Below are 55,934 nucleotides of genomic sequence, written 5' to 3'. Positions count from 1 at the left end.
GGCCGAGCGGACCTTCGACGCCGAGCAGGCCGAGCGGATGGCCGGCAAGCTCGCCTCGCGCGAGGGCTTCACGCTCGAGGACTTCCTCGAGCAGATGACGGCGATCCGCAAGATGGGCCCGATCGCCAACCTGCTGGGCATGCTGCCCGGCGCCGGGCAGATGAAGGAGCAGCTCAAGCAGATCGACGACCGCGACCTGGACCGGACCGCGGCGATCATCCGCTCGATGACCCCCCAGGAGCGGGTCAACTCCAAGATCATCAACGCCTCGCGGCGGGTGCGCATCGCCAACGGCTCGGGCGTGAGCGTCACCGAGGTGAACAACCTGCTGGAGCGCTTCGCCCAGGCCCAGAAGATGATGGGCCAGATGGCCGGCAGCATGGGCCTGCCCGGCATGGGGCCCATGTCGAAGAAGGCCCGCGGCCGGCAGATGCAGGCGCAGTCCAAGAAGGGCAAGAAGGGCAAGGGGAAGGGCAAGGGTGGACCGGCCCGCCGCCCGATGGGCGCCCCCGCGCTGCCCCCGGGCGCCGGCAACCCGTTCGGCGGTCTCCCGGGTGGCATGCCGAGCCTGCCGCCGGGTCAGGGGCTGCCCGACCTCAGCAAGCTGAACTTCGACCAGTTCAAGGACCAGCAGGGCCGGTGACCGAGCCGCTGCCGTCGCTGCACCTGTCCGGCGTCGTGCTCCCCGAGGGGGAGCACCGCGACGTCTGGGTGCGCGACGGCCGGTTCACCTTCGAGCCGGTGCCCGGTGCGGAGACGGTCAGCCGGGGTGGCTGGCTGCTGCCCGGGCTGGTGGACGCGCACTGCCACGTCGGCCTGCTGCGCGGCGGCGGGCACGCCGAGGACCTCGCCGACGCCCGCGCCCAGGCGCTGACCGAGCGCGCGGCGGGCGTCCTCGCGCTGCGCGACTGCGGCTCGCCGGTGGACACCCGGGCCCTCGACGACGACCCCGACCTGCCGACGATCATCCGCGCCGGGCGGCACATCGCCCGCACCCGCCGGTACATCCCCGGGCTGGGCGTCGAGATCGAGCCCGAGGAGCTGGTCGAGCAGACGCGGGTGCAGGCCCGCCGCGGCGACGGCTGGGTCAAGCTCGTGGGGGACTGGATCGACCGCGGGGTCGGCGACCTCGCGCCCGAGTGGCCCGCCGACGTCGTCGCCGCGGCCATCGCCGCCGCGCACGAGGAGGGCGCCCGCGTCACCGCGCACACCTTCGGCACCGACGCGCTGCCGGCGCTGATCGAGGCGGGCATCGACTGCATCGAGCACGGCACCGGGCTGACCGAGGACCTCATCGCCGAGATGGCCCGCCGGGGCACGGCCGTCGTCCCGACGCTGGTCAACGTCGAGAACTTCCCGGGGTTCGCCGCGCAGGGCGAGGCGAAGTTCCCCTCGTACGCCAGCACGATGCGCCGGCTGCACGCGAACTCCGGAGCGGTCGTGCGGGCGGCCTTCGAGGCCGGCGTGCCGGTCTTCGCCGGGACCGACGCCGGCGGTGGCATCGAGCACGGCGTCATCGCCGACGAGATCCGGGCGCTGTGCGAGGCCGGCATCCCCGCCGAGGCGGCGCTGGCCGCGGGCTCGTGGGCGGCGCGCGAGTGGCTGGGGCTGCGCGGCATCGAGGAAGGTGCGCCCGCCGACGTCGTCGTCTACGAGCGCGACCCGCGCGCCGATCTCGTGACGTTGCAGTCGCCGCAGCGGACGGTCCTGCGCGGCCGCGTCGTCGGCTGATCACTGGTTGACTCGGGTCATGGTCGCGCCGATCCCAGAACCGGACCCGCTCATCGACCCCGACCAGCCGGTCCCCGACGATCCCGGTGAGCTGCTGCCCGACACCCCGGACACGCTGCCGCCCCCGCCGATCGAGCCGACGCCCGACGACCCGGGCGGCGATCCGGGCGGCGTGCCCGAACCGGCCTGACACCGGGGCGCGGGAGGAACCGCTCGTCCAGCCTGGGAGACTCCTCCCGTGCTCCTTCGCATGTCGACGCTGTTCCTGCGCACCCTCCGCGACGACCCGGCCGACGCCGAGGTCCCCAGCCACCGCCTGCTCGCGCGCGGTGGGTACATCCGCCGGGCCGCACCCGGCGGGTTCACCTGGCTGCCGCTGGGCTTCCGCGTGTTCCGCAACGTGGAGCGCATCGTCCGCGAGGAGATGGACGCGATGGGCGCGCAGGAGGTGCACTTCCCGGCGCTGCTGCCGCGCGAGCCCTACGAGGCGACCAACCGGTGGACCGAGTACGGGCCCAACCTGTTCCGGCTGCAGGACCGCCGCGGCAACGACTTCCTCCTCGGTCCCACGCACGAGGAGATGTTCACGCTCCTGGTGAAGGACCTCTACGGCTCCTACAAGGACCTGCCGGTCTCGCTGTACCAGATCCAGACCAAGTACCGGGACGAGGCGCGACCCCGGGCCGGGCTGTTCCGCGGCCGCGAGTTCACGATGAAGGACAGCTACTCCTTCGACGTCGACGACGCCGGCCTGGACCGGAGCTACGCCGCGCACCGCGCCGCCTACATCAGGATCTTCGACCGGCTGGGCCTGGACTACGTGATCGTCTCGGCGATGTCCGGCGCCATGGGCGGCTCGAAGAGCGAGGAGTTCCTGCACCCGACGCCGATCGGCGAGGACACCTTCGTCCGGTCGCCCGGGGGCTACGCGGCCAACGTCGAGGCGGTCACCACCGTCGTCCCCGACGAGATCCCGGTCGAGGGCCAGCCGGCCGCGCACGTCGAGGACACCCCCGACACCCCGACCATCGAGTCGCTGGTCGCCGTCGCGCAGCAGCTGTTCCCCGACGCCGGCTACACCGCCGCCTCGACGCTCAAGAACGTCGTCGTCACCCTGGTCCACCCCGACGGCACCCGCGAACCGCTGGTCATCGGCCTCCCCGGCGACCGCGAGGTCGACGCCAAGCGGCTGGAGGCCCAGCTCTCCCCGGCCGAGGTCGAGCCGTTCACCGAGTTCGACGAGCACCCCGCTCTGGTGAAGGGCTACATCGGCCCGCAGGTGCTGGGCGCCGACAGCGGGTCGGGCATCCGCTACCTGGTCGACCCGCGGGTGGTCGCGGGCACCCGCTGGATCACCGGCGCCAACGAGCCCGGCAAGCACGTCTTCGGCCTGGTCGCCGGCCGCGACTTCACCTGGGACGGCGTCATCGAGGCCGCCGAGGTGCTCGAGGGCGACCCCGCGCCGGACGGTTCGGGTCCGCTGGAGCTGGCCCGCGGCGTGGAGATGGGCCACATCTTCCAGCTCGGCCGCAAGTACGCCGAGGCGCTGGACCTGAAGGTGCTCGACGAGAACGGCAAGCTCGTCACGGTCACGATGGGCTCCTACGGCATCGGCGTCTCGCGCGCCGTCGCCGCGATCGCCGAGTCCACCCACGACGAGCTCGGCCTGGTGTGGCCGCGGTCGGTCGCGCCGGCGGACGTGCACCTCGTCGCCACCGGCAAGGACGCCGCCGTCTTCGAGGCCGCCGAGGCGCTGGCCGGCGAGCTGGTGGCCGCCGGGCTCACCGTGCTCTTCGACGACCGGCCCAAGGTCAGCCCCGGCGTGAAGTTCAAGGACGCCGAGCTGCTGGGGATGCCGACCATCGTCACGGTCGGCCGCGGCCTGGCCGAGGGCGTCATCGAGGTCCGCGACCGGAAGACCGGCGAGCGCGAGGAGGTGCCGGTCGCCGAGGCCGGCGCTCGCGTGCTCGCCGCCGTGCGGGGGTAGGAAGCGGCCCGCCGCCATCTGGCACAATGGCGGGTCGAACACGTCGGGTGCGGCCCTCTCACCGGGCCCGCGCGTGTCCATCGCTCCGCCCCGGCGTACCCCCACGCGTCCGGCCGGCGAGCAACCACACAGCGTTCGAGGAGAACACCACACACCGTGGCCACCAAGATCAAGCTCATGCGCCTGGGCAAGATGCGCGCGCCGTACTACCGCATCGTCGTCGCCGACGCCCGCACCAAGCGGGACGGCCGTTCGATCGAGACGATCGGCAAGTACCACCCGAAGGAGGAGCCCTCCTTCATCGAGGTCGACAGCGAGCGCGCCCAGTACTGGCTGTCCGTCGGCGCCCAGCCGACCGAGGCCGTCGCCGCCATCCTCCGGGTCACCGGTGACTGGCAGAAGTTCAAGGGCGAGCCGGCTCCGGCCCCGATGAAGGTCGCCGAGCCGAAGCCGGACAAGAAGGCCCTCTACGAGGCCGCCGTCCGCGCCGGCATGGACGAGCCGACCACCGAGGCGACCACCGCCAAGAAGAAGGCCGCTCCGAAGAAGGCCGCCGCCGACGAGGCACCGGCTGCCGACGCTGCGCCCGAGGCCCCCGCCGCGGACGCCGCCGCCGAGACGCCCGCCGAGTAAGACGTGCTCGAAGAAGCGCTCGAGCACCTGGTCAAGGGCATCGTCGACCACCCGGAGGACGTGACCGTCGACCTGCTCACCAACCGCCGCGGCAAGACCCTCGAGATCCGGGTGCACCCGGACGACCTCGGGAAGGTCATCGGCCGCGGGGGGCGCACCGCCAAGGCGCTGCGCCAGGTGATGACCGGTGTCGGGGGGCGTGGCCTGCGGGTCGACGTCGTCGACACCGACGGGCGCTGAGCACGCCTCCCTTGCCGGAGCCCTCGAACGACACCGACACCGTGGTGGTCGGCCGCATCGGCCGACCCCACGGTGTCCGTGGTCTGACCACCGTCGAGGTGCGCACCGACGACCCCGAGCTGCGGTTCGCCCCCGGCCAGGTCCTGCGCACCGATCCGCCCGAGCGCGGGCCGCTCACCGTCGTCGACCGGCGCTGGCACAGCGGCACGCTGCTGCTGCAGCTGGCCGCGCCCTCCGGGGACGTCTACGCCACCCGCGAGGACGTCGACACCCTGCGCAACACCCTGCTCCTCGTGCCGGTCGCCGACCTCCCCGAGCTCGACGAGCCGGACTCCTTCTACGACCACCAGCTGGTCGGCCTCTCCGCGCGGCTGACCGACGGCTCGGTGGTCGGCGAGGTGACCGCCGTGCGCCACGAGGCGCAGGACCTGCTGGTCGTCCGCCGTCCGGGGGCCGCCGACGCCCTCGTGCCGTTCGTCGCGGCGATCGTCCCGACCGTCGACGTCGCCGGCGGCTTCCTGGTCCTCGACCCGCCCGAGGGGCTGCTGGAGCTGTGACCGCGGCCTACGACATCCAGGTCGTCACGATCTTCCCCGAGTACCTGGCGCCGCTCGGCCAGTCGCTGCTGGGCAAGGCCGCCGAGCGCGGGCTGGTCAGCATCGCGGTGCACGACCTGCGGCAGTGGACCGACGACGTGCACCGCACCGTCGACGACGCCCCGTACGGCGGCGGTCCCGGCATGGTCATGAAGCCCGAGCCGTGGGGCCGCGCCCTGGAGGCGGTCCGGCCGCCCGGCACCCGGCTGGTCGTGCCCACGCCGGCCGGTCGCCCGTTCACCCAGCGGATGGCCGCCGAGTGGGCCGCCGAGCCGGGGCTCGTCTTCGCCTGCGGCCGCTACGAAGGCATCGACCAGCGGGTCGCCGACTGGGCCGCCGACGCCGGTCCGGTGTCCGAGGTCTCCATCGGCGACTACGTGCTGGCCGGCGGGGAGTCCGCCGTGCTGGTCATGGTCGAGGCGGTCACCCGCCTGATCCCCGGCGTCGTCGGCAACCGCGAGTCGGTGGAGTTCGACTCGCACGCCGACGGCCTGCTCGAGGGTCCCTCCTACACCCGGCCGGCCGACTGGCGCGGGCACGAGGTGCCACCCGTGCTGCTGTCCGGCGACCACGCCGCGATCGCCCGGTGGCGGCGCGAGCAGTCGCTGCGGCGCACCGCGCAGCGCCGTCCCGACCTGCTGTCCGCGCTGCCCGAGGACGCGCTCGGGCCGGCCGACCGGGCGGTCCTGGAGAGCTCGTGACCCGGGGCGGGCGGGCGAGGGCGCTGGTCCGGCCGTCGGCGCGCGTCGTCGTCCTGGACCCGGCCGGGCGCGTGCTGCTGCTCGGTGCCCGGCTCACCGATCCGGCGGTGCCCCCGGGCGACGTGCTGTTCTGGTACACGCCCGGCGGGGGAGTGGAGGACGGCGAGCCGCTGCGCGCGGCCGCCGTCCGCGAGCTGGCCGAGGAGATCGGCCTGGACGCCGACCCGGCCGCGCTCGAGGGCCCGGTGTGGCTGCGCCGCTTCGTCGGTCCCTTCGCCGGCGTCGAGTACGACAACCGGGAGACGTACTTCGTGCTGCGCGACGTCGTCCACGCCGTCGTCCCCGGCGCGCGCACCGAGCTGGAGCTGCTGGCCGACGAACCGCACCGGTGGTGGAGCGCGGCGGAGATCGCGGCGAGCCCGGAGACGTTCGCGCCCGCGGGGCTCGCCGAGCTGCTGACGGAGCTGCGCGAAGGCCCGTGGACGGGGCCGCCGCGCATCGTCGGCTGAAGATGTGGCACAGTAGAGAGCTGCTGCGCCCGTCGGCCACGTCGACGCACAGCTCCGATCCCGGAGCCGCAGCTCCCCGGAACGGACAGCCGGGGCGTTCCGCTGTCCGCGCCCGTAGACGAGCTACTGCCAGAACTGAGGACTGCCGAGATGAACACCCTGGACGCACTCGACGCCGACTCGTTGCGCGACGACATCCCGACGTTCCGCCCGGGTGACACCGTCAAGGTGCACGTCCGCGTGGTCGAGGGCAACCGCTCCCGCATCCAGGTCTTCCAGGGCGTCGTCATCCGCCGCCAGGGCGGTGGCATCCGCGAGACCTTCACGGTCCGCAAGGTCAGCTTCGGCGTCGGCGTGGAGCGCACCTTCCCGGTGCACACCCCGGTCGTCGAGAAGATCGAGGTGCTGACCCGCGGTGACGTCCGCCGGGCCAAGCTGTACTACCTCCGCGAGCTGCGCGGCAAGGCCGCCAAGATCAAGGAGAAGCGCGAGACCGTCTCGCGCTGACCTCGCGCTGACACGGGGCGACGCCGTCGCCCTGCACGCTTCCGGCGGGCCCCCCGCGCCGTACGCTGGCTCTCGATGAGCAGCGACCGGCCCGGGGGGCCCGCCGACGTCGTTCCCGGGGACGAGCCAGAGGGCTCGGGCACGCAAGCCGCAGAGAAGCCCTCCGGTCGACGGTCCGGCCGCGGTCGCGGCGAGGGCGAGCAGAAGAAGAGCTCCCTGCTGCGCGAGCTCCCCGTCCTGCTGGTGATCGCGTTCCTGCTGGCGCTGGTCGTCAAGACCTTCTTCGTCCAGGCCTTCTTCATCCCGTCCGGGTCGATGGAGCAGACGCTGCACGGCTGCCCGGGGTGCACCGGCGACCGCGTGCTCGTGAACAAGGTGCCCTACTGGTTCGGCGAGCCCGAGCCCGGCGACGTCGTCGTCTTCAAGGGCCCGGACACCTGGACGCCGGAGGTGTCGGTCGCCGAGCCGACGAACTGGTTCACCGGCTCGCTGCTCTGGCTGGGGCGCACGGTCGGCGTCGCACCGCCCAGCGAGGACGACTTCGTCAAGCGGGTCATCGCCACCGAGGGCCAGACGGTGCAGTGCTGCGACGTCGAGGGCCGGGTCACCGTCGACGGCGAGCCGCTGGACGAGCCCTACATCTTCGAGGACACCCCGATCGAGCAGCGCGCCTTCGGGCCGGTCACGGTTCCGGAGGGCCGGCTCTGGGTGATGGGGGACCACCGGTCGGCCTCGGCCGATTCCAAGGCGCACGTCGCCGACCGGTACGCGGGCACGGTGGGTGTCGACGACGTCATCGGCAAGGCGTCGGTCATCGTCTGGCCGGTGAGCCGGATGGGCTTCATCGACGACCCCGACATCCAGGAGGCGCAGGCCGCCGCGGGCGTCCCCGCAGGTGCGACGGGGGTGCGGCCGGACGTCGTCGCCTCCTCCGCGGTCGGGCTGATCGGCGCGGTCCCGATCGTCGCGTGGCGCCGCCGGCGCCGGAGGCGTCAGCGCTGACACCATTCGAGTGGTTCAGGTGTGACTGACCGCGCATTTGCGGAGTGGTGCCGGTACCAATCGAAAAAATGTCGGGAAAGTGTTCAAGCAACCGTTTCACCCTTCCGATGGATGCTGTGCAAGCAATCGGAGTCGAAACGGAGTCAGTTGTGTCTGCACCTATGGCGAGCACCGCCCGCGGGGTCACCCGCGTGCTCCTCCTCGCCGACGCGCCCGTCCTGCGTCGTGGCCTGGTGAGCATGATCAACGAGACCGCCGGCATGCAGTCGGTGGGCACGCCCGGCGAGCTGCGTCGCGCGCTCACGCTGGTCGAGTCCGCCCGTCCCGACGCCGTCGTCGTCGAGCTGGGCTCGGGTCGCGCCGCGACCCTGAACGCCTGCCGCGACCTGCGCCGCCGGTTCCCCCGCGTGGCCATCGTCGCCCTGGCGACCTCCGAGGACCCGGCCGTGGTCAACGAGGCGCTCGCCGCCGGCATCCGCGGCTACCTGATGATCAACACCTCGCCGACCCTGCTCGGCTGGGCGATCCTGGCCGCCCGCGCCGGGCGCACCGTGGTCGACCCGCAGATCCGCCGGGTGGAGCCCTCCGCCGTGCCGGCCGCCAAGCCGTTCACCCCCGAGGTGCCCCTGACCCGCCGCGAGCAGGACGTCCTGGACGAGCTGCTGCAGGGCCAGTCCAACCGGCAGATCGGCCGCAACCTGTTCATCAGCGAGGACACCGTCAAGAGCCACGTCAAGGCCATCCTGCGCAAGCTCGGTGCCCGCGACCGGGCGCACGCGGTCTCCCTCGTGCTCTCCTCGCGCAGCCCGGTGTGCACCTGCGGTGCCCACCCGGCTGCCCAGGCGGAACTGCCCGCCGAGATCTGAGCCTGCGGGGCACCCCGCCCCCGCACTCCCTCCCGCGCTCCGGGCCGGCCCCCTCGAGGGACCGGCCCGGAGCGCTGTCGCGGGTGTCACCGCCGCGCCGTCGGAGGGCCGACGTAGATTCGGACGGCGATGCCCGCCCGACCCGTCCACACCGCCGCCGCGCCGGCCACCCGGCTGCCGCGCGCGTCCGACGACGAGCGCCCCGACGCCCTCTGGGACATGGAGCGCTCGCTGCGCCGCCGCGGTTTCTCCGCCGTGGCCGGGGCCGACGAGGCCGGCCGGGGGGCCTGCGCCGGTCCGCTCGTGGCCGCCGCGTGCGTGCTGCCACCGGGCAAGCGCGGGCGGGTGCCCGGGCTGGCCGACTCCAAGCTGCTCACCGCCGCGGCCCGCGAGCGCGTCCACGCCGAGATCCTCGACCGCGCCGTCGCCTGGTCGGTGGTGGAGATCCCGGTGGAGGACCTCGACGCCCGCGGGATGCACGTCACGAACCTCGAGGCGCTGCGCCGCGCGGTGCACACCCTCGACCCGGCCCCGGACTACGTGCTCACCGACGGCTTCCCGGTGCCCGGCCTGGGCCGGCCGGGCCTGGCCGTGTGGAAGGGCGACCGGGTCGCGGCCTGCGTCGCGGCGGCCTCGGTGCTGGCCAAGGTGTCCCGCGACCGGATCATGGCGCGGCTGCACGAGCAGTGGCCCGAGTACGACTTCGCCGGGCACAAGGGCTACATCACCGACGTCCACACCGCGGCGCTGGAGCGGCACGGGCCCTGCCCGGCGCACCGGATGCGGTTCGTGAACGTGGCCCGGGCCCGCGACCTGCACGCCGGGCGGGTCCTCCAGCTGACCGGCGGACCGGCCATGGTCGATGATGGGGCCATGCGCCCTGAGTCCCGCGAGCCCGAGACGAGCACCGAGGACCGATGAGCACCGAGGATCTCGAGAAGTACGAGACCGAGATGGAGCTGCAGCTCTATCGCGAGTACAAGGACATCGTCCGCCAGTTCACCTACGTGGTGGAGACCGAGCGGCGGTTCTACCTGGCCAACTCCGTCGACCTGCAGGTCCGCGAGGCCGGCGGCGAGGTGTTCTTCGAGCTGAAGCTCTCCGACGCCTGGGTGTGGGACATGTACCGCCCGGCCCGCTTCGTGCGGAACGTGCGGGTGCTGACGTTCAAGGACGTCAACGTCGAGGAGCTGGACAAGCCCGACCTCGAGCTGCCCGACGGCCCGCGGATCACCTGACCGGCAGCGCGGCCTTCTCCCGCAGCACCTGCTCGACGGTCCGCAGCGGCCCGAGGCCGAGCCGCCGGGCGGCGTCCGCGGTGTCCCAGGCGGTCTCCGACGAGGCGATCAGCCGGTTCAGCGCCAGCACACCGGCCAGGGACGGCGCGACGGGCGCGGCCAGCCGCGAGACCGCGGCGTAGACGGCGGCCGGCTGGCTGACGACCCGCACCCGGCGGTCCAGCACCCGCGCGTAGATCTCGGCGACCTCGGTCCAGGACAGGGCCTCCGGGCCGCCGAGGTCGAGCGGGCCGGCGCCGGCCTCCGGCCGCACGGCCGCGGCCAGCCCGGCGGCGGCGTCGTGCACGGACAGGAACGCCTGGCGGGCCGACGCCGGCCCGGGCACCACCATGACGCCGAACCGGTCGATCGTGCGGCCGGTGAGCCGGCGGAACCGGCGCAGGGCGGCGTAGGGCCGGTGCAGCGTGGCCCGCTGCTCGCCCCGCAGCGGCAGCTCGCTGCCCACCAGCGCCAGCCAGACCTCGGTGAACGGCGGCATCCGCAGCGACAGCCAGGACATCCCCGATCCGGCCAGGCGCTCCTCGGTGCGCCGCTTGGAGCGGGCGACCGGCACCCGCGCGTCCAGCGGCGTCTCCGGGACGGCGGCGAGCACGAACCTGCTCACGCCGGCCCGCTCCGCGCGGGCGACCAGCTCGGCGTAGCCGGCGTCGACCGCGTCGGCGGTGTCACCGCGGGTGGTGGGCGCGATGGCGTTGGCGGTCGCGACGACGGCGGTGGCGCCGGTCAGGGCGGCGTCCAGGCTGCCCGGTTCCCGCAGGTCGGCGACGACCAGCTCGGCGCCGGTGGCCGCGAGGTCCGACGCGGCGGCGCGGTCGCGGACCAGCGCGCGCACCGGGGTGCCCTCCGCGCGCAATCGGCGCACGACCTGGCTGCCGAGCTGCCCGGTGGCGCCGACGACGAGGATCACCGGCGCTCGTCGTCGTAGGCCTGGACCCGCTCGATGTTCGACACGTCGAGCACCTCGGACGCGGAGACGACGGTGACCCGCCCGCCGGCCAGCGGCTTGATGGTGAGCCAGCCGGCGGGGGAGAAGCGCACCAGCGCGTCGATGCCCGGGCGCCCGGCCGCGGTGGTGGTCCGCGTGCGCACGGTGGCCTGGTAGGTGTCGCGCTCGTTGATCTGCACCACGGTCTCGACGTACATGCCGGGACGGTAACCACGCACCGGGACGGCGGTCGTCCACAGACACGCCCCCGTCCACAGATCCGGCCCGGCCACCCCGCCGGCGTCCTCGCGGCCCGAGGGTCGGGACGTGCCTACTCCACGACTCGGCGACCACGGCGAGCGCATCGCCGTCGCCTACCTGACCGACGCCGGCCTGCGCGTGCTCGACCGGAACTGGCGCTGCCGGGAGGGCGAGCTCGACGTCGTCGCCCGCGAGCACGACGCGCTGGTCTTCTGCGAGGTGAAGACCCGGCGCGGGCTCGGCTACGGCGCACCCGTCGAGGCCGTCACCCCGGCCAAGCAGCGCCGGATCCGGGTGCTGGCGCAGCGCTGGCTGGCCGCGCACGACGAGCACGCCCCGGAGATCAGGTTCGACGTCGTGGGCGTGCTCGTGCGCCGCGAGGGCCCGGCGCAGGTCACGCACCTGCGGGCGGCGTTCTCGTGACGCTCGCCCGGACCTGGTCGGTCGGCCTGGTCGGCGTGCGCGGTGCGCTCGTCGAGGTGGAGCTGGACATCGCTCAGGGGCTGCCCGGGGTCGCCCTGGTCGGGCTGCCCGATGCGGTGGTCCGCCAGTCGGTGGACCGGGTGCGCGCCGCCGTGGCCAACGCGGGCGGTGAGTTCCCCAACCGCCGCATCACCATCGGGCTGTCCCCGGCGTCGATGCCCAAGCAGGGGAGCGGCTTCGACCTGGCGCTGGCCGCGGCGGTGCTGGCCGCGGCCGGCACGGTGCCCGGCGCGGCGATCCAGCGGCTGGTGCTGCTCGGGGAGCTGGGGCTCGACGGATCGGTGCGCCCGATCCGCGGGGTGCTGCCGGCCGTGCTCGCCGCGGCGGAGGCCGGCCACCGGCAGGTCGTCGTGCCGGCCGCCAACGCCGACGAGGCCGCGCTGGTCGCGGGCGTCGAGGTGCTGGCGGTCGCCTCGCTGGGGCAGCTGGTCGCGCACCTGTCCGGGCGGACCGTGCTCCCGGCGCACGTGCGCGGAGCGCTGCCGGAGCCGGCGCCGGCCGCTGACCTGTCGGACGTCGTCGGGCAGGCCGTGGGCCGCCGGGCGGTCGAGGTCGCCGCCGCCGGAGGGCACCACCTGTTCCTGGCCGGGCCGCCCGGTGCCGGCAAGACGATGCTCGCCGAGCGGCTGCCGGGGCTGCTCCCGCCGCTGGACGAGCAGGCCGCGCTGGAGGTCACCGCGATCCACTCGATCGCCGGCACGCTCGCCTCCGAGGCCCCGCTGCTCAGCCGGCCGCCGTTCGAGGCCCCGCACCACTCGGCCACCATGGCCGCGCTGGTGGGCGGTGGGTCCGGGCAGATCCGGCCGGGAGCGCTGTGCCGGGCCCACCGCGGGGTGCTGTTCCTGGACGAGGCGCCGGAGTTCCCCCGCGCGGTGCTGGACACGCTGCGCCAGCCGCTGGAGCGCGGCGAGGTGACCATCTCCCGCGCCTCGGGGGCGGCCACCTTCCCGTGCCGGGCGCAGCTCGTGCTGGCGGCCAACCCGTGCCCGTGCGCCGGGGCCGCGGGCGACCCCGCGTGCACCTGCAGCGCCCTGGAACGGCGGCGCTACCAGTCCCGGCTGTCGGGGCCGCTGCTCGACCGGATCGACCTGCGCGTCGACCTGCCGCCGGTCACCCGGGCGGCGTGGCTCGACGGGCTGGGGGAGCCGGAGCCGACGGCGGCCGTGGCGGCGCGCGTGCGCGCGGCCCGGGCCGCTGCGGCTGAACGGCTGGCCGGCACCGGGCTGGCGCTCAACAGCCAGGTGCCCGGCCGGCTGCTGCGCGGGCGGTTCGCCGTGCCGCGCTCCGCGCTCCGGCTGGCCGAACGCGCGCTGGAGCGCGGCGCGCTGTCGGTGCGCGGCTTCGACCGGGTGCAGCGGGTCGCGTGGACCATGGCCGACCTGGCCGGGCGCGCGGTGCCCGTCGCCGACGACGTCGCCGAGGCGCTCGGCCTGCGGCTGCAGCGGGTTGCGGCGTGACGTCGCTCGAGGAGGACCTGGAGGACGCCGTCGCGACGCCGTGGGGCGCCGGGGAGGTGCACCCGGGAGTCCGCCGGGCCCGTGCCTGGCTGAGCCGGGCCGCCGAACCCAGCACCGTCGACGTCTGGCGCTACGTCGACGACCTGGGTCCGGTCGAGGCGGTCCGCCGGCTGCGCGCAGGCTCGGCCCCGGACCGCATCCGGTCCCTGGTCGGCGCCCGGGCGGAGCAGGACGCAACCCTCGCGGACCTGCAGCGGGCGCAACGGTGCGACGGGCGGCTCGTGGTCCCCGAGGACGACGAGTGGCCCGGCCTCGCGCTGCACGCGCTCACGCTGGGCGTCGCCGGGGAGCCGGTCGTGCCGCGGGACCAGACCGACCGCACCCGCGCGCTGGTGCCGCCGCTCGCGCTGTGGGTCCGCGGCGGCGGGCGGCTCGACGAGCTCGTGGACCGGTCCGTGGCGATCGTCGGCTCGCGGGCTTCCACCGCCTACGGCGAGCACGTCGCCGCGGAGCTGGGGCACCAGCTGGGCGAGCGCGGGTGGACGGTCGTGTCCGGGGGAGCGTTCGGCATCGACGGCGCGGCGCACCGCGGGGCGCTGGCGGCGGACGCGCCCACGGTGGCGGTGCTGTCCTGCGGGGTCGACCGCCCCTACCCCGCGGCGCACGGAGCGCTGTTCCACCGCATCGCCGAGTCCGGGTTGCTGGTCAGCGAGTGGCCCCCCGGGTGCGCCCCGCTGCGGCACCGCTTCCTCGTGCGCAACCGGCTGATCGCCGCGCTGACCCGCGGCACCGTGGTGGTCGAGGCGGCGGCGCGCTCCGGAGCCCAGGCGACGGCGAACCGGGCGCGCGAGCTCGGCCGGGCGGTGATGGTCGTGCCGGGACCGGTCACCAGCGCCATGTCCGTCGGCTGCCACGAGCTGCTCCGGGAGAAGGAGGGCGGTGCCCGGCTGGTCACCTCCGCCGCGCACGTGATCGAGGAGGTGGGCGGCATCGGTGACCTCGCGGAGCCGGAGGCGCGGCCGGTCACCCCGCGGGACGGGCTGTCCGACGTGGCGGTGCGGGTGCTCGACGCCTGCCCGGTGCGCACCGGGGTGCCGCCGGAGCGGCTGGCCGCCGTGGCCGGCTGCGACGTCCTCGACGTGCTGCGCGTGCTGCCGGCGCTCGAGGTGGCCGGGCTGGTGGAGTGGACGGGCACCGGCTGGCGGCTGACTCCGCAGCGACGGGGATCCGGCGCGGCGTCTTGACGGTTGCGGATCGCCGTCGGACGGTTCCCCCGTGGCGACGGGGACGGCGGAGGTGCGGGCCGGGCTCCCCCCGGCGCTGGCCGAGGCGCTCGCCGGCTACGAGGAGCACCTGCGCGCCCAGCGCGACCTCTCCGAGCACACCGTGCGCGGTTACGTCACCGACGCGGTGCGGCTGCTCGACCACCTGGCCCGGCGCGGGGGCAGGCAGGTGCACGAGCTCGATCTGCCGGCGTTGCGCAGCTGGCTGGCCCAGGGTCGGACCACGGGGCACAGCCGCGCCACCACCGCGCGGCACGCGGCCTCCGCCCGGTCGTTCACCGGCTGGCTGCGCCGCGCCGGCCTGACCCCGGAGGACGTCGGCCAGCGGCTGGTCAGCCCCAAGGCGCACAAGACGCTGCCCGACGTCCTGGCGCCCGAGCAGGCCCGCGCGGTGGTCGAGTCGGCGGCCGGGGCGGAGGAGCCGGCGGGGCTGCGCGACGCCGTCGTCCTGGAGCTGCTGTACGCCAGCGGCATCCGGGTCAGCGAGCTCGTCGGGCTCGACGTCGACGACGTCGACCGGGGCCGCCGGCTGCTCCGGGTGCTGGGCAAGGGGCGCAAGGAGCGCAGCGTCCCCTACGGGGTGCCGGCCGAGTCTGCGATCGACGCCTGGCTCACCCGGGGGCGCCCGGCGCTGGCCACCGGCGACTCGGGCCCGGCGCTCCTCCTGGGAGTGCGCGGTCGACGGCTGGATGCCCGCGAGGCCCGCAGGATCGTGCACGCAGCCGTGCGCGCGGCACCCGGGGCACCCGACATCGGCCCGCACGGGCTGCGGCACTCGGCGGCGACGCACGTGCTGGAGGGCGGCGCGGACCTCCGCTCCGTTCAGGAGCTGCTGGGCCACGCTAGCCTCGCGACGACGCAGATCTACACGCACGTGACGGTCGAGAGGCTCCGGGCCGTGCACGCGCAAGCGCACCCACGAGCCTGAGGAGACGGCCGAGTGCTGGTACGACACAGGGCAGCCGCCGACGGGCAGGACCACGGGGCGCGAGCCCGGAGCAGCAGCGAGGAGGGCCACGGTGCCTGAGGCCACGATCCACCGCATCGACGAGTCCGGCGAGGACACCGACGCCTACGTCGCCGAGCTCTGGGCCGAGTACGTGGCCGACCGCGCCCCCGCCCTGCGGGACCGGCTGATCCTGCACTACGCGCCGCTCGTGAAGTACGTCGCCGGCCGGGTGGGCAGCGGCCTGCCCGCGCACGTGGAGCAGGCCGACCTGGTCTCCTACGGCACCTTCGGGCTGATCGACGCGATCACCCGCTTCGAGCCCACCCGCGAGGTCAAGTTCGAGAGCTACGCGATGGCCCGCATCCGCGGCGCGATCATCGACGAGCTGCGCAACACCGACTGGATCCCGCGGTCGGTGCGCATGAAGGCCCGCCAGTTCGAGCGCACCGTCGCCGAGCTGGAGAGCAGGCTGCAGCGCACGCCCAGCGACGAAGAGGTCGCCGAGGCGATGGACATGGACGTCGAGGAGATCCGCAAGTTCCTCGGCCAACTGTCCCTGGTCAACGTCGTCGCGCTCGACGAGCTGCTCACCGACGACGACGGTGGCGCGCCGCGGCTGGTCGACACGCTCAAGGACTCCACCGCGCTGGACCCGCAGGCCATGGCCGAGCACGGCGAGGCCCGCCAGCTGCTGGCCCGCGCCGTCGAGCAGCTGCCCGAGCGCGAGAAGGTCGTCGTCTCCCTCTACTACTTCGAGGGGCTCACGTTGGCCGACATCGGCCGGGTCCTCGGCGTCACCGAGAGCCGGATCTGCCAGCTGCACACCAAGGCCGTCCTCCACCTGCGCACGAAGCTCGCCGACATCGCCTGAGCGGTCGTCCGGGCGTGGCCATCGACTTCGGTGACCCGGCCAACCGCGCCACCTACTCCGGTCGCGCGGCTGACGCCTCCTGGCGGAACGCGGTCACGGCGCTGGTCGACCCGGTCGGCGCCGTCGTCGTGGACATCGGGTGCGGTGGCGGCACCTACACCCGGGCCTGGCAGGAGCTCGGCGCGGCCCGTGTCGTCGGCGTGGACTCCAGCGAGCCGATCCTGGGGTCCGCGCGCCAGGCGCACGGCGCGCTCCCGGGGGTCGAGTTCGTGCACGGGGACGCGACGGCGACGGGTCTGCCCGACGGCTGCGCCGACGTCGTGTTCGAGCGGGCGCTGGTGCACCACACGCCCGACCTGCCGGCGGTCGCGGCCGAGGCGTTCCGCCTGCTGAAACCCGGGGGCACCGTCCTGATCCAGGACCGCACGGCCGACGACGTGGCCCGGCCGGGGACGTCCACGCACCCACGTGGCTGGTTCTTCGAGGTGTTCCCCCGGCTGCTCGACGTCGAGAACCGTCGTCGTCCCGAGCCCGCGGCGCTGGAATCGGCCCTGGCGGCCGCCGGCTTCGCCGAGCTGCGGACGACGCCGCTGTGGGAGGTCCGTCGGCGCTACGCCGACCGCGAGGACTACCTCGCCGAGATCGCGGCGCGCACCGGGCGGTCGATCCTGCACGACCTCGACGACGCCGAGCTGCGGCACCTGGTCGACGCACTGCGCGACCGGCTGCCCGAGGGGTCGCTCGAGGAGTCCGACCGGTGGACCCTCTGGACCGCGCACCGGCCGGCGTGACCTCCTCCCACGGCAGCAGGCGCACCCGGGGCGGGCGGAGCAGGGCCATCGGGTCCAGGTAGACCTCCCCGCGGCGCGCACCCCAGTGCAGGCAGGCCGGCGCCGGGCAGCCGGGGTGGCCGGCCAGCAGCGCGCCGAGCGGCGAGCCCCGGGTGACCGGCGTGCCGGCACCGACCGACGGCCGGACCGGCTCGTACGTCGTCCGCAGGCCGTCGTGGTCGACGCTGACCACGGGCCGCCCGGCGACCATCCCGGCGAACGCCACCACGCCGTCACCGGCGGCGAGGACCGGGGTCCCCGGCGCGGCCACCAGGTCCACGCCGCGGTGCCCGGCCCCGTACGGGTGCGGCGGCGGCTCGAAGGGCCGGCCGACCCGGAGGTCACCGCCCACCGGGGCGGTCCAGGCCGCGGCCGGGACCGGCGCGGGAGCAGGCGACGGGACCGCCTCCGCCGCCACCGGGGCGAGGGCGACCGCCACGGCGAGGACGAGGGTGACGACGGCCGTGCGCATGCGGCGAGACTGGCCGGGGCAGCGGGCCGCCGGGGTCGCCGGAGCCCATCTGTGGACGGCCCGGACGGCTGGGGAGAGGCCCCGTCGGCGTCGCGTATGCTGTCCGGTGCGGCCCGAGCATTCGGGTCGACTTCGCGTGTCCTCTTCCCGCCGATCGGCGGGGCAGTCGCCACCTCGGTCCCGGTCCCGTACCGGGGGAGTGGCGCGGTCAGGACACCAGGGCGGCGCACCACCCGGTGCCCGCGTCAACCGAGGAGCGCGGCCGGATCCGGTCGCGCGCAGAAGAAAGGCTGTGCGGCCATGGCAGTCGTCAGCATGAAGCAGCTGCTCGACAGCGGCGTCCACTTCGGGCACCAGACCCGTCGCTGGAACCCGAAGATGAAGCGCTTCATCTTCACCGAGCGCAACGGCATCTACATCATCGACCTGCAGCAGACGCTCGGGTACATCGACAACGCCTACGAGTTCGTCAAGCAGACGGTCGCGCACGGTGGCTCGATCCTGTTCGTCGGCACCAAGCGCCAGGCACAGGAGGTCGTCGCCGAGCAGGCGCAGCGCGTCGGCATGCCCTACGTGAACCAGCGCTGGCTGGGCGGCATGCTCACCAACTTCCAGACCGTGCACAAGCGTCTCCAGCGCCTCAAGGAGATCGAGGACATGGAGCAGACCGGCGTGCTGGTCTCCCTGTCCAAGAAGGAGCAGCTGGTCCTCAGCCGGGAGAAGGCCAAGCTGGACCGCTCCCTCGGCGGTATCCGCGACATGCAGAAGGTGCCCAGCGCCATCTGGATCGTGGACACCAAGAAGGAGCACATCGCCGTCGGCGAGGCCCGCAAGCTGAACATCCCGGTCGTCGCGATCCTCGACACCAACTGCGACCCGGACGAGGTCGACTACAAGATCCCGGGCAACGACGACGCGATCCGCAGCATCACCGTGCTGACCCGCGTGATCGCCGACGCCGTCGCCGAGGGCCTCATGGCCCGCTCGGCCGCGCAGGCCAACGCCGGTCGCGAGGACGGCGCCGAGCCGGCCGTCGCCGCCGGTGAGCCGCTGGCCGACTGGGAGCGCGAGCTCCTGACCGGTGGCGACGCCGCTGCCGCCCCGGCCGCCGACACCGCCACCCCGCTGCCGGAGACCCCGGCCGAGGCCCCGACCGTCACCGCGAACGAGGTCGCCCCGGTCGAGGGCGTGCCCGCCACCGGTAGCACCGAGACCGGCACTCAGGGCGCCCAGAACGCGTAAGGACCCCGTCCTCCTCATCCCTCGCGAGCTCGGGACGAGCCTCTGGACGGGGCCGTCCCGAGCCGCAGGGACCAGACACTTCAGGGAAGAGAGACATGGCTGACTTCACCGCAGCCGACGTCAAGCGTCTCCGCGACGCCACCGGCGCCGGCATGATGGACTGCAAGAAGGCGCTCACCGAGGCCGACGGCGACTACGACAAGGCCGTCGAGATCCTGCGCGTCAAGGGCGCCAAGGACGTCGGCAAGCGCCTCGAGCGCTCGACGACCAACGGCATCGTCGTCAGCAAGGACGGCGCCCTGCTCGAGCTCGACTGCGAGACCGACTTCGTCGCCAAGAACGCCGACTTCATCAAGCTGGCCGAGCGCCTGCTCGAGATCGGCCTGCAGGGCAAGCCGGCCGACGCCGAGGCGCTCCTGGCCACCGAGGTCGACGGCCAGACCGTCGCCGCGCTGGTCGAGGGCGAGTCGGCCCGCATCGGCGAGAAGCTCGTGCTGTCGCGCTTCGTCGCCTTCGAGGGCACCACCGCCACCTACCTGCACAAGCGGGCCACCGACCTGCCCCCGGCCATCGGTGTCGCGGTGCAGTACAGCGGTGGTTCCGAGGACGCCGCCCGCAGCCTGGCGATGCACATCGCCGCCGCGCGGCCGCGCTACCTCACCCGCGACGAGGTCCCGGCCGAGGCCGTCGAGACCGAGCGCCGGGTCGCCGAGCAGACCGCCAAGGAGGAGGGCAAGCCCGAGCAGGCGATCACCAAGATCGTCGAGGGTCGGGTCAACGCCTACTTCAAGGACTTCGTCCTGCTCGAGCAGCCGTCGATCACCGAGCCCAAGCGCACGGTCAAGCAGATCGTCGACGAGGCCGGCCTGACCGTGGAGCGGTTCGCCCGCTTCGAGGTCGGCCAGGCCTGACGAAGGACCCCCTTGCCCCCCATCGCTCGCACGCTCGCGGTGGGGCCCTGCAAGGGGGGCCGTTCCAGCACGTTGCGGCGGCCCCGCTCCCTTCCGGGAGCGGGGCCGTTCGTCCGTGCGGCAGGATCCCAGCGAACAGACGACGACACGAGGATGAGCCGTTGACCGAGACCACCGCACCGCTGTCCGCGCCGACCGCATTCGAGCCGGCGGACGGGCACGGCTACAAGCGCGTGCTGCTCAAGCTCTCCGGCGAGGCGTTCGGCGGCGGCAAGGTCGGCGTCGACTCCGACGTCGTCCGGAGCATCGCCGAGCAGCTCAAGCAGGTCGTCCACGGCGGCACGCAGGTCGCCGTCGTCGTCGGCGGGGGCAACTTCTTCCGCGGCGCCGAGCTGGCCGTGGCGGGCATGGACCGCCGGCAGGCCGACTACATGGGCATGCTGGGCACCGTCATGAACGCGCTGGCCCTCCAGGCCTTCTGCGAGCAGGTCGGCCTGGAGACCCGGGTGCAGACCGCGATCACCATGGGGCAGGTCGCCGAGCCCTACATCCCGCGCAAGGCCGTCCGGCACATGGAGAAGGACCGGCTGGTCATCTTCGGCGCCGGTGCGGGCATGCCGTACTTCTCCACCGACACGGTCGCCGCCCAGCGCGCGCTGGAGATCGGCTGCCAGGTGCTGCTCATGGCCAAGAACGGCGTCGACGGCGTGTACGACGACGACCCGCGCACGAACCCCGACGCGGTCATGTACGACGACCTGGACTACGGCACGGTGCTGGCCAAGCAGCTGAAGGTCGCCGACGCGACGGCGATCAGCCTGGCCATGGACAACCGCATGCCGATCGTGGTGTTCAACCTGCTGCGCGACGGCAACATCGCGCGGGCGGCCGCAGGTGAGAGGATCGGCACGCTGATCAGCCAGCCGGCCTGACCCGGCCGGCGCTGCCGGCACGAGAGACGAGGACGACGGCGGGCGAGGGCCCGCCGCCGATGGAGGGAAGACCCGTGATCGACGACACCCTGCTCGACGCCGAGGAGCGCATGGACAAGGCGCTGTCCGTCGCCCGGGAGGACCTCGGCGCGGTGCGCACCGGCCGGGCCGCTCCGTCGATGTTCAACAAGATCATGGTCGACTACTACGGCGCCTACACCCCGGTGCCGCAGATGGCGTCGATCACCGTGCCCGAGGCCCGCATGGCGGTCATCAAGCCCTACGACACCGGGCAGCTGCAGGCCATCGAGAAGGCCATCCGCGACAGCGACCTCGGCGTCAACCCGACCAACGACGGCACGATCCTGCGCGTGGTCTTCCCCCAGCTGACCGAGGAGCGCCGCCGCGACCTGGTCAAGCAGGCGCGGAGCAAGGGCGAGGACGCCAAGGTCGCGATCCGCAACATCCGCCGCCGCGCCAAGGAAGAGCTCGACCGCATCGCGAGGGACGGCGAGGCCGGTGAGGACGACGTGCGCCGCGCGGAGAAGGAGCTCGACCACCTCACCGAGCAGCACGTGACCCAGGTCGACGAGGCGATGAAGAACAAGGAAGCCGAGCTGCTCGAGGTCTGACCCACCCCGACGGCCCGTCCGCCATGACCCCCACCCCCGCCGACCGCCCCGGCGCCCTGCGGCCGGGTGCCCAGCCCTTCTCCCGGGCCGGCACCCGCGCCGAGGCCGGCCCGGGCGATGACACCGGCCCGGTGCACCGTTCGCGGCCCGTGCCGCCCCTGCCACCGCTCGCCGCCCGCGCACCGGAGCCGGCCGCCGACGCGACGGCGGAGGTCCCTGCCGTCGTCCCCGACGAGACGACCGAGGTCCCGGCCGTCGTGCCCGACGACGCGGTGCCCGTCGACGAGCTGCCGGAGACGGAGAAGCCGGTGAAGCAGCCCGGTCGGGCCGGGCGTGACCTCGGCGCGGCCATCGGTGTCGGTGCGGGCCTCGGCGCGCTGATCCTCGCGACGCTGTTCATCTGGCGCCCCTCGTTCCTCGGCGTGATCATCGCGGCGATGCTCGTCGCGGTGGTCGAGCTGACCCGGGCGCTCAAGGCCGGCGGCTTCCGCGCCCCGCTGGTCCCGCTGCTGGTCGGTGTGCTGGCGATGCTCTCGCTGGCGTGGTCGCGCGGGCCGACCGGCCTGATCACCGGTTTCCTGCTGACCGTCCTCGCCGTCCTGCTGTGGCGGCTGGCGGACGGGCCGGCCGGGTACCTGCGCGACGCCTCCGCCGGCGTGCTGGTCGCCCTCTACGTGCCGTTGCTGGCGGGCTTCGCCGTCCTGCTGCTCGAGGCCGACGACGGCGTCGCCCGGGTGCTGGTGTTCATCGGCACGGTGGTGTGCAGCGACGTCGGCGGCTACGCGGCCGGTGTCCTGTTCGGCAAGCACCCGATGGCGCCCTCGATCAGCCCGAAGAAGTCCTGGGAGGGGTTCGCCGGGTCGGTGGCCGCCTGCGTGCTGGTCGGCGTCCTCGTCTTCACCCTCACCTTCCACGTGGCGTGGTGGGGCGGGGTCCTGTTCGGGGTGGCGCTGGCCGCGTCGGCCACCCTCGGCGACCTCGCCGAGTCGCTCATCAAGCGCGACCTGGGCATCAAGGACATGGGCAACCTGCTGCCCGGCCACGGCGGGATCATGGACCGGCTGGACTCGTTGCTGCCCTCGGCCGCGGTGGCCTACCTGCTGCTGTCGGTGCTCGCCCCGGTCTAGGGCTGCCGGCTGACCGACCAGGTGCGGCCGAGCTCGGCGAACCCGCGGCGGGCGTACCAGCGGCGCGGCCAGTCGTCGGCCGCCGCCTCGAGCACCACCAGGTCGCAGCCGGCGCCCGCGGCCAGCTCGAGCGCGCGGGCCAGCAGCGCGTCGGCGTGCCCCCGCCCTCGGGCCCCGGGGTCGGTCAGCACCGACTCCACCGCGGCCGTCGCGCCGTCGACCCGCAGCTGCGCGGCGGCCACGACGCGGCCCTGCTCGCGCGCCACGAGGTCGGTCACCGCGACGACCCGGTCGTTGAGCTCCTCGCGGGCGATCAGCTGGGCCACGACGGCGTCCAGCCGCTCGCCCAGGCCGGCGAGGTCGCGGCGCCAGGAGCGCTCCCACAGGTCGTGCACGGCGGTCTGCTCCACGACCTCGACGCGGTCCGTCGCGACGGCGGGCGGGTCGGCGGGGGAGCGGGCCATGAGCACCAGCTCCTGGACGTCCCAGCCGAGCCGCCCGAGCTCCGCGGCGACGTCCCCGGCGCCCGGCCAGGCCAGCAGCGCCGCGCGGTGCGGCCAGCCGGCGTTGCCGCCGACCTCCTCTGCCGCGGCCGCCACGGCCGCGGCGTCGACCGGTGCGGTGAGCAGCAGCCGGTTGTTGTCCTGCGAGGCGGCGACGTCGGGGTCGAGCACCGCGACGCCACCGGGGACGTCGCCCACGCCGACCGCCCGGCGCACCGGCACCGACGTGCACAGGGCCACTGCCCGGGCGAGGTGGTCGCCGGGCGCGGGCAGCGGCCCGAGCGGCGGCCGGTAGGGGAGGACGGCGACGACCGCGTTCGTCGGCAGCGCGCCGTAGAGGTGCGGGAAGAGCATGCCGTCCGGGTCGTCGGGTCGGCCCGGTTCGAAACGCACCGGATCGGCCAGCCGCGCCGGGTCGACGACCAGCAGCGCGAGGTCGCGGCGGCCCGGGAACAGGGCCTGTGCCGGGAGGTGCACCTGCTCCGGCGTGGAGAGGTGCACGAAGCCGACCTCGGCCAGCGAGGGCGGTCGCAGCGCGCCGGTGGCCAGCGCCGCGCGCCAGCCGGCCGGCTCGAGGAGGTGGAGGAGCACGTCCTCCCCACCCTTCGCACGCTCAGGGCGGGACCCGGGACGCGGCCGGGAAGTGCTTGTCGACACCCTGCGATCCTGCCGGGGTGACCGACGACGTGCTGCCCGGCCCCACCGACTGGGGGACGACGGTCGGCGTCGGCCCCTGGGAGGGCCCGTGGCCCGACGACCCCCGCTACGACCGGGAGCTCCTCGAGCACGGCGACCGGCGCAACGTCGTCGACCGCTACCGCTACTGGACGGTCGAGGCGATCGTGGCCGACCTCGACGGCCGCCGGCACCCCTTCCACGTGGCCATCGAGAACTTCGGCCACGACCTGAACATCGGCACGGTCGTGCGCACCGCCAACGCCTTCCTCGCCGCGGAGGTGCACGTCGTGGGGCGGCGGCGGTGGAACCGGCGCGGCGCGATGGTCACCGACCGCTACCAGCACCTGCGCCACCACGCCGACGTCGACGGGCTGCTCGGCTGGGCCCGCGGGGAGGGCATCCCGGTCGTCGCCGTCGACAACCACCCCGGCGCCGTCCCGCTGGAGACCGCCGACCTGCCCGAGCGGTGCGTGCTGCTGTTCGGGCAGGAAGGTCCCGGGCTCACCGAGCCGGCCCGGGACGGCGCGGACCTCACCGTCTCCATCGCCCAGTTCGGCTCCACCCGGTCGATCAACGTGGGGGTCGCCGCCGGCATCGCGATGCACGCCTGGATCCGGCAGCACGCCGGCCCCTCCGCCTAGCCGGCGAGCACCTCGCGCAGGCGCGCCGCGAACGCCTCCGGCTGGCCGGGGAGGCCGAACTCGCCGCCCATGAAGCCGCCGTGGTGGCTGGGGAAGACGGCCAGCTCCGAGCCCAGCAGCCGCGCGGTCGCCTCGGCGGTGCGCCAGGTCAGCGTGCCCCTCGACTCGATCCCGGCGGCGATCACGACGCGGGTGGGTGCCGCCCGGAGCGCATCGGCGTCCGGGCGGTAGGCGGTGACCGCGTTCGAGACGCCGGAGAGCAGCGGATCCCGTCGGGAGCCGTCGTCCTCGGTGGGCAGCCCGAACGCTGCCGGGTCCGGGAGGGGCAGCTCGTCGGGGAGCTCGCCCTGCCACGAGGTGAGCGCGATGAACGCGGCCATGCCCGCGCCCCAGCCGCTCTTCTCGTAGGTCAGCTGCACCTGCCGCTCGGCGGCGAAGGCCCGCTCGGCGTCCGGCAGGACCGACAGGACCGGCGGCTCGTGCGCCACCAGGGTGCGCACGTCGCCGGGGTGCGCGGCCACCCACGCCAGCCCGGTCACCGCGCCGCCGCTGCTGGCCAGCACGTCGACCGGCCCGGCGCCGAGCGCCTCGACCAGCAGGTGCAGGTCCTCGGCCTGCCGGACGGGGTCGTGGTCGGTCCGCCCGTCGGTGCGCGTGCTGCGGCCCAGCCCCCGCGGGTCGTAGGTGACCACCGTGCGGTCGGGGAAGAGCCCGGCGAGCGTGCCGAAGCCGGTGGCGTCCATCGGCTGGGCGATCATCAGCAGCGGCGGCCGCCCGTCCGCGGCCGGCACCGGACCGCGGACGTCGTAGGCGAGGGTGGCGCCCGGGACGGGGAGCGACAGCGTCGTGGTCATGCCGTCCTGACCGGCGCCGTCCCGGGAAGTCATCGGTGCAGCGGTGCGTCGGGGTCGATGCCGCGGGCGCGCAGCGCCTGCTCGACCGCCGCGCAGACGGTGCGGACGACGTCCACCCGCGCCCACCGCTTGTCCTCCGCGGCGACCAGGTGCCACGGCGCGGCCGGGGAGTCGGTGCGGGCGAGCATCTCCTCGACCGCCGCGGTGTACTCGGGGCGCTTCCCGCGGTTGCGCCAGTCCTCGTCCGTCAGCTTCCAGGCCTTGTAGGGGTCGTCCCGCCGGGCCTCGAACCGGCGCAGCTGCTCCTCGGGCGACAGGTGCAGCCACAGCTTGACCAGGACCATGCCCTCGGCGGCGAGCGTCGTCTCGAGGTCGACGATCTCGTCGTAGGCCCGCCGCCACGCCTCCTCCGGCGCGAACCCCTCCACCCGCTCCACGAGCACCCGGCCGTACCAGGTGCGGTCGAGGACGGCCATCCCGCCCCAGCCCGGCAGCACCGGCCAGAACCGCCACATGAAGTGGTGCCGCTTCTCGTCGGGCGTGGGCGCGGAGAACTGGGCCACCCGCACGTGCCGCAGGTCCAGCTCGCCGACCAGCCGCTTGATCGCCCCGCCCTTGCCCGAGGCGTCCCAGCCCTCGATCAGCACGCACAGCGGCGGCCCGAGCTCCCCGGAGCCGAGCTGGCCGCCCAGCAGCAACCGCAGGTGCACCAGCCGCTGCTGCGCCGCGGCGAGCTGGGTCTTGCCCTCCTTCTTGCCCAGGCGCAGGGACAGGTCGACGTCGGCGAGCCGGCTCATGCCCCGACCCTGCCAGCCCGCGCCCTCGCCCGCCCTGGTGAGTTCCCTCTCGGCCGGCCCCGGGAGCGGCGGGGGAGTGGGACCATGGACGACGCCATGACTGCCCTGCCCCTCGTCTTCGACGCCCCCCGCCGCGGCAAGCCGCCGCGCCACCTCGCCGACCTCACCCGCGAGGAGGCCCGCGCGGCGGTCGCCGAGCTGGGGCAGCCGGCGTTCCGGGCCGACCAGCTGGCGCGGCACTACTACCGCGGCGTCACCGACCCCGCGCAGATGACCGACGTGCCGGCCGCGGTGCGCGAGACGCTCACCGAGGCGCTGCTCCCGGGCCTGCTCACGCCGGTGCGGCACCAGGAGGCCGACGGCGGGCGCACCCGGAAGACGCTGTGGCGGCTGCACGACGGCGCCCTGGTCGAGAGCGTGCTCATGCGCTACCCGGACCGGGCCACCGTCTGCATCTCCAGCCAGGCCGGCTGCGGCATGGCCTGCCCGTTCTGCGCGACCGGCCAGCAGGGGCTGACCCGCAACCTGTCCGCCGCCGAGATCATCGGCCAGGCCGTCGCCGCGGCCGCCGCGATGGCGAACGGGGAGATCCCGGGTGGCCCGGGCCGGCTGTCCAACGTCGTCTTCATGGGCATGGGGGAGCCGCTGGCCAACTACGCCCGCGTGCGCAAGACCCTCGACGCCCTGCTCACCCCCGCGCCGCACGGGCTCGGGCTGTCGCAGCGCTCGGTCACCGTGTCGACGGTGGGCCTCGTGCCGGCGATCCGGCGGCTCACGGATGAGGGCCGCAACGTCACCCTCGCGGTCAGCCTGCACGCCCCCGACGACGAGCTGCGCGACACCCTGGTGCCGATCAACACCCGCTGGAAGGTCGGCGAGGTGGTCGAGGCCGCCGACGCCTACGCGACGAGGACCGGGCGCCGCTACTCCATCGAGTACGCGCTCATCCGCGACGTCAACGACCAGCCGTTCCGCGCCGACCTCCTCGGCAAGCTCCTCGCCGGCCGGCTCGCGCACGTCAACCTGATCCCGCTCAACCCGACGCCGGGCAGCAAGTGGGACGCCAGCCCGCTGCCCGCCCAGCGCGAGTTCGTGGCTCGGCTGCGCGCCGCCGGGGTCCCGACGACGGTGCGGGACACCCGGGGCCAGGACATCGACGGCGCCTGCGGGCAGCTGGCCGCCGCCGACCAGGTCGACGGGGTCCCGAGCGTCGCCGTCGCCACGCCGTCGGCCGAGCCGGTCGAGCCCCCGGTCGCGCTCGGCGCCGAGGCGGACCAGGAGTGAGCGCCGGCGCCCCGTCCGACGCCGAGGCGCACGAGCACACCCACGCCGACGTCTCCGGCGGCTGGCTGCGGGCCGCCGTCTTCGGCGCGATGGACGGGCTGGTCACCAACACCGCCCTGGTCGCCGGCGTCGGTGGGGGCGGCGCCTCGTCGCGGGCCATCGTGCTCTCCGGCGTGGCCAGCCTCGTCGCGGGCGCGATCTCGATGGCGCTCGGCGAGTACACGTCGGTGAAGACGCAGAACGAGCAGCTCGACCTGGAGGTCGACAAGGAGCGGCGCGAGCTCCAGCGCAACCCCGAGGGCGAGCTGGCCGAGCTCGTGGAGATGCTCCGCGCCCGCGGGGTCGACGACCGGCTGGCCCGCAAGGTGGCCGTGCAGCTCTCGGAGGACCCGGAGATCGCGCTGCGGCTGCACGTCGTCGCCGAGCTCGGCCTCAACCCGGAGGACAAGCCGTCGCCGTGGGTCGCGGCGGTCTCCTCCTTCCTGACGTTCGGCACCGGCGCGGTGATCCCGCTGCTGCCGTTCCTGCTCGGCGGCTCCCTGCTGTGGGTGGCGCTGCTCTGCGGCGGCGCGGGCCTGTTCGCGGCCGGGGCGATCAGCTCCCGCTTCACGCCCCGGCCGTGGTGGTACGCCGGGCTACGCCAGCTGGTCTTCGGCGCGGCCGCCGCCGGGATCACGTACCTCGTGGGTGCCGCGATCGGCGTCAGCGTCGCCTGACACGGCGGTACGACGGCGGGCCGTCCGGCGCCGGTCCACGACCGCCAGGCCGGCGCCGGTGAGGAGCAGGGCGGCAGCCGCCGCGCCGGTGATCAGCAGCGCGGCCGACCCTGGGCGCGCCGACCTCGCTGCCACCGCGGGCGCGGACGACGACGCCGCCGCGGCAGCGGCGGCCAGCTCCAACGGCAGGACGACGAGATCACCGCTGGTCGCGCCCGAGAACGTGAGGGTGTGCGACCCGGTCTCGGCGTCGGCCGGCAGCGTGACGTCGGCGGTCACCGTGCCCGTACCGTCCGCGGTGAACGTCCCGAGGGTCACCGGTGCCGAGCGGAGGACGACCGTCACCTGCTCGCCGGACCGGAACCCGGTGTAGGCGAGGCGGAGCGCGTCGCCGGGCGCGAACCGGCCGCCGGGCAGCCGTGCGCAGTCGGCGCAGCCGGGCGCGGCGCCGGTCGCGGTCGCGCTGCTCGGGGCACCGGTAGCGGGAGCCGGTGCGCCGGGAGCGGCCCCGGCGGGAGGGGGTGCCGGCGCCCGGGGCGCACCGGTGGCCGGCGGTGCGGGAGCTGCCGGCGGGGCCGCTGCCGACGGGCCCTTCGGCTGACCCGGCGGTCCGCTGCCGCCCGGCTCCCACCACTGCGGCGGGTCGGGCGCCCCGACGACGGTCAGGGCCACCGCCGGGTAGTCGAACTCGACGTCGCCCAGGGAGCACCGCGCGCGCACGACGTAGGTGCCGGGGCCGGCTGCGTCGACCAGGCGCAGGCCCGTCGACCAGTTGCCGTCGTGCCACTCGTCGGTCTGGGCGTAGCCGTCGGCGGAGTGGTAGGACGTGGCGCCCGCCGGTGCTGCGGTGACCACGACGTACCAGGCCCGGCGCCCCTCGGTGTACGGGTCGTGCTCGGGATCCCAGCAGCCGGTCCCCGACACGGTGAAGGACCCGCCGCGCGGCACCGTCGAGGGGGAGACGACCGGAGCGGGCGCCGCCTGGGCGACCGGCGCCGGCAGGAGCAGCACCGCGACGGCCGCGGTGGTCAGGGTGGCGAGCAGGCGGGGCATCGGACTCCGTCGGGCGCACGGCCCGGCGCGCCCGAGCTCGGCGGAACGGTACGGTCCGCGCCGTTCCCGGCCAAGCACCCGCGGGCCCGGGAACTGCGCGTTCCCCCCGATGTCCCCCGAACGGCGGAAGGCCGGCCCCCGCGCGGGGAGCCGGCCTTCCGGTCGTCAGGGGAGCCGCGTCAGCGGCTGCGCCAGGCGTTCTTCCGCCGGAAGATGTCCCACACCAGGATCAGCACCATCACGGCCGCGGTGCCGACGACCCACAGGTCCTCGACGCGCCCCTCGTGGTTGCCGATCAGGTAGGAGAGCATGATCAGCACCGCCACCCAGGCGGCGATCCGGCCCTTCTTCCCGGTCTCGGCGTGCCAGCCCCAGTCGGCCGGCTCCTCGTGCGTGACGGGGTGCTCGCCGGCGCGGACGACGGCTTCCTCGCGGCCGGGCTGGCTGACCCGGGACGTCGCGGGGTTGTCCAGCGCGGCCCGGCTGTGGTGGGTCGATTCGCTCACGCCCGCATTCTGACAGCTGCCCCCGGCCGGCACCCGGCGAGGTTCCCCTGGACCGGCGCGCCGCGCCGTCGGGGAGGATGCAGCCGTGACGACGCAGCGCGAGGTGACGGTCCTCGGTTCCACCGGGTCCATCGGCCGGCAGGCGATCGAGGTCGCCATGCAGAACCCCGACCGGCTGCGCATCACGGGCCTGGCCGCGGGCGGGGGGAACGTCGCCACGCTCGCCGAGCAGGCGCTCTCGCTCGGCGTGCGCACCGTCGCCGTCGCCCGGGCCACCGCCGCCCAGGACCTGCAGCTGGCCTTCTACGCCGCCGCCTCGCAGCGCGGCTGGTCCAAGGGCGAGTACGCGCTGCCGGAGATCCTGGCCGGTCCGCGCGCCGCCGAGGAGCTGGCCGCCCGGCCGGCCGACGTCGTCCTCAACGGCATCACCGGCTCGATCGGCCTGGGCCCCACGCTGTCGGCGCTGCATGCCGGGCGCACCGTGGCGCTGGCGAACAAGGAGTCGCTCATCGCCGGGGGTGGCCTGGTGCTCGCCGCTGCCGCCCCTGGCCAGCTGGTGCCCGTCGACTCCGAGCACTCGGCCCTGGCGCAGTGCCTCCGCGGGGGCGCCCGCGACGAGGTCGCCCGGCTCGTGCTCACCGCCAGCGGCGGCCCGTTCCGGGGCCGGTCGGCCGCGGAGCTCGAGGGGGTCACCGTCGCCGAGGCGCTGGCGCACCCCACCTGGGACATGGGGCCGGTCGTCACCATCAACTCGGCCACGCTCGTGAACAAGGGGCTGGAGCTGATCGAGGCGCACCTGCTCTTCGGCGTCCCGTACGCCGACATCGACGTCGTCGTCCACCCGCAGTCGATCGTGCACTCGATGGTGACCTTCAGCGACGGGGCCACGCTGGCGCAGGCCAGCCCGCCGGACATGCGGCTGCCGATCGCCCTCGGGCTGGCGTGGCCCGACCGGCTGCCGCACGTCCAGCCGGCGCTGGACTGGTCGACGGCGAGCACGTGGGAGTTCCTGCCGCTGGACTCCGACGCGTTCCCGGCCGTCCGCCTGGCCCGGGCCGCGGGGGAGGCGGGGGGCGTGGTCCCCGCGCTCTACAACGCCGCCAACGAGGAGGCCGTCGCCGCGTTCACGGCGGGTCGGCTCTCGTTCCCAGGGATCGTCCAGCTCGTCGCGCGTACCCTCGACGAGGCGCCGGACCTCGGTGCCCCCACCAGCGTCGAGGACGTCCTCGCCGCCGAGAAGTGGGCCCGGGAGCACGCCCGGGGAGTCATCGCCGGAGGCTGAGCTGAGCGGGATCCTCCTGACGGTCCTGGGGATCGTCGCCTTCGCCGTCGGGCTGCTGTTCTCGATCGGCTTCCACGAGGCCGGTCACTTCTACTGGGCGCGGAAGTTCGGCATGCGCGTCCCGCAGTTCATGGTCGGCTTCGGGCCGACGGTCCTCTCCCGCACCCGCGGCGAGACCGAGTACGGCATCAAGGCCGTGCCGCTCGGCGGCTACATCCGCATCGTCGGCATGATCCCGCCGGCCGAGGAGGGCGAGAGCAAGCGCGCGACCCGCATGCGCAGCTTCATCGCCGAGGTGCGCGGCCAGGCGCAGGACGACGTGCTGCCCACCGACGCCGACCGGGTGTTCTGGAAGAAGCCCTGGTGGCAGCGGGTCATCGTGATGTTCGCCGGCCCCTTCCACAACCTGGTGCTGGCCGTCGTCTTCTTCGCGATCGTGCTGACCGCCGTCGGCACCAGCGTGCTCAGCACCCAGATCCGCACCGTCCCGGCCTGCGTCCTGCCGGCCGGGGCGGCCACGGCCGGGGCCGAGGACCCGTGCGCCGTGCCGATCACCGCGGCGGGCGAGGAGTGCACCGCCGGCGCCGAGGGGTGCGCGCTGCCCCAGCGCAGCCCGGCGGCCGAGGCGGGGCTGCGCCCCGGCGACACGATCGTGGCCATCGGCGGCACCCCGGTCGAGCCGACCGACTACTCCTCGTGGACCACGGTCCAGGACGCGATCCGCAGCAGCCCGGGCGAGCCGCTCGACCTGGTCATCGAGCGGGACGGCGAGCGGCGGGAGCTGACCGTCACCCCGATCGCCAACACGGTCTACACCGAGGCCGGCAGCGACGAGACGACGACCGCGGGCTACCTCGGGATCAGCCCGCTGGGCACCCTGGCCCGCCAGGACGTAGCGGACGTGCCCGGCTACTTCGGGATGATCGTGACCAACTCCGTGCAGCGGCTGGTCGAGATCCCGGAGAAGATCCCGCAGCTGTTCCGGGCCGCCTTCCTCGGCGAGGAGCGCGACGTGAACGGGCCGATCGGCGTCGTCGGCGTCGGCCGCATCTCCGGTGAGGCGTTCGCGCTGGAGCAGCTGTCCGGCATGGAGAAGCTGAGCTTCTTCCTCAGCCTGCTGGCCAGCGTCAACCTGGTGCTGTTCCTGTTCAACCTGCTGCCGATCTACCCGCTCGACGGCGGGCACATCGCCGGCGCGCTGTACGAGAAGGCCCGGGCCACGGTCGCCCGCCTGCGCGGACGCCCGGACCCGGGCCCCTTCGACATCGCCCGGCTGATGCCGGTGGCCTACGCCGTCGCCGGCCTGTTCCTCGCGCTGTCGCTGCTGCTCGTCGTCGCCGACCTGGTCAACCCGATCACGCTGGGCTGACCGGCCGGGCGCAGGTCACAGCCGTGTCCGCGGCGCGCCGGACGCGGCGGGGGATACTGGGCGCATGGCCATCCCCGTCGGTCTCGGCATGCCCGCTGCGCCCCCTCCCGTGCTCGCGCCCCGGCGCAAGACCCGCCAGCTCGACGTGGGCGGTGTCGGCGTCGGCAGCGACTTCCCGGTGAGCGTGCAGTCCATGTGCACCACCAAGACCGCCGACATCAACGCGACGCTGCAGCAGATCGCCGAGCTGACCGCCTCCGGCTGCCAGATCGTGCGGGTCGCGGTGCCCGACACCGACGACGCCGAGGCGCTGCCGATCATCGCGAAGAAGTCGCAGATCCCGGTCATCGCCGACATCCACTTCCAGCCGCGGTACGTGTTCGCCGCGATCGACGCCGGCTGCGCCGCCGTCCGCGTGAACCCGGGCAACATCAAGAAGTTCGACGACAAGGTCGGGGAGATCGCCAAGGCGGCCAAGGACGCCGGCATCCCGATCCGCATCGGCGTCAACGCCGGTTCCCTGGACAAGCGGCTGCTGGCCAAGTACGGCAAGGCCACCCCGGAGGCGCTGGTCGAGTCCGCGCTCTGGGAGTGCTCGCTGTTCGAGGAGCACGACTTCCGCGACATCAAGATCTCGGTCAAGCACAACGACCCGGTGGTCATGGTCCGCGCCTACGAGCTGCTGGCCGCGCAGTGCGACTACCCGCTCCACCTCGGCGTCACCGAGGCCGGCCCGGCGTTCCAGGGCACGATCAAGTCCGCCGTCGCCTTCGGCGCCCTGCTGTCCCAGGGCATCGGCGACACCATCCGCGTCTCGCTGTCCGCGCCGCCGGCCGAGGAGGTCAAGGTCGGCAACCAGATCCTGGAGTCGCTGAACCTCAAGCAGCGTGGCCTGGAGATCGTCAGCTGCCCGTCCTGCGGCCGCGCGCAGGTCGACGTCTACAAGCTGGCCAACGAGGTCACCGCCGGCCTGGAGGGCATGGAGGTGCCGCTGCGCGTGGCGGTCATGGGCTGCGTCGTGAACGGCCCGGGTGAGGCCCGCGAGGCCGACCTGGGCGTGGCCTCCGGCAACGGCAAGGGGCAGATCTTCGTCAAGGGCGAGGTCGTGAAGACCGTGCCGGAGTCGCAGATCGTCGAGACGCTGATCGAGGAGGCCATGCGCATCGCCGGGGAGCAGGTGGACGCCGGCACGCCGTCCGGCCCGCCCGTGGTCACCGTCAGCTGACCGTCCCGTGCTGAGCACGCCCACCGCGCGCGTCCTGGACGACGCGGACGAGCCGGCGGTCACCCGGCTGCTGGCCACCGACCCGGTGGCCACCTGCTGGCTGGCCGGCCGGGTGGAGCAGGTCGGCGTCGCGCCGGTGTCCCTCGGGGCGCCGCTGTGGGGGATGGGCTCGCGCGACTCCCTCGACGCGGTGTGCCTGGCCGGGGCCAACCTGATCCCGTTCGCCCGACCGGGCGCGGAGCAGGCCGCCGCGGCCGCGTTCGCCGAGCGGGCCCGTCGCGCCGGCCGCCGGTGCAGCACCATCGTCGGCCCGGCCGCCGCCGTCGGACCGCTGTGGGAGCTCCTGGAGCCGTCCTGGGGGCCGGCCCGCGACCTCCGCCCGCGCCAGCCGCTGCTGGCCATCGACGGTCCGCCGGCGGTCGCGCCCGAACCGCGGGTGCGCCCGGTGCGCCCGGCCGAGCTGGAGACGCTGCTGCCGGCCTCCATCGCCATGTTCACCGAGGAGGTCGGGGTCAGCCCGCTGCGCTCCGACGGCGGTGCCGCCTACCGGGCCCGGGTGGCCGACCTCGTGCGGGCCGGGCAGTCGCTGGCCTGGATCGAGGACGGCGAGGTGCTGTTCAAGGCCGAGATCGGGGCGGTGTCCCGCGCCGCCTGCCAGGTGCAGGGCGTCTGGGTCGCCCCCGGCCACCGGGGTCGCGGCATCGGCACCGCAGGCACCGCGGCGGTCGTGGAGTACGCCCGCGCCACCATCGCGCCGGTGGTCAGCCTGTACGTCAACGACTTCAACGCCGCGGCCCGGGCGTCCTACGCGAAGGTCGGGTTCCGCGAGGTCGGGACCTACTCCAGCGTGCTCTTCTGAGACCGCCGGGTCCGTCTGCGAGGCTGTCAGCCGTGCGCGCGCGTTCCGGTTCGGTCCTGGTCACCTCGCTGCTGCTCGCCGTACCGGTGCTCGGCGCCTGCTCGGGCGGCGGTGAGGACGAGGCCCGCGAGGCCGCGCAGGCCTTCCTCGACGACTGGGCCGGGGGCGAGACCGATGCCGCCGCGGCGGCCACCACGGACCCCGACACCGCGACCGCGCTGCTCCAGCAGACGGCCACCGACCTCCCCGACGCGCAGCTGAGCACCGAGCTGGGCGAGGTCACGGTCGAGGACGGCGGCGCGTCGGTGGGCTGGACCGCGACCTGGGACCTCGCGGCCGCGCCGGACTGGAGCTACGACGCCACCCTGCGGCTCGAGGAGGACGGCGACGGGTGGGCGGTGGTCGCCGAGCCGTCGCTGGTGCACCCCGAGCTGGGGGAGGGGCAGCACCTCGAGCTGGAGCGCAGCCTGCCCGAGCGCGCGCCGATCACCGGTGCGGACGGCGCGCCGTTGTTCACCCCCACCGAGGTGGTGAACGTCGGCGTCGACCCGGCGCAGGTCACCGACCTCCCGGCGCTGGCCTCGGCGCTGGCCGCGGCCACGGGCACCGACGCCGCGGAGATCACCGCGGACGTCCAGGCCGCTCCGGCGGGGCAGTTCGTCCCGGTCATCACCCTGCGCAGGCCGGACTTCGAGGCGATCCGCGCCCAGGTCTTCGACCTCCCCGGCGCGGTCTTCCCGACCAGCACCCGGCTGCTGGCCCCCTCCCCGCGGTTCGCCGAGGCGCTGCTCGGGCGGGTCGGCGACGCCACCGCGGAGATCATCGAGGAGACCGCCGAGGACGGCGCCCCGCGCTACGCCGCCGGCGACCAGGTCGGCCTCTCCGGTCTGCAGCGTGCCCTGCAGGAGCAGCTGACCGGCACGCCCGGGTTCACCGTCCGGGTGACCGCGCTCGACGAGAGCATCGGGGACGAGGGCCGCGAGATCGCCGGCGTCGACCCGGTGCCGGGCGAGCCGGCGCAGACGCCGCTGGTCCCGGCGATCCAGACCGCCGCCGACGCCGCCGTCGCCGCCGAGACCCGGCCCACGCACCTGGTGGTCGTGCGGCCCGGTACCGGCGAGATCCTGGCCGTCTCCTCCAACGAGATCGCCGACGCCGGCAACGCCCTGTCCGGGCAGTTCCCGCCGGGCTCGAGCATGAAGGCGATCACCGCGACCGCCCTCCTCGGTGCGGGCGCGGTGACGCCGACTACGCCCGTTCCCTGCCCGGGCACCACCGTGGTCGAGGGGCGGGAGTTCGAGAACCAGGACCAGTTCGACCTGGGCACCGTGCCGTTCACCGAGGCCTTCGCCGAGTCCTGCAACACCACCTTCATCCAGGCGGCGATGGAGCTCCCCGACGGCGCGCTGGCCGAGGCGGCGCGCTCCTACGGTGTCGGCTCGGACTGGCAGCTGCCGGTCGACGTGTTCGGCGGGAGCGTGCCTTCCGACAGCACCGGGACGACGAAGGCGGCCAACGCCATCGGCCAGGGGCAGGTGCTGATGAGCCCGGCGCAGATGGCGCTCGTCGTCGCCGGCATCGCCAGCGGCACGCCGGCCGCGCCCGTCGAGGTGTCCGGCTCGACCGCCGCCGGTGAGGCGCCGGCCGGCCCGGGGCAGGCGGTGCTCGACGCGCTCCGGCCGATGATGCGCCAGGTGGTGCTCACCGGCACCGCCGCCGCGCTCGCCGACCGCGGCGAGGTGTTCGGCAAGACCGGCACCGCCGAGTACGGCAGCAACACCCCGCCCGACTCGCACGGCTGGTTCGCCGGCTACCGCACCGGCGGGGCGACCGGTGACATCGCGTTCGCCGTCCTGGTCGAGGGCGGGCAGTCCAGCAGCGCCGCCGTCGCGGTGGCGGACGCCTTCCTCGGCGCGGTCGGGTAGGCCTCAGGCGTAGCGGAAGGCCAGCGCGGTCTCCCGGGCGTAGCGCCGCCGCGTGAACCACAGCAGGACGCGGAAGCCGTTGCCCACGGACGAGAAGGCGGTGTCGCGCTGCTCGGGTGTCAGGCCGTCGGCGACCCACGGGACGAGGAACCTCGTCCGGGCGAAGGTGGCACCGGAGCCGGCGGCCTCCTCCACGCGGTCCCAGCCCTCCTGCGGCAGCAGCCGCTGCACGATCGGCAACGCGCCGGTCTCCTCGTGCCGCAGGTGCTCGCCGAGGACGTCGCACGCCTGCCGGGTGGTCCCGGCGAGCCGGCTCCGGGTCTCCTCGTCCGGGCGGTCCGCCATCCGTGCGAACCCCTCCGCGCAGGCGGCCAGGAGCGGGTCGATGAGCTGGTGCTCGGCCTCCATCGCCTCGAGCGTGGCCCGTCCCGCCGTGTCGCCGTCGGCGTCGACGAGGTCGAGCAGCTGCGGCCACAGCACGTCGTCCTCGGTCGTGTGGTGGTGGTGCAGGACGTGGCTGAACCGCTCCCACCGCACCGCGAGCCCGCGCCAGACGTCGATCTCCCCGACGGGGGTGCCGGCGGCCGCCGCGGCGAACGAGGCGAGGTCGCGGCGGAAGGCGTGGTGGGCCAGGTACATGCCGTTGAGGTCCAGCGGTCCCTCGGCCACGTGCGTCTGACCGGGCAGGTCCAGCAGGGCCGGGCCGGCCGGGCGGTGCGTGGTGGTGCTCATCGAGCGGTCCTCTCGTGCGGTGGCAGGGGCTCGGTGCCCCGGTGCCCGCAGCGTCGGACCGGTCGCTTGCGGCGTACTTGGACGCCACTGCAGAGCGGGTGGGTCAGCTGGCCGGCAGCCCCGGGAAGGGGGTCGTGACGGGGGTGCGGCCCGCTGCCGTCCGCCAGCTCACCGCGCGCACCTCGGCCTCGCCCAGGGCCGTGACGGCGAGCTCGCGGGTGGAGCTCTCCACGGCCTGGTCCAGCACGCGCACCCACGCCGCGGCGACGCCGTCCTCGAGCTCCACGGCCAGCGCCGCGGCGTCCACCGCGGACAGCACGGGGAACGGCAGGGCGTAGGCGCCCTCGGCCTGGGCCGGGTCGGCGCCGCGCTCGGTGAGCAGCGCGACGACGCGGTCGCGCAGGTCGCGGTGCGCCGTCTCGGCCGCCGACGCGGTCCCCTGGGCGGTCGGGTCCAGCGCGGCGCCCACCACGCCGTAGCCCCACACCGCCGTGTGCTCCGCGGTCAGCGCGTCGTCCAGGGCGGCGTTCTCCGTCGCCTCGGTGAGCGCACCGGTGCTGTCGTCAGCCACTGCCGGCTCCCGTCATGCCAGTCGTCCGTCCTGCCCGCGCAGCCCCGCCGCGATCGAGCCCAGCAGCGCGGCGCGGGCCCCCGACTGGCCCACGCAGGCCGTCGCGTGGGATGTGGCCGCCGCCGCGACCTGGCCCCGCAGCCAGGCGCGGGCGCCGCCGGCCGGCGGAGCGTCGGAGGCCGGGGCCGACGACGTCGCCCCGGGAGCCGCCGCGCGCAGCCGGTCGAGCTGCTCCCCGGCCTGCGCGGCGAGGTCGGCGACCTCCGCGGCCAGGGCCGGCTCGGCTGCGCCCGCGGCGGTGTAGGCGGCGACCAGCGCCTCCTGCACGCCCACCTGGGCGGCCAGCTCGTCGGCCTGCCGGCCGGTGACCTGCTCGCGCTCGTCCGGGGAGGAGGTGCAGCCGGCGGCGAGGACGGCCACCCCGACCGAGGAGGCCACGAGCAGGGTGCGCCGGGAGAAGCCCCGCGACGGGGGAGCGGCGGTGGGATGCATCGGTGCCATCCTCGCAGCCGCGGGGCCCGTCGGTCGGGAGACCGGCCGGAGGGCCGTCGCACCCGCTGCCCCGTGCCGTCCCGTTCGTCCCTCGCGTCCCAGCGGGCGGTAGCCTGACCACTTCCCCTCGGATCCCGGGCTCGGCCGTCGCCGGAGGCCGGTCCGGGGGATGCGCCCCGCACCGTGCGGCCGCCCGAGCCTGGAGGAGGAAGCCGTGTCCGCCTCTCGCGGCACCCCGCGGACCGACCCCACCGCCGCTCGCCTCGCCGGCTGGATCGAGCCCGTCGTCGGCGACGCCGGCTACGACCTCGAGGAGCTCGTGGTCACCCCCGCCGGCCGGCGCAGCATCGTCCGCGTCGTGGTCGACCGGGACCAGGGCGTCAGCCTCGACGACGTCGCCGACGTCAGCCGTGCCGTCTCCGACGCGCTGGACGCGCACGACGACGGGATGGGCCGCACGCCGTACGTCCTGGAGGTCACCAGCCCCGGCGTCGACCGCCCGCTCACCGAGCAGCGGCACTGGCGGCGCAACGCCGGCCGGCTGGTCGTCGTGGCCGTCGGCCCGGCGGGCTCGACGGAGCAGGTCACCGGGCGGATCACCGCGGTGGACGACCAGGGCGTGACCCTCGCCGTCGAGGCCGCCGGCAAGCCCGGGGCGAAGAAGCGCCCGCCCACGCCCCGGCAGGTGCCGTGGGCGGAGCTGGGCGCCGGCCACGTGCAGGTGGAGTTCGGCCGTCCCGGGACCGAGGATGGCGATGAGGACGGGGGCGTCGACGCGGACAGCGCCGTGGACGACGACGGAGGGGAACTGTGAACATCGACGTCACCGCGCTCAAGGCGGTGGAGCGGGAGAAGGGCATCCCCGCCGACACGGTGATCGAGGCCATCGAGACGGCCCTGGTCACCGCCTACCGGCACGCCGACGGCGCGGCCAAGCACGTGCGGGTGCACGTGGACCGCAAGTCCGGCGAGGTCGCCGTCCTCGCCCAGGAGCTCGGCCCCGACGGCGAGGTCGTGCGCGAGTGGGACGACACCCCGTCCGACTTCGGTCGCATCGCGGCCAGCACCGCCAAGCAGGTCATCGTCCAGCGGCTGCGCGACGCCGAGCACGAGCAGACCTTCGGCGAGTACGCCGGCAAGGAAGGCGACATCGTCAGCGGCATCGTCCAGGCCGACCAGCGGCGCAACGCCAGCGGTGTCGTGATGATCGACATCGGCAAGGTCGAGGCCGTGCTTCCGGCAGCCGAGCAGGTGCCGGGGGAGAGCTACCCGCACGGCAGCCGGCTCAAGGCCTACGTGGTGTCGGTGGCGCGCACCTTCCGGGGGCCGCAGGTCACCGTCTCGCGCACCCACCCCAACCTGGTGCGCAAGCTGTTCGCGCTCGAGGTCCCCGAGATCGCGGACGGCAGCGTGGAGATCGTCGCGGTGGCCCGCGAGGCGGGGCACCGGTCCAAGATCGCCGTCCGCACCAAGGTGCCGGGCCTCAACGCCAAGGGCGCCTGCATCGGTCCCATGGGGCAGCGGGTCCGCAACGTGATGAGCGAGCTGCACGGCGAGAAGATCGACATCGTCGACTGGTCCGACGACCCGGCCACGTTCGTCGCCTCGGCGCTGAGCCCGGCCCGGGTGTCCGAGGCCCGGGTCGTCGACCCCCAGGCCAAGGCCGTCCGCGTGGTCGTGCCCGACTACCAGCTGTCGCTGGCCATCGGGAAGGAAGGGCAGAACGCCCGCCTGGCCGCGCGGCTGACCGGCTGCCGGATCGACATCCGCAGCGACGCGCAGACCGACGACGACGCCGCCGCCCCCTCGCCCGGGGTCGGGCGCCCGCCGCTCCGCTCCGGCCCGCCGTCTCCCTCGGCGGGGGGACGTCCGGGCGGTCACCGGCCTCCGCCCCGACGCGCGGAACATCCGGGGCCGGCCACGCGCTAGAGTGCAGGGTGGCCGAAACGTCGATCCCGGTCCGCACCTGCGTGGGGTGCCGGAAACGAGCGCCGGTCAACGAACTGCTGCGCGTCGTCGTGCGGTCGGGGGCCCTGGTCCCGGATCCCCGGCGGCGGCTCCCCGGCCGGGGAGCGTCGGTGCACCCCACACCGGAGTGCCTGCACGCAGCAGAGCGACGCCGGGCCTTCCCGCGAGCGCTGCGCCTCCCCGGAGGCGCCGGTGCCCCGCTGGAGGCCGGTCCGCTGAGGGCCCACGTCCTCGGTGCCTCCCCGGAGGCGGCCGGGACCGGGTCCCGGGCGGGCGAGTGACCGCGGTAGCCGCCGCGGGAACGACCACCAGCAGTTCCAGCGACGGACCGGCACGAGGCCGGTCCGCATGTCGACAGGACGTCGTCGGATGACTCAGCCGTGAAGTTCTCACGATGACCATGCGCCACTAACGACGAGGTCGAGCGGGCAAGCCGCCGGCCTCACAAAGAGGAGACCCGTGCCAGGCAAAGCCCGCGTACACGAACTCGCCAAGGAGTTCGGTGTCGACAGCAAGACCGTGCTCGCCAAGCTCAAGGAGCAGGGCGAGTTCGTGAAGTCCGCCTCCTCGACCGTCGAGGCCCCCGTGGCCCGACGGCTCCGGGAGGCCCTGGGCGCCGCCACCGGTGGCAGCGCCCCCGCCGCGCCCAAGCCCGCCGCCCCGGCCCGCCCGTCGGCTCCGGCTGCCCCCGCGGCTCCGGCTGCCCCCGTGGCCCCGTCGGCTCCGGCTGCCTCGGCTCCGGCCGCCTCGGCGCCGGCTCCGGCCCGGCCGGCCGGACCGACCCCCGGTCCGCGTCCCGCGCCCCGCCCCGCCGCGCCCCAGGCGCCGGCGGCGCAGGCCCCCGCGGCCCCGGCCCCGGCGGCTCCGACCCAGCAGCCGGCGGCTCCCCGCCCGGGTGCTCCCCGTCCCGGCGGTGCCGCTCCCGGCGCCGGTCCGCGTCCCGGCCCCCGGCCGGCCCCGCGTCCGGGCAACAACCCCTTCAGCTCCCCGCGTCCGGCTCCGGCCGGCGGCGCCGCGCGCCCCGGCCCCGGTACCGCCGGTCCGCGTCCGGCCTCCGGTCCGGGTGGTCCGCGTCCCGGCCCGGGTGCCGGTGGTCCGCGTCCGGCCTCCGGTCCGGGTGGTCCGCGTCCCGGCCCGGGTGCCGGTGGTCCGCGTCCGGCGGCCGGTTCCGGTGGGCCCCGTCCGAACCCGGGCATGATGCCGCAGCGCCCGTCGCCCGGCATGATGCCGCCGCGTCCCGCCGCCGGCGGTCGCCCCGGAGGCGGCCCCGGTGGCCCCGGCGGTCGCGGTCGTCCGGGTGGTCCCGGCGGCGGTGGCGGCTTCCGCCCCGGTGGCGGCGGCGGTGCCCCCGGTGCCGGTGCGCCGGCCGGTGGTGGCTTCCGCGGTGGCGGCGGCGGTCGTGGCCGTGGCCGAGGTGGCTCGGGTGCCGGTACCGCGGGTGCCTTCGGGCGCCCCGGTGGCCGCGGCCCGGTCCGCGGTCGCAAGAGCAAGAAGCAGAGGCGTCAGGAGTTCGACTCCATGGCGGCGCCCAGCATGGGCGGCGTCAGCCTGCCGCGCGGCAACGGGCAGACCGTCCGGCTGCCCCGTGGCGCCTCGCTGACCGACCTGGCCGAGCGCATCAACGCCCAGCCCGCCGCGCTGGTCACCGCCCTGTTCCACCTGGGCGAGATGGTCACCGCGACGCAGTCGGTCAACGACGAGACGCTGCAGCTGCTCGGTGCCGAGATCGGCTGGGTCATCCAGGTCGTCTCGCCCGAGGACGAGGACCGCGAGCTCCTCGAGACCTTCGACCTCACCTTCGGTGACGAGGAGGGCGACGAGGACGACTGGTCGGCCCGTCCGCCGGTCGTGACCGTCATGGGTCACGTCGACCACGGGAAGACCAAGCTGCTGGACGCCCTGCGGCACGCCAACGTGGCGGCCAAGGAGGCCGGTGGCATCACGCAGCACATCGGCGCCTACCAGATCGTCACCGAGCTGGAGGGCGACGAGCGCCCCATCACCTTCATCGACACCCCGGGTCACGAGTCGTTCACCGCGATGCGTGCCCGCGGCGCGAAGGTGACCGACATCGTCGTCCTGGTGGTCGCCGCCGACGACGGCGTCATGCCGCAGACGGTCGAGGCGCTCAACCACGCCCAGGCCGCCGATGTGCCGATCGTGGTCGCGGTCAACAAGATCGACAAGGAGGGGGCCAACCCCGCCAAGATCCGCCAGCAGCTCACCGAGTACGGGCTGGTGGCCGAGGAGTACGGCGGCGACACGATGTTCGTCGACGTCTCCGCGACCACCCGCCAGGGCCTCGACGAGCTCCTCGCGGCGATCCTGCTCACCGCCGACGCCTCGCTGGACCTGCGCGCCAACACCGAGCAGGACCCGCAGGGTGTCGTCATCGAGGGCAAGCTGGACAAGGGCCGGGGCCCCGTCGCCACGGTGCTGGTCCAGCGCGGCACGCTGCGCCAGGGCGACTCGATCGTCGCCGGCGACGCCTACGGCCGCGTCCGCTCGCTGCTCGACGAGCACGGCAACAAGCTGAAGGAAGCCCTCCCGGCCCGCCCCGTGCAGGTCGTCGGGCTCACCTCGGTGCCGCGCGCCGGTGACACCTTCCTCGTCGTCGAGGAGGACCGCGTCGCCCGGCAGATCGCCGACCGCCGCCAGGCCCGCATCCGCAACGCGCAGAACGCCTCGATGCGCAAGCGGATCAGCCTGGAGGACCTCGACGCGGCGCTCAAGGAGACCCGTCAGCTCAACCTGATCATCAAGGGCGACAACTCGGGCACCGTCGAGGCGCTCGAAGAGGCGCTGATGAAGATCGAGGTCGACGACGAGATCTCGCTGCGGGTCATCCACCGCGGCGTCGGTGGGATCACCAAGAGCGACATCGACCTGGCGCTGGCCGACGACGTCATCGTCCTGGGCTTCAACGTCCGGGCCGAGGGGCAGGCCACCGAGCTCGCCAACCGCGAGGGCGTCGACGTCCGGTACTACTCGGTCATCTACCAGGCGATCGAGGAGATCGAGGCGGCCCTCAAGGGCATGCTCAAGCCGGAGTACGAGGAGGTCCAGCTCGGCTCGGCGGAGGTCCGCGAGGTCTTCCGCGTGCCGAAGATCGGCAACGTCGCCGGCTCGATCGTGCGCACCGGCACGATCAACCGGAACTCCAAGGCCCGGCTGGTCCGCGACGGCGTCGTCGTCGCCGACAACCTCACCGTGGAGTCGCTGCGCCGGTTCAAGGACGACGTCACCGAGGTCCGCGAGGGCTACGAGTGCGGTATCGGCCTCGGCTCGTTCAACGACATCAAGGTCGAGGACGTGATCGAGACCTTCGAGATGCGCGAGAAGCCGCGCGCGTAAGGGGTTCCGTCGCCCGGCAGCGGGGAAGTGGTGATCCGGTGTTCACCGGTTCGCTCTCCGCCGACCTGCTGCTGGGCGACGTCCACTCGCTCAAGGGCAAGCGCGCCGTGGTGCGGCCGATCGTGGCCGAGCTGCGGCGCCGCTTCGCCGTCTCCGCCGCCGAGGTCGGCGACCAGGACCTGCACCGCCGGGCGCAGGTCGGCGTCGCCACCGTCGCCGGGGACGCCGGTCAGGTGACCGACGTCCTCGACGCGTGCGAGCGGTTGCTGGCCGAGCGGCCGGAGGTGACGCTGCTGTCGACGCACCGGCAGCTGTTCTCCGACAGCGACGGCTGAAGACACCTGCCGTCCCGTCCGACGGTGCCGGGGTCCCCGGCACCCCTTCCGAGGAGGTCCGATGGCCGATCCGGCCCGCGCCCGCAAGCTGGCGGTGCGCATCCGACAGATCGTCTCCGCCGCGATCGAGACCCAGATCAAGGACCCCCGCCTGGGCATGGTGACCGTCACCGACGCCAAGGTGACCGGCGACCTCCGCGAGGCCACGGTCTTCTACACCGTCTACGGCGACGCCGAGGCGATCGCCGACTCGGCCAAGGCGCTGGCCAGCGCCACCGGCGTGCTGCGGTCCACCGTCGGCCGCCAGACCGGCATCAAGTTCGTGCCCACGCTGGAGTTCGTCGCCGACATCGTCCCCGACACCGCCCGCGAGCTCGAGGAGGCGCTGGAGCGCGCCCGGCACGCCGACGCCGAGCTCGCCCGCGCCCGCGAGGGCGCGACCTACGCCGGCGACGCCGACCCGTACCGGCGCCCCGCCGAGGACGACGAGGACGACGACGCGGTCGGGTCCGAGGCGCACGACACGGTCGGGCACGACCCTGCCGATGACAGTGGCGAGGACCTGACCGCCCGCACCGGGAGCACGCTGTGACCGAAGTCGACCCCGACCCGTACGAGCCCGCCGAGGGGCAGGGCGAGTCCGTGCTCGGCGGCCCCGAGGTGCCGGCCGACGGCGACCCGACCGACGGCGGCCGCACCGGCCAGATCGGCGAGGTCCCGAGCATCGCCGACGACCAGCCCACCGACGGCAGCCGCTACCCGGTCGGTGGCGGCTCGGTGGGCGAGGAGGAGAACGCCCCGCCGGTCGCCGACCCGGGTCCGGACGCCTGACCGTGGGCGCACCGACCACCGAGCACGCGACCCGCAGCGTCGGGGCCGTGCTGGCCGAGGCCGCCGAGGCACGGGCCACCGTCGTCCTCTCGGGGCACGTCCAGCCCGACGCCGACGCGCTGGGCAGCACGCTGGCGCTGGCCGAGGGGCTGCGCCGGCGCGGCGCCCGCGTGCTGCCGACCTTCCCGGCGCCGTTCACCCTGCCGGCGTCCCTGGGCTGGCTGCCGGGCGCGGAGGGGCTCGTCCCGCCGTCGTCCGTGCCGTCGTCACCCGACGTCTTCGTCAGCCTCGACGCCGCCTCCCCGGGCCGGCTCGGCGAGCTGGCCGTGCTGCTGGACCGGGCCGGGACGTCCGTCGTCGTCGACCACCACGCCAGCAACCCCGGCTTCGGCGGGGTGCAGCTGGTCGACCCCGGCGCCCCCGCGACCGTCGCGCTGGTGGCCGGGCTGCTCGACGACCTGGGCGTGCTGGTCGACCAGCAGCTGGCCACCTGCCTCTACGCCGGCCTGGCCGCCGACACCGGCTCCTTCCGGTTCGGCAACACCCGCCCGGACACCCACGAGTTCGCCGCGCGCCTGCTGGCCACCGGTATCGACCACGCCGCGATCAGCCGCCGGCTCTTCGACACCGCGCCGTTCGGCTGGCTCGGCCTGCTCTCGGTGGTCACCGGCCGGGCCGCGCTCGAGCCCGGCGTCGGCCGCGGACTGGTCTGGACGTGGTCGAGCACGGCCGAGGCGGCCGAGCACGGTCTGCCCGGTGAGCAGCTCGAGGCCCTCGTCGACGTCATCCGCTCCGCGCAGGAGGCCGACGTCGCCTGCGTGCTCAAGGGCCAGGACGACGGCTCCTGGTCGGTGTCCCTGCGCTCGCGCGGCGGGACCGACGTCGCCCGGGTGGCCATCGCGCTCGGCGGCGGTGGGCACACGCTCGCGGCCGGGTACACCTCGCACCTCGACCGCGAGGGCACGGTCGCCGCGCTGAGGGACCAGCTGGCCCTTGGCTGAGCGCGCCGGCTCACCCGAGCCGTCGGTCCTCTCCCTGGCGCTGCCGGCGCTGGTCGTGCTGGCGGCCGAGCCGCTCTACCTGCTGGTGGACACCGCGGTGGTGGGCAACCTCGGCACGGTGGCGCTGGGCGGGCTCGCCGTCGGCGGCGGGCTGTTCGCCTGGGCCGCGGCGCTGCTCAACTTCCTCGCCTACGGCACGACGGCGCGCGCCGCCCGCCGGGCCGGGGCCGGTGACCGGCGCGGCGCCGTCGACGAGGGGGTGCAGGCGACCTGGCTCGCGCTCGCCCTGGGCGTCGTCGTGCTCCTCGTCTTCCAGGTGCTCGCCGGTCCGCTGACCCGGCTCCTGGCCGGCGGCGGGGGAGCGGTGGCCGAGGCCGGCGAGGAGTGGCTGCGGATCGCCTCGCTCGGCGCCCCGCTGCTGCTGGTGTCCCTGGCGGGCAACGGCTGGCTGCGCGGCGTGCAGGAGCTGCGCCGCCCGGTGCGGTTCGTGCTCGCCGGCAGCCTGGTCAGCCTGGTGCTCTGCCCGCTGCTGGTGCACGTCGCCGGCTGGGGCCTGCCCGGCTCCGCGGTCGCCAACGTGCTGGGCCAGGGGGTCACCGCCGCCCTCTTCCTGCGGGCGCTCGCCCGGGAGGGGGCCGGGTGGCACGCGCGCCCGCGGGCCGTGCTCGCCCAGCTGGTGATCGGCCGCGACCTGCTGCTGCGGGCGGCCGTGCTGCAGGTGTCCTTCCTCGTCGCCGCCGGAGTCGCCGCCCGGGCCGGCACCGCGGAGCTGGGCGCGCACCAGATCGCGCTGCAGCTGTTCTTCTTCCTCGCCCTGGTGCTGGACGCCTACGCGATCGCCGCGCAGACCCTGGTGGGGCACGCCCTCGGCGCGGGGCACCCGGTGAGGGCGCGGGCCACGGCCCGCCGGGTGGTCGCCTGGGGGCTGGGCACGGGGCTGGCGGTCGGTGGCCTCCTGCTGGTGCTGCGCGGCGTGCTGCCCGCGCTGTTCACCGACGACCCGGCCGTGGTCGACCAGGCGGAGCTCGTCTGGTGGTTCCTGGCCGGCTTCCAGCCGCTGGCCGGTGTGGTGTTCGCCCTGGACGGGGTGCTGATGGGCGCCGGCGACGTCGGGTACCTGCGCACGGTCACCATCGGCTCCGCCCTGCTGGGGTTCCTGCCGCTGTCGCTGCTGTCCGGGCCGCTGGACTGGGGCCTGGCCGGCGTGTGGACCGGGCTGACGCTGTTCATCGGGCTGCGGCTGGTGGGCGTCCTGGCCCGGGTGGCGGGTGACCGGTGGCTGACCGCGCCTGAGACGGTTGCCCGGTGAGCCCCAAGCGCCCTGACGCCGACGTCCCGCCCGGCCTGCTGCTGGTCGACAAGCCCGGCGGCATGACCTCGCACGACGTGGTCGCCCGCGCCCGGCGGGCGCTCTCGGTGCGCAAGGTCGGTCACGCCGGCACGCTCGACCCGATGGCCACCGGCCTGCTCGTGCTCGGCGTCGGCACCGCCACCCGGCTGCTGGGCTACGTCGGCGGGCACGACAAGACCTACGAGGCGACGATCCGGCTCGGCCAGGCGACGGTCACCGACGACCGCGAGGGCGAGGTGCTCACCAGCGCCTCCACCGCGGGTCTGGACGACGACGCCGTGCGCGCCGCGCTGGCCGCGCAGACCGGCCCGCTGCAGCAGGTGCCCTCGTCGGTCAGCGCGGTGAAGGTGGCCGGGATCCGTTCCTACGACCGGGTGCGGGCAGGGGAGGCCGTCGAGCTGGCGCCCCGGTCGGTGACAGTGCACCGCATCGAGGTGCACCGGATCGCCCGCCCGGAGGCGGAGCTGCTCGACGTCGAGGTGACCGTCGAGTGCACCGCCGGCACCTACATCCGCGCGATCGCCCGCGACGCCGGGGCCGCGCTGGGGGTGGGCGGGCACCTCACCGAGCTGCGGCGCACGGTCTCGGGCCCCTTCTCCACGGCGCAGGCGGCGCCGGTCGAGGAGGCGGCAGCGGCGCTGGTCGCCGACGGCGGCACCGGCTTCCTCGGCCTTAGCGAGGCGGCCCGGCTGGTCTTCCCCGAGCGGGCCCTGACCGAGGACGAGGCACGGGCCATCGGGTACGGCCAGCGGGTCCCCGCCACCGGCGCACCGGGCGTGCACGCCGCCCTCGACCCGGCCGGCCGGCTGGCTGCCCTCGTCGAGGACGCCGGGTCCACCGCCCGCGTCGTCGTCGGCTTCCCGCCGTCCTGACGGCCGACGCGGGGGGATTGAGCGCGCTCCGCCCCGGGAAGGTGTGGCCCATGAGCGTCGTCAAGATCAACGCGGTCACCGTGCCCAAGGACAAGCAGGAGCGCTTCGAGGAGCGGTTCCGCGGCCGTGCGGGCGCGGTGGAGAGCACACCGGGTTTCGAGTGGTTCGAGCTGCTGCGGCCGGTGGAGGGCACCGACCAGTACCTGGTCTACACGCGGTGGAGCAGCGTCGAGGCCTACGAGGCCTGGCAGTCGGGTCAGGACTTCGACCGCGCGCACGACGGGGGCGGCGACACGCTCGCCTCCGCGGCGCCGCACTCGGCCCACGTGTGGACCTACGAGGTGCTCGAGACCGCCGGCCCGAAGGGCGAGCAGCAGACCCAGGGCTGACCGGGGTTAGTGTGACGGCGCCGGTCCCGCACGCCGCGGGGCCGGTGCCGGAACGACCTCGGGTGGGAGACATGACCGACACGATCGCCGACAGCCGTACCTCCTCGCGGACCTTCGTCGAGGGCGTGCCGGTGGTCGTGGAGGACGTCGTCCGCCGGCCCGCGGCGGAGCGCGAGCAGCTGCTGGCCGACCCCGGGTTCGGCCGCTACTTCACCGACTCCATGTTCGTGGCCCGGTACGAGGCCGGGCGCGGCTGGTACGACGCCCGGCTGACGCAGTACGCGCCGCTGCAGCTGGACCCCGGTACCGCCGCCCTGCACTACGCGCAGTCGATCTTCGAGGGGCTCAAGGCCTACGCCCAGCCCGACGGCAGCGTGGCGACCTTCCGCCCCCAGGCCAACGCGGCCCGCTTCGTCCGCAGCGCCCAGCGCCTGGCGATGCCGCCGGTGCCGGAGGAGGCGTTCCTCGCCGCCGTGGACGCGCTCGTGGACGCCGACCGCGACTGGGTGCCCACCGGCCCGGACCAGACGCTGTACCTGCGCCCCTACCAGCTGGCCAGCGAGTCGTTCCTCGGTGTCCGCCCGGCGCACGAGTACCTGTTCCTGGTCGTCGCCAGCCCGGCCGGTGCGTACTTCCCGCGCGGCGTGCGCCCGGTCTCGGTGTACGTCTCCGAGGACTACGTCCGGGCCGCGCCCGGCGGCACCGGCGACGTCAAGTGCGCCGGCAACTACGCGGCCAGCCTGCTCCCGCAGCAGGAGGCCAGCGCCCTCGGCTGCGACCAGGTGGTCTACCTCGACGCCGTGGAGAAGCGCTACATCGAGGAGCTGGGCGGGATGAACCTGTTCTTCGTCCTCGGCTCCGGGGACGACGCCGAGCTGGTCACCCCCGAGCTCTCCGGCACGCTGCTGCCCGGCATCACGCGCGACTCGCTGATCACCCTCGCCCGCGAGCTGGGCCACCGCGTGACGGAGCGCAAGTACAGCCTCGAGGAGTGGCGGCGCGGCGTCCTCGACGGCACCGTCACCGAGACCTTCGCCTGCGGCACGGCAGCGGTCATCACGCCGGTCGGCGAGGTCAAGGCGCGCACGGGCGACTTCACCGTCGGCGACGGGGAGCCAGGTCCGCTCACCACGCGGCTGCGCGCGGCGCTGCTCGACATCCAGCACGGGCGGGTGGCCGACACCCACGGCTGGCTGCACCGGGTCGGCTGAGGGCGGGCTGGGCGGGTCGGGTAGACGATGCTGCGCTGGCGGGGCCTGGAGGCCACCCCGGGTGACCTCGGGCGGACGGTCGTCACGGTCGGGATGTACGACGGCGTCCACCGGGGGCACCAGTCGCTGATCGGCACCGCGGTCGCCCGCGCCCGGGCGATGCGCCGGCCCTGCCTGCTGCTGACCTTCGACCCGCACCCGGCCGAGGTGATCCGCCCCGGCTCGCACCCGGCGATCCTCACCAGCATGGACCGCAAGGCCGAGCTGGTGGCCGAGCTCGGCGTCGACGCCATGTGCGTGCTGCCGTTCACCGCCGACTTCATGCGGCTGCCGCCGGAGACGTTCACGCACACCGTGCTGGTCGAGCACCTGCACGCCGCGCAGGTCGTGGTGGGCCAGAACTTCACCTACGGGCACAAGGCCGCGGGCACCGTCGCCACCCTCACCGAGGAGGGCCGCCGCTTCGGCTTCGCCGTCGAGGGCGTCCCGCTCGCCCAGGACACCGCCGACGGCGCCGACGTGACGATCTCCTCCACCTACACCCGGGCCTGCGTGGCCGCCGGCGACATGGAGTCGGCCGCGCGCGCCCTCGGCCGCCCGCACCGCGTCGACGGCGTCGTCGTCCGGGGGGACCGGCGCGGCCGGGAGCTCGGGTACCCGACCGCCAACGTCGAGACCCCGCAGTACACCGCGATCCCGGCCGACGGCGTCTACGCCGGCCACCTGGTCACCCGCGACCCGCGCAGCGGCGCCAGCCGGGAGCGGTTCCCGGCGGCGATCTCGGTCGGCACCAACCCGACGTTCCAGGGGTCGCGGCGCACGGTCGAGGCCTACGTCCTCGACTACGACGGCGACCTGTACGGCGAGCACGTGGGCGTGGAGTTCGTCCGCAGGCTGCGTCCCATGGCCGCGTTCCCGGACGTCGACGCCTTGGTCGCAGCCATGGCGCGGGACGTCGCCGACACCCGATCGGTGCTGGGGCTCTAGCGCCCGCTGGTAGTCTGATCGCGGCCGCGTCTGCGCGGCCTGTGTGCAACCTGCCCCCGTGAGTCAGACCGGGGGCCACACGTGACCCGCCCCGGAGGCGATCCATGGCGCTCGAGAGCGCGCTCAAGAAGCAGATCATGACCGAGTACGCCACGGTCGAGAACGACACCGGCTCGCCCGAGGTGCAGGTCGCGATGCTGACCCGCCGGATCAGCGACCTGACCGAGCACCTGAAGATGCACAAGCACGACCACCACAGCCGGCGCGGCCTGCTGCTGCTGGTCGGCCGTCGTCGCCGGCTGCTCAACTACCTGGCGAAGACCGACATCAACCGGTACCGCTCGCTCATCGAGCGGCTCGGTCTGCGCCGCTAGCACGTCGAGGGGACCGCTCCCGGAGCACCGGGAACGGTCCCCTCTCTCGTGCGGCACCCGCCGCACGAGCCAGGCGGGTACCCCGTCGGCCGTCCGCGAAGGGCCGGTCCTCGGTAGTGGCCCCCGGGAGGAGTGGCCGGACCCCAGGAGGGGAACGGCACGGCCCGAGGGCTTCGATCGAGCACCGGTCGCCCCGGACGCAGACGGCGAGGCTCGCCGCGAAGAGGAGTCGCGAACCGGTACGAGGCCGGTGGCGACGAGAAGAGAGAAGGACACATGTCCGCACCCACCACCGGCAGCACCGCCGCCGAGTTCGACCCCGAGGACGGGGTCACCACCGCGACCGCGGTCATCGACAACGGCAGCTTCGGCAGCCGCACCATCACCTTCGAGACCGGCCGCCTCGCCAAGCAGGCCGCCGGCTCCGTCGTCGTCACGATGGGCGACAGCATGCTGCTGTCGGCCACCACGGCCGGCCGTCAGCCCAAGGAGCAGTTCGACTTCTTCCCGCTGACCGTCGACGTCGAGGAGCGGATGTACGCCGCGGGCCGCATCCCCGGCTCGTTCTTCCGCCGCGAGGGCCGCCCCTCCGAGGACGCGATCCTGACCTGCCGCCTCATCGACCGCCCGCTGCGGCCGACGTTCGCCAAGGGCCTGCGCAACGAGGTCCAGGTCGTCATCACGGTCATGTCCCTGGACCCCGACCACCTGTACGACGTGCTCGCCATCAACGGCGCCTCGGCGTCGACCCAGCTCTCCGGCCTGCCGTTCTCCGGCCCGGTCGGCGGCACCCGCGTCGCGCTCATCCGCGGCCAGTGGGTCGCCTTCCCGACGCACGCCGAGCTCGAGGACGCCATCTTCGACATGGTCGTCGCCGGTCGCGTCCTCCCGGACGGCGACGTCGCGATCATGATGGTCGAGGCCGAGGCCACCGAGAAGACCATCGAGCTGGTCGCCGGTGGTGCCACCGCCCCGACCGAGGAGGTCGTGGCCCAGGGCCTCGAGGCCGCCAAGCCCTTCATCAAGGCGCTGTGCGACGCGCAGTCGGCCATGGCCGAGAAGGCCGCCAAGCCGGTCGCCGACTTCCCGCGCTTCCTGGACTACCAGGACGACGTCTACGCCGCCGTCGAGGCGCAGGTCGGCGACAAGCTGGCCCAGGCGCAGCAGATCGCCGGCAAGCAGGAGCGCGAGGAGGCCACCGACGCGCTCAAGGACGAGGTCAAGGCCGCGCTGGCCGGCCAGTTCGAGGGCCGCGAGAAGGAGATCTCCGGGGCCTTCCGCGCCGTCACCAAGAAGGTCGTGCGGCAGCGCATCCTGCGCGACAAGGTCCGCATCGACGGTCGTGGCCTCACCGACATCCGGCCGCTGTCGGCCGAGGTCGAGGTCATCCCGCGGGTGCACGGCTCGGCGCTGTTCGAGCGCGGCGAGACCCAGATCCTGGGCGTCACCACGCTGAACATGCTCCGCATGGAGCAGCAGCTGGACACGCTCTCGCCGGTGAACCGCAAGCGCTACATGCACAACTACAACTTCCCGCCGTACTCCACCGGTGAGACCGGCCGCGTGGGCTCGCCCAAGCGGCGCGAGATCGGCCACGGCGCGCTCGCCGAGCGCGCGCTGGTGCCGGTGCTGCCGGACCGCGAGGAGTTCCCCTACGCGATCCGCCAGGTGTCCGAGGCGCTGGGCTCCAACGGGTCCACCTCGATGGGTTCGGTCTGCGCCTCGACGCTGGCCCTGCTCAACGCCGGTGTGCCGCTGAAGGCGCCGGTCGCCGGCATCGCCATGGGCCTGGTCTCCGACGAGGTCGACGGCAAGACCGAGTACGTCGCGCTCACCGACATCCTCGGTGCCGAGGACGCCTTCGGGGACATGGACTTCAAGGTCGCCGGCACGCGGGAGTTCGTCACCGCGCTGCAGCTGGACACCAAGCTCGACGGCATCCCGTCCGACGTGCTCGCCCAGGCGCTGACCCAGGCCCGCGCCGCCCGCCTGCACATCCTCGACGTGATGAACGAGGCCATCGACGCCCCCGACGAGATGAGCCCGTACGCCCCGCGCGTGACCACGGTGCGCATCCCGGTCGACAAGATCGGTGCGGTCATCGGCCCCAAGGGCCAGATGATCAACGCGATCCAGGACGAGACCGGCGCCGACATCACCATCGAGGACGACGGCACGATCTACGTCGGCGCGTCCGACGGCCCCTCGGCCCAGGCCGCGGTGGACCGGATCAACGCCATCGCCAACCCGCAGATGCCCAAGGTGGGCGAGCGCTTCCTCGGCACGGTCGTCAAGACCACGCCGTTCGGCGCCTTCGTCTCCCTGCTCCCGGGCAAGGACGGGCTGGTGCACATCAGCAAGCTCGGTGGCGGCAAGCGCATCGGCAAGGTCGAGGACGTGGCGAACGTCGGCGACAAGATGCAGGTGGAGATCACCGACATCGACGCCCGCGGCAAGATCAGCCTCGTGCCGGTCGCTGCCGAGGGCTCGGCCGACGCCGCTGCGGAGGCCCCCGCCGAGGCCGCTGCACCCGCGGGTGAGTGACCACGACTGATGTGATCGGGGCCGGGGCGGGTGCTGCTGCACCCGCCCCGGTTCCCGTCGGGGAGACCGTGCTGCTCGACCTCGACGAGGTCGGCGGCCGGGTGGAGCGCACCGAGCTCCCGGGAGGCCTGCGCGTCCTGACCGAGACGATGCCCGGCGTGCTGTCGGCGACGCTCGGCATCTGGGTCGGCGTTGGGTCCCGTGACGAGACGCCCGCGGTCGCCGGCTCGTCCCACTTCCTGGAGCACCTGCTCTTCAAGGGGACGGCGTCGCGCAGCGCGCTGGAGATCGCCACGGCGATGGACGCGGTCGGCGGTGAGATGAACGCGTTCACCGCGAAGGAGCACACCTGCTACTACGCGAACGTGCTCGCCTCGGACCTGCCGCTCGCGGTCACGCTGCTCGCCGACCTGGTGACGGAGGCGCGCAACACCGCCGCGGACCTCGAGTCGGAGCGGACGGTGGTGCTCGAGGAGATCGCCATGCGCGACGACGAGCCCTCCGACGCCGTGCACGACCTGTTCGCCGAGACGCTGTACGGCGACACCCCGCTCGGTCGCTCGGTGCTGGGCACCGTCGAGTCCATCGAGTCGCTCACCCGGGACGACGTCGACGGCTGGTACCGGCAGCGGTACGCGATGCCGTCGATGGTGGTCGCCGCGGCCGGCCGGGTCGACCACCAGCAGGTCCTCGAACTGGTCACCGCCGCGTTCGGCGACCGGCTGACGGGGGATGCGCGCCCGGCGCCGCTGCGCCGCGGCGAGGAGGGGTCGCTGCGCCCGGCGCGCGCCACGGGCCTGATCTCCCGGCGCACGGAGCAGACGCACCTGCTGCTCGGCTCCACGGCGCTGGGCCGGCTCGACGACCGCCGGTACGCGGCCGCCGTCCTGGACGCCGCGGTCGGTGGTGGGATGAGCTCGCGGCTGTTCCAGGAGATCCGGGAGAAGCGCGGCCTGGTCTACAGCGTCGGCTCGGCGCTCACCCACTACGCCGGCACCGGCTCGTTCTCCGTCTACGCGGGGTGCTCGAAGAAGCGGGTGCCCGAGGTGCTGCGCATCGTGCGCGAGGAGCTCGCCCGCGTCGCCGCCGAGGGCCTCACGCCCGAGGAGGTCGTGCGCGCCCAGGGCCAGCTCAAGGGCGGCATGGTGCTCGGCCTCGAGGACACCGGCTCCCGCATGAGCCGGCTGGGCAAGAGCGAGCTCGCCTACGGGGAGTACCTCCCGGTGCGCGAGGTGCTCGCCCGGCTCGACGCCGTCGACGAGGTGCAGGTGCGTGAGGTGGCCGCGGACCTGTTCGGGCGGGAGACGAGCCTGGCCGTGGTCGGTCCCTACCGCGAGTCCGACCTGGACCGGCTCTGAGGAAGAGCGCGTGACCTCGGCCCTGCAGGTCCACGGGCCGCTGGCCCGCGGCGTGTTCGCCGTCGTGGTCCTGGTGTCCCTGGCGGTCCTGTTCGCCCCGGCCTCGGACGTGCCGGCCTCGCCCCCCGGGGTGGACAAGGCCGTCCACGTCGCGCTGTTCGCCGGGCTGGCGGTCAGCGGGCGCTGGGCCGGGGTGGGCCGGACCGTCCTGAGCGCGCTGCTGATCGGGTACGCCGCGGTCAGCGAGGTGGTGCAGGGCATCCCCGCCATCGGTCGCAGCACCTCGGTCGAGGACTGGCTCGCCGACGTCGCCGGTGTGCTGCTCGGGCTGGCCCTGTGGGGCTGGTCGTCCCGGCGCCGCGCGGCGCGCTGATCCCGAGGGCTGTCTTGCGGTTCGGTCGCCGTCCGGGAAACCTGGCCGCGTGACCACCTCCGCACCCGACCAGCAGTCCACGTCTCCCGGCGAGGCGCCGCTCATCTCCGTCGGCGTCCTCGGCGCCCGGGGCCGCATGGGCACCGAGGTGGTCAAGGCGGTCAACGACGCCGAGGACCTCGAGCTGGTCGCGATGGTCGACGACGGCGACTGGCTGTTCAACGTGGCCGACGCCGGCGCCCAGGTGGTCGTCGACTTCACCCGGCCGGACGTCGTCATGGACAACATCCGCTTCTGCATCGACAACGGCATCCACTGCGTCGTGGGGACGACGGGCTTCGACGAGGCCCGGCTGGCCACCGTGGCCGAGTGGCTCGAGCCCAAGCCCGAGCTCGGCGTGGTCATCGCCCCGAACTTCGGCATCGGCGCGGTGCTGCTCATGAAGTTCGCCCAGGAGGCGGCGCGGTTCTTCCCGTCGGTCGAGGTGGTGGAGCTGCACCACCCCAACAAGGTGGACGCGCCGTCGGGCACTGCCGCCCGCACCGCCCGGCTGATCGCGGCCGCGCGGCGCGCCGCCGGGCTCCCGCCGTCGCCGGACGCGACGACCGACGCGCTGCCCGGCGCCCGGGGAGCCGACATCGAGGGCGTGCCCGTGCACGCGGTGCGCCTCACCGGGCTGGTCGCGCACCAGGAGGTGCTGATGGGTGCGGCGGGGGAGACCCTGACGCTGCGCCACGACTCCTACGACCGGGCGTCCTTCATGCCGGGCGTGCTCCTGGCCGTCCGCGAGATCGGCCGCCGGCCGGGGCTGACCGTGGGGATCGAGAGCTTCCTCGGCCTGTAGGAGCCCCCGGCCGCACGGCGCCGAGAGGTGTGACGCGGACCGCGTCCCGGGGGCTTGCACACCGCCCTCGGATGTCGTGTATGGTTCTCCATGCGCCGCGCGGCCCGGAAGGGCCGCCGGACCAGCCCCCCGGTCAGGTGGAGCGCTGGAAACCGGCGTAGTGTTGGACATCCAGCCAGGAGCGAAGCCCGTGAGGGTGGGTTTTCTGCG

61 protein-coding genes and 2 pseudogenes (1 of these 63 running past the window's edge) are annotated in these 55,934 nt (G+C 74.6%); 52 read left to right on the top strand and 11 right to left on the bottom strand.

What is annotated here, in order from left to right; all coding sequences use genetic code 11:
- From ffh to DQ241_RS12060, 14 genes are all read left to right on the top strand, one after another.
- On the top strand, window positions 1-643 hold the 3' portion of the coding sequence (ffh, locus tag DQ241_RS12120) for a signal recognition particle protein (protein ID WP_113830474.1). 923 nt of this gene lie to the left of the window's left edge; the window shows 643 of its 1,566 coding nt (coding positions 924-1,566); its start codon lies beyond the left edge, outside the window; it ends in the stop codon at window positions 641-643.
- On the top strand, window positions 640-1,731 hold the full coding sequence (locus tag DQ241_RS12115; protein WP_233492390.1) for an amidohydrolase family protein: 1,092 nt from the start codon (window positions 640-642) through the stop codon (window positions 1,729-1,731). The genes ffh and DQ241_RS12115 overlap by 4 nt, the downstream gene beginning before the upstream one ends.
- A 19-nt stretch (window positions 1,732-1,750) precedes the next feature.
- The gene (locus DQ241_RS20870; protein WP_199584469.1) at window positions 1,751-1,921 is read left to right on the top strand and encodes a hypothetical protein; all 171 of its coding nucleotides are present in this window, start codon (window positions 1,751-1,753) and stop codon (window positions 1,919-1,921) included.
- Window positions 1,922-1,969: 48 nt separating this feature from the next.
- Window positions 1,970-3,718 carry a proline--tRNA ligase gene (locus tag DQ241_RS12110; RefSeq protein WP_113830473.1) on the top strand — a complete coding sequence of 583 codons (1,749 nt, stop codon included), beginning with the start codon at window positions 1,970-1,972 and terminating at the stop codon, window positions 3,716-3,718.
- A gap of 156 nt (window positions 3,719-3,874) precedes the next feature.
- A complete protein-coding gene (rpsP, locus tag DQ241_RS12105; protein WP_113830472.1) occupies window positions 3,875-4,351 on the top strand; it encodes a 30S ribosomal protein S16 in 477 nt (158 codons plus the stop codon).
- A 3-nt stretch (window positions 4,352-4,354) separates the two neighbouring features.
- The gene (locus DQ241_RS12100) at window positions 4,355-4,591 is read left to right on the top strand and encodes an RNA-binding protein (RefSeq protein ID WP_029339070.1); all 237 of its coding nucleotides are present in this window, start codon (window positions 4,355-4,357) and stop codon (window positions 4,589-4,591) included.
- A gap of 11 nt (window positions 4,592-4,602) precedes the next feature.
- A complete protein-coding gene (gene rimM, locus DQ241_RS12095; protein ID WP_199584467.1) occupies window positions 4,603-5,148 on the top strand; it encodes a ribosome maturation factor RimM in 546 nt (181 codons plus the stop codon).
- Window positions 5,145-5,888 (top strand): tRNA (guanosine(37)-N1)-methyltransferase TrmD, encoded by a 744-nt coding sequence (trmD, locus tag DQ241_RS12090; protein ID WP_113830471.1) that lies wholly within the window; start codon window positions 5,145-5,147, stop codon window positions 5,886-5,888. Before rimM ends, trmD begins: the two co-directional genes overlap by 4 nt.
- The gene (locus DQ241_RS12085; protein WP_199584465.1) at window positions 5,885-6,397 is read left to right on the top strand and encodes an NUDIX hydrolase; all 513 of its coding nucleotides are present in this window, start codon (window positions 5,885-5,887) and stop codon (window positions 6,395-6,397) included. Before trmD ends, DQ241_RS12085 begins: the two co-directional genes overlap by 4 nt.
- 150 nt (window positions 6,398-6,547) lie before the next feature.
- Window positions 6,548-6,904, top strand: coding sequence for a 50S ribosomal protein L19 (gene rplS / locus DQ241_RS12080; protein WP_113830470.1), 357 nt, complete (start codon window positions 6,548-6,550; stop codon window positions 6,902-6,904).
- A 75-nt stretch (window positions 6,905-6,979) separates the two neighbouring features.
- The gene (lepB, locus tag DQ241_RS12075) at window positions 6,980-7,906 is read left to right on the top strand and encodes a signal peptidase I (RefSeq protein WP_113830469.1); all 927 of its coding nucleotides are present in this window, start codon (window positions 6,980-6,982) and stop codon (window positions 7,904-7,906) included.
- 149 nt (window positions 7,907-8,055) lie between these two features.
- A complete protein-coding gene (locus DQ241_RS12070; protein ID WP_199584462.1) occupies window positions 8,056-8,772 on the top strand; it encodes a response regulator transcription factor in 717 nt (238 codons plus the stop codon).
- Window positions 8,773-8,901: 129 nt separating this feature from the next.
- Window positions 8,902-9,693, top strand: a complete 792-nt coding sequence (locus DQ241_RS12065; RefSeq protein ID WP_113830467.1) for a ribonuclease HII — start codon at window positions 8,902-8,904, stop codon at window positions 9,691-9,693.
- The gene (locus DQ241_RS12060) at window positions 9,690-10,010 is read left to right on the top strand and encodes a DUF2469 domain-containing protein (RefSeq protein ID WP_113830466.1); all 321 of its coding nucleotides are present in this window, start codon (window positions 9,690-9,692) and stop codon (window positions 10,008-10,010) included. The genes DQ241_RS12065 and DQ241_RS12060 overlap by 4 nt, the downstream gene beginning before the upstream one ends.
- On the opposite strand, the gene DQ241_RS20395 is transcribed toward DQ241_RS12060, so the two are convergent.
- Window positions 10,003-10,977, bottom strand: a complete 975-nt coding sequence (locus tag DQ241_RS20395; protein ID WP_158545924.1) for an SDR family oxidoreductase — start codon at window positions 10,975-10,977, stop codon at window positions 10,003-10,005. The genes DQ241_RS12060 and DQ241_RS20395 overlap by 8 nt on opposite strands.
- The gene (locus DQ241_RS20595) at window positions 10,974-11,213 is read right to left on the bottom strand and encodes a hypothetical protein (protein ID WP_158545923.1); all 240 of its coding nucleotides are present in this window, start codon (window positions 11,211-11,213) and stop codon (window positions 10,974-10,976) included. The genes DQ241_RS20395 and DQ241_RS20595 overlap by 4 nt, the downstream gene beginning before the upstream one ends.
- A gap of 109 nt (window positions 11,214-11,322) precedes the next feature.
- Between DQ241_RS20595 and DQ241_RS12050 the strand changes: the two genes are divergently transcribed.
- From DQ241_RS12050 to DQ241_RS12025, 6 genes are all read left to right on the top strand, one after another.
- Complete coding sequence (locus DQ241_RS12050) at window positions 11,323-11,679, top strand: YraN family protein (RefSeq protein ID WP_113830465.1); 357 nt, start codon at window positions 11,323-11,325, stop codon at window positions 11,677-11,679.
- Window positions 11,676-13,196 carry a YifB family Mg chelatase-like AAA ATPase gene (locus DQ241_RS12045; protein WP_113830464.1) on the top strand — a complete coding sequence of 507 codons (1,521 nt, stop codon included), beginning with the start codon at window positions 11,676-11,678 and terminating at the stop codon, window positions 13,194-13,196. The genes DQ241_RS12050 and DQ241_RS12045 overlap by 4 nt, the downstream gene beginning before the upstream one ends.
- A complete protein-coding gene (dprA, locus tag DQ241_RS12040; protein WP_199584460.1) occupies window positions 13,193-14,440 on the top strand; it encodes a DNA-processing protein DprA in 1,248 nt (415 codons plus the stop codon). The genes DQ241_RS12045 and dprA overlap by 4 nt, the downstream gene beginning before the upstream one ends.
- 31 nt (window positions 14,441-14,471) lie before the next feature.
- Entirely contained in the window at window positions 14,472-15,407 is a 936-nt protein-coding gene (locus tag DQ241_RS12035; RefSeq protein WP_113830463.1) for a tyrosine recombinase XerC, read from the top strand.
- 91 nt (window positions 15,408-15,498) lie between these two features.
- Window positions 15,499-16,299: an RNA polymerase sigma factor WhiG gene (whiG, locus tag DQ241_RS12030; RefSeq protein WP_113830462.1), complete on the top strand. Its 801-nt coding sequence runs from the start codon at window positions 15,499-15,501 to the stop codon at window positions 16,297-16,299.
- Window positions 16,300-16,313: 14 nt separating this feature from the next.
- Window positions 16,314-17,090 (top strand): class I SAM-dependent methyltransferase, encoded by a 777-nt coding sequence (locus tag DQ241_RS12025; protein WP_113830461.1) that lies wholly within the window; start codon window positions 16,314-16,316, stop codon window positions 17,088-17,090.
- 61 nt (window positions 17,091-17,151) lie between these two features.
- On the opposite strand, the pseudogene DQ241_RS12020 reads toward DQ241_RS12025, so the two are convergent.
- A pseudogene (locus DQ241_RS12020) lies at window positions 17,152-17,601 on the bottom strand (M23 family metallopeptidase); the annotation flags it as partial.
- A 300-nt stretch (window positions 17,602-17,901) separates the two neighbouring features.
- On the opposite strand from DQ241_RS12020, the gene rpsB reads away from it, so the two are divergent.
- The 5 genes from rpsB to DQ241_RS11995 all read left to right on the top strand — a co-directional run bounded on the left by rpsB (window position 17,902) and on the right by DQ241_RS11995 (window position 22,445).
- Window positions 17,902-18,843, top strand: coding sequence for a 30S ribosomal protein S2 (rpsB, locus tag DQ241_RS12015; RefSeq protein ID WP_113830460.1), 942 nt, complete (start codon window positions 17,902-17,904; stop codon window positions 18,841-18,843).
- Between the two features lie 95 nt (window positions 18,844-18,938).
- Window positions 18,939-19,754 carry a translation elongation factor Ts gene (gene tsf, locus DQ241_RS12010; RefSeq protein ID WP_113830459.1) on the top strand — a complete coding sequence of 272 codons (816 nt, stop codon included), beginning with the start codon at window positions 18,939-18,941 and terminating at the stop codon, window positions 19,752-19,754.
- 182 nt (window positions 19,755-19,936) lie between these two features.
- Window positions 19,937-20,686: a UMP kinase gene (gene pyrH, locus DQ241_RS12005; protein ID WP_233492432.1), complete on the top strand. Its 750-nt coding sequence runs from the start codon at window positions 19,937-19,939 to the stop codon at window positions 20,684-20,686.
- 74 nt (window positions 20,687-20,760) lie between these two features.
- Window positions 20,761-21,318: a ribosome recycling factor gene (gene frr / locus DQ241_RS12000; RefSeq protein ID WP_113830457.1), complete on the top strand. Its 558-nt coding sequence runs from the start codon at window positions 20,761-20,763 to the stop codon at window positions 21,316-21,318.
- Between the two features lie 23 nt (window positions 21,319-21,341).
- A complete protein-coding gene (locus tag DQ241_RS11995) occupies window positions 21,342-22,445 on the top strand; it encodes a phosphatidate cytidylyltransferase (RefSeq protein ID WP_113830456.1) in 1,104 nt (367 codons plus the stop codon).
- On the opposite strand, the gene DQ241_RS11990 is transcribed toward DQ241_RS11995, so the two are convergent.
- On the bottom strand, window positions 22,442-23,539 hold the full coding sequence (locus DQ241_RS11990) for a DUF952 domain-containing protein (RefSeq protein ID WP_113830455.1): 1,098 nt from the start codon (window positions 23,537-23,539) through the stop codon (window positions 22,442-22,444). The genes DQ241_RS11995 and DQ241_RS11990 overlap by 4 nt on opposite strands.
- Window positions 23,540-23,622: 83 nt before the next feature.
- On the opposite strand from DQ241_RS11990, the gene DQ241_RS11985 reads away from it, so the two are divergent.
- Window positions 23,623-24,267, top strand: coding sequence for an RNA methyltransferase (locus DQ241_RS11985; protein ID WP_113830454.1), 645 nt, complete (start codon window positions 23,623-23,625; stop codon window positions 24,265-24,267).
- Here the strand turns inward: DQ241_RS11985 and DQ241_RS11980 are convergent.
- Entirely contained in the window at window positions 24,264-25,154 is an 891-nt protein-coding gene (locus DQ241_RS11980) for an alpha/beta fold hydrolase (RefSeq protein ID WP_233492389.1), read from the bottom strand. The two genes, DQ241_RS11985 and DQ241_RS11980, sit on opposite strands and share 4 nt — an antisense overlap.
- Window positions 25,151-25,918, bottom strand: coding sequence for a polyphosphate kinase 2 family protein (locus DQ241_RS11975; protein WP_113830452.1), 768 nt, complete (start codon window positions 25,916-25,918; stop codon window positions 25,151-25,153). The genes DQ241_RS11980 and DQ241_RS11975 overlap by 4 nt, the downstream gene beginning before the upstream one ends.
- 96 nt (window positions 25,919-26,014) lie before the next feature.
- Here DQ241_RS11975 and rlmN point away from each other — a divergent pair, with 96 nt between their 5' ends.
- Both rlmN and DQ241_RS11965 read left to right on the top strand, forming a co-directional pair.
- Complete coding sequence (gene rlmN, locus DQ241_RS11970; RefSeq protein WP_113830768.1) at window positions 26,015-27,202, top strand: 23S rRNA (adenine(2503)-C(2))-methyltransferase RlmN; 1,188 nt, start codon at window positions 26,015-26,017, stop codon at window positions 27,200-27,202.
- On the top strand, window positions 27,199-27,918 hold the full coding sequence (locus DQ241_RS11965; protein ID WP_113830451.1) for a VIT1/CCC1 transporter family protein: 720 nt from the start codon (window positions 27,199-27,201) through the stop codon (window positions 27,916-27,918). Before rlmN ends, DQ241_RS11965 begins: the two co-directional genes overlap by 4 nt.
- Here the strand turns inward: DQ241_RS11965 and DQ241_RS11960 are convergent.
- Window positions 27,838-28,971 carry a hypothetical protein gene (locus DQ241_RS11960; protein WP_113830450.1) on the bottom strand — a complete coding sequence of 378 codons (1,134 nt, stop codon included), beginning with the start codon at window positions 28,969-28,971 and terminating at the stop codon, window positions 27,838-27,840. The two genes, DQ241_RS11965 and DQ241_RS11960, sit on opposite strands and share 81 nt — an antisense overlap.
- A 179-nt stretch (window positions 28,972-29,150) precedes the next feature.
- Window positions 29,151-29,477, bottom strand: a complete 327-nt coding sequence (locus DQ241_RS11955) for a DUF2631 domain-containing protein (protein WP_233492388.1) — start codon at window positions 29,475-29,477, stop codon at window positions 29,151-29,153.
- 85 nt (window positions 29,478-29,562) lie between these two features.
- On the opposite strand from DQ241_RS11955, the gene dxr reads away from it, so the two are divergent.
- The 5 genes from dxr to DQ241_RS11930 all read left to right on the top strand — a co-directional run bounded on the left by dxr (window position 29,563) and on the right by DQ241_RS11930 (window position 36,137).
- Entirely contained in the window at window positions 29,563-30,759 is a 1,197-nt protein-coding gene (dxr, locus tag DQ241_RS11950) for a 1-deoxy-D-xylulose-5-phosphate reductoisomerase (RefSeq protein ID WP_113830448.1), read from the top strand.
- A 1-nt stretch (window position 30,760) separates the two neighbouring features.
- Window positions 30,761-32,128, top strand: coding sequence for an RIP metalloprotease (locus DQ241_RS11945; protein WP_370444379.1), 1,368 nt, complete (start codon window positions 30,761-30,763; stop codon window positions 32,126-32,128).
- Window positions 32,129-32,192: 64 nt separating this feature from the next.
- Window positions 32,193-33,353, top strand: a complete 1,161-nt coding sequence (ispG, locus tag DQ241_RS11940; protein ID WP_113830447.1) for a flavodoxin-dependent (E)-4-hydroxy-3-methylbut-2-enyl-diphosphate synthase — start codon at window positions 32,193-32,195, stop codon at window positions 33,351-33,353.
- Window positions 33,354-33,360: 7 nt separating this feature from the next.
- On the top strand, window positions 33,361-34,212 hold the full coding sequence (locus tag DQ241_RS11935; protein ID WP_113830446.1) for a DUF4081 domain-containing GNAT family N-acetyltransferase: 852 nt from the start codon (window positions 33,361-33,363) through the stop codon (window positions 34,210-34,212).
- A gap of 32 nt (window positions 34,213-34,244) precedes the next feature.
- Window positions 34,245-36,137 (top strand): penicillin-binding transpeptidase domain-containing protein, encoded by a 1,893-nt coding sequence (locus DQ241_RS11930; protein WP_113830445.1) that lies wholly within the window; start codon window positions 34,245-34,247, stop codon window positions 36,135-36,137.
- A 3-nt stretch (window positions 36,138-36,140) separates the two neighbouring features.
- On the opposite strand, the gene DQ241_RS11925 is transcribed toward DQ241_RS11930, so the two are convergent.
- From DQ241_RS11925 to DQ241_RS11915, 3 genes are all read right to left on the bottom strand, one after another.
- Window positions 36,141-36,869 (bottom strand): hemerythrin domain-containing protein, encoded by a 729-nt coding sequence (locus DQ241_RS11925; RefSeq protein ID WP_113830444.1) that lies wholly within the window; start codon window positions 36,867-36,869, stop codon window positions 36,141-36,143.
- 103 nt (window positions 36,870-36,972) lie between these two features.
- Window positions 36,973-37,440 (bottom strand): ferritin-like domain-containing protein, encoded by a 468-nt coding sequence (locus tag DQ241_RS11920; RefSeq protein ID WP_113830443.1) that lies wholly within the window; start codon window positions 37,438-37,440, stop codon window positions 36,973-36,975.
- Window positions 37,441-37,452: 12 nt separating this feature from the next.
- Window positions 37,453-37,932: a hypothetical protein gene (locus DQ241_RS11915; RefSeq protein WP_113830442.1), complete on the bottom strand. Its 480-nt coding sequence runs from the start codon at window positions 37,930-37,932 to the stop codon at window positions 37,453-37,455.
- 214 nt (window positions 37,933-38,146) lie between these two features.
- On the opposite strand from DQ241_RS11915, the gene rimP reads away from it, so the two are divergent.
- The 19 genes and pseudogenes from rimP (at window position 38,147) to dapB (ending at window position 55,724) form a co-directional block, all read left to right on the top strand.
- A complete protein-coding gene (rimP, locus tag DQ241_RS11910; protein ID WP_233492387.1) occupies window positions 38,147-38,746 on the top strand; it encodes a ribosome maturation factor RimP in 600 nt (199 codons plus the stop codon).
- Window positions 38,743-39,861, top strand: coding sequence for a transcription termination factor NusA (nusA, locus tag DQ241_RS11905; RefSeq protein WP_113830440.1), 1,119 nt, complete (start codon window positions 38,743-38,745; stop codon window positions 39,859-39,861). Before rimP ends, nusA begins: the two co-directional genes overlap by 4 nt.
- An 8-nt stretch (window positions 39,862-39,869) precedes the next feature.
- The gene (locus DQ241_RS11900) at window positions 39,870-40,181 is read left to right on the top strand and encodes a YlxR family protein (protein WP_113830439.1); all 312 of its coding nucleotides are present in this window, start codon (window positions 39,870-39,872) and stop codon (window positions 40,179-40,181) included.
- 178 nt (window positions 40,182-40,359) lie between these two features.
- Window positions 40,360-40,503: pseudogene (locus DQ241_RS21290) on the top strand (translation initiation factor IF-2 N-terminal domain-containing protein); the annotation flags it as partial.
- Between the two features lie 915 nt (window positions 40,504-41,418).
- Complete coding sequence (gene infB, locus DQ241_RS21090) at window positions 41,419-43,254, top strand: translation initiation factor IF-2 (protein ID WP_233492430.1); 1,836 nt, start codon at window positions 41,419-41,421, stop codon at window positions 43,252-43,254.
- Between the two features lie 38 nt (window positions 43,255-43,292).
- Window positions 43,293-43,589, top strand: coding sequence for a DUF503 domain-containing protein (locus tag DQ241_RS11890; protein WP_113830437.1), 297 nt, complete (start codon window positions 43,293-43,295; stop codon window positions 43,587-43,589).
- Window positions 43,590-43,650: 61 nt separating this feature from the next.
- Window positions 43,651-44,181 (top strand): 30S ribosome-binding factor RbfA, encoded by a 531-nt coding sequence (rbfA, locus tag DQ241_RS11885; protein ID WP_113830436.1) that lies wholly within the window; start codon window positions 43,651-43,653, stop codon window positions 44,179-44,181.
- Entirely contained in the window at window positions 44,178-44,420 is a 243-nt protein-coding gene (locus DQ241_RS11880) for a hypothetical protein (protein ID WP_113830435.1), read from the top strand. The genes rbfA and DQ241_RS11880 overlap by 4 nt, the downstream gene beginning before the upstream one ends.
- Before the next feature lie 2 nt (window positions 44,421-44,422).
- The gene (locus tag DQ241_RS11875) at window positions 44,423-45,421 is read left to right on the top strand and encodes a bifunctional oligoribonuclease/PAP phosphatase NrnA (RefSeq protein WP_113830434.1); all 999 of its coding nucleotides are present in this window, start codon (window positions 44,423-44,425) and stop codon (window positions 45,419-45,421) included.
- On the top strand, window positions 45,414-46,730 hold the full coding sequence (locus DQ241_RS11870; RefSeq protein WP_113830433.1) for an MATE family efflux transporter: 1,317 nt from the start codon (window positions 45,414-45,416) through the stop codon (window positions 46,728-46,730). Before DQ241_RS11875 ends, DQ241_RS11870 begins: the two co-directional genes overlap by 8 nt.
- Entirely contained in the window at window positions 46,727-47,644 is a 918-nt protein-coding gene (truB, locus tag DQ241_RS11865; RefSeq protein ID WP_113830432.1) for a tRNA pseudouridine(55) synthase TruB, read from the top strand. Before DQ241_RS11870 ends, truB begins: the two co-directional genes overlap by 4 nt.
- A 50-nt stretch (window positions 47,645-47,694) precedes the next feature.
- Window positions 47,695-48,033, top strand: a complete 339-nt coding sequence (locus tag DQ241_RS11860; protein WP_113830431.1) for an antibiotic biosynthesis monooxygenase — start codon at window positions 47,695-47,697, stop codon at window positions 48,031-48,033.
- A gap of 71 nt (window positions 48,034-48,104) precedes the next feature.
- Window positions 48,105-49,244: a branched-chain amino acid aminotransferase gene (locus tag DQ241_RS11855; RefSeq protein ID WP_113830430.1), complete on the top strand. Its 1,140-nt coding sequence runs from the start codon at window positions 48,105-48,107 to the stop codon at window positions 49,242-49,244.
- Window positions 49,245-49,271: 27 nt separating this feature from the next.
- Complete coding sequence (locus DQ241_RS11850) at window positions 49,272-50,231, top strand: bifunctional riboflavin kinase/FAD synthetase (RefSeq protein ID WP_113830429.1); 960 nt, start codon at window positions 49,272-49,274, stop codon at window positions 50,229-50,231.
- A gap of 104 nt (window positions 50,232-50,335) precedes the next feature.
- The gene (gene rpsO / locus DQ241_RS11845; RefSeq protein ID WP_113830428.1) at window positions 50,336-50,605 is read left to right on the top strand and encodes a 30S ribosomal protein S15; all 270 of its coding nucleotides are present in this window, start codon (window positions 50,336-50,338) and stop codon (window positions 50,603-50,605) included.
- Window positions 50,606-50,881: 276 nt separating this feature from the next.
- Window positions 50,882-53,149: a polyribonucleotide nucleotidyltransferase gene (locus DQ241_RS11840; protein ID WP_113830427.1), complete on the top strand. Its 2,268-nt coding sequence runs from the start codon at window positions 50,882-50,884 to the stop codon at window positions 53,147-53,149.
- On the top strand, window positions 53,146-54,507 hold the full coding sequence (locus DQ241_RS11835; protein WP_113830426.1) for a pitrilysin family protein: 1,362 nt from the start codon (window positions 53,146-53,148) through the stop codon (window positions 54,505-54,507). The genes DQ241_RS11840 and DQ241_RS11835 overlap by 4 nt, the downstream gene beginning before the upstream one ends.
- A gap of 10 nt (window positions 54,508-54,517) precedes the next feature.
- The gene (locus DQ241_RS11830) at window positions 54,518-54,880 is read left to right on the top strand and encodes a VanZ family protein (protein ID WP_113830425.1); all 363 of its coding nucleotides are present in this window, start codon (window positions 54,518-54,520) and stop codon (window positions 54,878-54,880) included.
- Between the two features lie 49 nt (window positions 54,881-54,929).
- On the top strand, window positions 54,930-55,724 hold the full coding sequence (gene dapB, locus DQ241_RS11825; RefSeq protein WP_113830424.1) for a 4-hydroxy-tetrahydrodipicolinate reductase: 795 nt from the start codon (window positions 54,930-54,932) through the stop codon (window positions 55,722-55,724).
- The last annotated feature ends 210 nt before the right edge of the window (window positions 55,725-55,934 follow it).

Source organism: Blastococcus sp. TF02A-30 (assembly GCF_003319185.1).
Classification (GTDB): domain Bacteria; phylum Actinomycetota; class Actinomycetes; order Mycobacteriales; family Geodermatophilaceae; genus Blastococcus.
Note: the sequence above shows the minus strand (reverse complement) of the source record. Positions and strands in the feature narration are given on the sequence as shown.

Coding starts and splice junctions, on each gene's coding strand:
- DQ241_RS12060 (WP_113830466.1), top strand. CDS start 9,690: ATGAGCACCGAGGATCTCGAGAAGTACGAGACCGAGATGGAGCTGCAG.
- DQ241_RS11980 (WP_233492389.1), bottom strand. CDS start 25,154: ATGACTTCCCGGGACGGCGCCGGTCAGGACGGCATGACCACGACGCTG.
- rbfA (WP_113830436.1), top strand. CDS start 43,651: ATGGCCGATCCGGCCCGCGCCCGCAAGCTGGCGGTGCGCATCCGACAG.
- ispG (WP_113830447.1), top strand. CDS start 32,193: ATGGCCATCCCCGTCGGTCTCGGCATGCCCGCTGCGCCCCCTCCCGTG.
- DQ241_RS11850 (WP_113830429.1), top strand. CDS start 49,272: ATGCTGCGCTGGCGGGGCCTGGAGGCCACCCCGGGTGACCTCGGGCGG.
- infB (WP_233492430.1), top strand. CDS start 41,419: ATGGCGGCGCCCAGCATGGGCGGCGTCAGCCTGCCGCGCGGCAACGGG.
- rlmN (WP_113830768.1), top strand. CDS start 26,015: ATGACTGCCCTGCCCCTCGTCTTCGACGCCCCCCGCCGCGGCAAGCCG.
- rpsO (WP_113830428.1), top strand. CDS start 50,336: ATGGCGCTCGAGAGCGCGCTCAAGAAGCAGATCATGACCGAGTACGCC.
- DQ241_RS11995 (WP_113830456.1), top strand. CDS start 21,342: ATGACCCCCACCCCCGCCGACCGCCCCGGCGCCCTGCGGCCGGGTGCC.
- DQ241_RS11915 (WP_113830442.1), bottom strand. CDS start 37,932: ATGCATCCCACCGCCGCTCCCCCGTCGCGGGGCTTCTCCCGGCGCACC.
- lepB (WP_113830469.1), top strand. CDS start 6,980: ATGAGCAGCGACCGGCCCGGGGGGCCCGCCGACGTCGTTCCCGGGGAC.
- DQ241_RS20595 (WP_158545923.1), bottom strand. CDS start 11,213: ATGTACGTCGAGACCGTGGTGCAGATCAACGAGCGCGACACCTACCAG.
- DQ241_RS11925 (WP_113830444.1), bottom strand. CDS start 36,869: ATGAGCACCACCACGCACCGCCCGGCCGGCCCGGCCCTGCTGGACCTG.
- DQ241_RS11855 (WP_113830430.1), top strand. CDS start 48,105: ATGACCGACACGATCGCCGACAGCCGTACCTCCTCGCGGACCTTCGTC.
- DQ241_RS20870 (WP_199584469.1), top strand. CDS start 1,751: ATGGTCGCGCCGATCCCAGAACCGGACCCGCTCATCGACCCCGACCAG.
- rplS (WP_113830470.1), top strand. CDS start 6,548: ATGAACACCCTGGACGCACTCGACGCCGACTCGTTGCGCGACGACATC.
- rpsB (WP_113830460.1), top strand. CDS start 17,902: ATGGCAGTCGTCAGCATGAAGCAGCTGCTCGACAGCGGCGTCCACTTC.
- tsf (WP_113830459.1), top strand. CDS start 18,939: ATGGCTGACTTCACCGCAGCCGACGTCAAGCGTCTCCGCGACGCCACC.
- DQ241_RS11960 (WP_113830450.1), bottom strand. CDS start 28,971: ATGCCCCGCCTGCTCGCCACCCTGACCACCGCGGCCGTCGCGGTGCTG.
- DQ241_RS11860 (WP_113830431.1), top strand. CDS start 47,695: ATGAGCGTCGTCAAGATCAACGCGGTCACCGTGCCCAAGGACAAGCAG.
- DQ241_RS11840 (WP_113830427.1), top strand. CDS start 50,882: ATGTCCGCACCCACCACCGGCAGCACCGCCGCCGAGTTCGACCCCGAG.
- DQ241_RS11975 (WP_113830452.1), bottom strand. CDS start 25,918: ATGAGCCGGCTCGCCGACGTCGACCTGTCCCTGCGCCTGGGCAAGAAG.
- DQ241_RS12065 (WP_113830467.1), top strand. CDS start 8,902: ATGCCCGCCCGACCCGTCCACACCGCCGCCGCGCCGGCCACCCGGCTG.